The sequence below is a fragment of the Nocardioides solisilvae genome (assembly GCF_003194625.1).
GTDB classification, from domain to species: Bacteria; Actinomycetota; Actinomycetes; order Propionibacteriales; family Nocardioidaceae; genus Nocardioides; species Nocardioides solisilvae.
In genome coordinates this window covers 279,019-336,004 of the sequence record NZ_QHKX01000004.1, presented here as the reverse complement: position 1 = coordinate 336,004, position 56,986 = coordinate 279,019, and the positions used below count along the sequence as shown (strand labels likewise).

Genomic DNA, 56,986 nt, shown 5'->3' with positions numbered 1-56,986 from the left:
CGAGGCCGTCGTCCCGACCGTTCCCCAGGTCGCGCTCTCGAGCGACGGGCTGCCGTCACCCGAGTCCTTCGCCCGACGCTCCGACGTGCGGCTCTCGCGCCGCGAGCTGCTCAAGATCGCCGAGGTCAGCGAGGAGCTCCTCGGCCAGCTCGAGCAGTTCGGCCTCATCTCGGCCCGTCCGGGCACCGGGCACTACGACACCGACGCCCTCGTGATCGCCAGGACGGCCCGCGAGCTGGCCGACTTCGGTTTCGAGCCCCGGCACCTGCGTGCCTTCAAGACCTCGGCCGACCGCGAGGTGGGGCTGGTCGAGCAGGTGGTCGCCCCTCTCAAGCGGGGGCGCGACGCCGCGGCCCAGGCCCGGGCCGAGGAGGCGGTGAGCGAGATCGCGGCACTGTCGGTGCGGCTGCACGCGACGCTCGTGAAGAAGGGCCTCCAGGGAGCCTGACCGCTGACCGGCCCGGGAGTAGGGTGGCCGTGTGCGCGAGGTAGACGTCATCGGAGTCCGGGTGGAGATGCCCTCCAACCAACCCATCGTGCTGCTGCGCGAGGTCGCGGGTGACCGCTACCTGCCGATCTGGATCGGCGCGGTGGAGGCCACGGCGATCGCCTTCGCGCAGCAGGGCGTCGTCCCGCCCCGGCCGCTGACCCACGACCTGATGAAGGACGTGCTCGAGGCGACCGGCGCACCCCTCGCGGAGGTGCGGATCACCGAGGTGCGGGACAACGTCTTCTACGCGGTCCTGGTCTTCGACTCCGGCGCAGAGGTGAGCGCCCGTCCGTCCGACTCGATCGCGCTCGCGCTGCGCACCGGGACCCGCATCGTGGTGGACGAGGAGGTGCTCGCGGAGGCCGGCCTCGCCGTCCCGGCCGAGCAGGAGGACGAGGTCGAGCGGTTCCGCGAGTTCCTCGACCAGGTGACCCCGGAGGACTTCGAGGCACCCGAGGAGCAGTGACGGCATCACCCTCAACCTGAGGTTGAGGGTTGCGACACGCCGCCGCGTGCGTTGACCCTCCCCGGGTCCGGCCGTACCTTGAACTGTCTCCGTTGTAACTCCAACGTTGTGGTTGTCCCCGGACCGCCCACGTCCTTCCCCCCCAGGAGCTACGCTGAGCGGAGTAGACGACGGAGGGTCCACCAGTGGGCGTTGACGAGAACCAGCAGGACAGGGTCGCCGGACTCGAGGTCGAGCGCGCCGCGGAGGTGGCCGAGGAGCAGGGCCTCCTCTTCACCGACGACGTCTCCCCGCTGCCCAGCGACGCGGGCTACCGCGGCCCCACGGCCTGCAACGCCGCCGGCATCACCTACCGCCAGCTCGACTACTGGGCCCGCACCGGCCTGGTCGAGCCCACCGTCCGCGGGGCCACCGGCTCCGGCTCCCAGCGCCTGTACTCCTTCCGCGACATCCTGCTGCTCAAGGTGGTCAAGCGCCTCCTCGACGCCGGGATCTCGCTCCAGCAGATCCGCACGGCCGTGCAGCACCTGCGCGCGCGGGGCACCGACGACCTCACCCGGGTCACGCTCATGAGCGACGGTGCCTCCGTCTACGAGTGCACCAGCAACGACGAGGTCATCGACCTGCTCCAGGGGGGTCAGGGCGTCTTCGGCATCGCGATCGGCGGCGTCTGGCGCGAGATCGAGGGCACCCTCTCCGAGCTCCCCAGCGAGCGGACGGCGTCCGACGCGGCCGCCCTCCCCGGCGACGAGCTCGCCGCTCGCCGCGCGGCTCGTCGCACCGGCTGAGCCCGGCGACGTCCGTCCGGTCCGTCCCGGCGACCGGACCCGCCGCCGATCCCTTCGTCCGGCCGGCGGCGGGGTGGTAGGTTCGACGGCGCTGACGATCCCGCGCGGGAGAGTCCTGGTGGGTCCGCCACCAGCGCCGAAGGGGCAATTCCTCCCCGGAACCTCTCAGGCACCAAGGACCGCGCGGTCGAGGCAGCTCTGGAGCGCCGGGTCAGCCCGGGTGACAGAGGGGGAGGACGACCAGCCCTCGTCCGACCCCCGGAGCGTGCCATGTCCGACCTGACCCGTCCCTCCCAGCCCTCCGGGGCCGTGCCGTTCGTCGAGCGGCACCTCGGCCCCCAGCCCGACGACGTGCGGGCCATGCTCGAGGTCGTCGGCCACGACTCCCTGGAGTCCCTCATGCAGGCGGCCGTCCCGGGCAGCATCCGGTCGGCTTCCCCGCTGAGCCTGCCCGAGCCCCTGTCGGAGAGTGCCGCGGCGGCGGAGCTCCGGGCGCTGGCGGCGGCCAACAACCCGGCCGAGCCGATGATCGGGCTCGGCTACCACGGCACGGTGACGCCGCCGGTGATCCGGCGCAACGTGCTGGAGGACCCGTCCTGGTACACGGCGTACACGCCCTACCAGCCCGAGATCTCGCAGGGCCGCCTCGAGGCGCTCCTCAACTTCCAGACGGTCGTCGCCGACCTCACCGGCCTGCCGACCGCCAACGCCTCGCTGCTCGACGAGGGCACGGCAGTCGCCGAGGCCATGACCCTGGTCCGGCGCGCCCAGCGCCGCGCCGAGGGCCCCTTCGTCGTCGACGCCGATGCGCTGCCCCAGACCCGCGAGGTGGTGCGGACGCGCGCCCGGGCGATGGGGATCGAGGTCGTCGTCGCCGACCTGTCCGAGGGGCTCCCCGGGGGCGCGCTCAGCGGCCTGCTGGTCCAGTACCCAGGAGCCTCGGGGCGCGTCCTGGACCCCCGGCCCCTGGTCGAGGAGGCGCACGCCCGCGGCGCCCTGGCCGTCGTCGCCGCCGACCTGCTGGCGCTGACCCTGCTCGAGGCGCCCGGCGAGCTGGGCGCCGACGTGGTGGTCGGCTCCTCCCAGCGCTTCGGCGTCCCGCTCTTCTACGGCGGCCCGCACGCTGGGTACATGTCCGTGCGGTCCGGGCTCGAGCGACACCTGCCGGGGCGCCTGGTCGGGGTCTCCGTCGACGCGGAGGGACGCCCGGCGTACCGGCTCGCCCTCCAGACCCGGGAGCAGCACATCCGCCGGGACAAGGCGACCTCCAACATCTGCACCGCGCAGGTGCTGCTGGCCGTCGTGGCCGGCATGTACGCCGTCCACCACGGCCCCGACGGCCTGCGGGCGATCGCCAGCCGCGTGCACCGCCTCGCGGTGTCGCTGGCAGCCTCCCTGCGCGCCGCCGGGGTGGAGCTGGAGCACGAGGAGTTCTTCGACACCCTGACGGTCCGGGTCCCCGGCGGTGCCCGCGACGTGGTGGCCCGCGCCCGCGACCTGGGCGTCCACCTGCGCCTGGTCGACGACGACCGGGTCGGGATCTCGACGTCGGAGACGACCACCGAGAGCACCCTCGGCAAGGTCCGCCAGGCGTTCGGCCTCGGGCCCGAGCAGGCGCACGGGGACTCCGACGGGGTGGACGCCCTGCCCGAGTCGCTGCGGCGGACCACGCCGTACCTGACCCACGAGGTCTTCTCCACGCACCGCAGCGAGACCCAGATGCTGCGCTACCTGCGCAGGCTCTCGGCCCGCGACTACGCCCTCGACCGGGGGATGATCCCGCTCGGCTCGTGCACCATGAAGCTCAACGCGACGGCCGAGATGGAGCCGATCAGCCTGCCGGGCTTCGCCGACCTGCACCCCTTCGCCCCGGCCGAGGACGCGGCCGGCTACCACCGCCTGGTCTCCGACCTGGAGTCCTGGTTGGCCGAGGTCACCGGCTACGACGAGGTGTCGGTGCAGCCGAACGCCGGTTCGCAGGGCGAGCTCGCCGGCCTGCTGGCCATCCGCGGCTACCACGAGGCCCACCACGTCGAGGGCGCCCCGGTCCGCGACGTCTGCCTCATCCCGTCGTCCGCGCACGGCACGAACGCGGCGTCCGCGGTGATGGCGGGGATGCGGGTGGTGGTCGTCAAGGCCGCCGAGGACGGGTCGGTGGACCTGGAGGACCTGCGTGCCCGCTGCGAGGAGCACGCGGAGACCCTCGCCGCGATCATGGTCACCTATCCCTCGACGCACGGCGCCTACGAGGACACCATCACCGAGCTCTGCGAGCTGGTGCACGCCCACGGGGGCCAGGTCTACGTCGACGGGGCGAACCTGAACGCGCTGCTCGGGTACGCCCGTCCCGGGGAGTTCGGCGGCGACGTCTCGCACCTCAACCTCCACAAGACCTTCTGCATCCCGCACGGCGGCGGAGGCCCCGGGGTCGGCCCGGTCGCGGTCCGGGCCCACCTGGCGCCGTTCCTCCCGTCGCACCCCGACCACCCGGTGCCGGGTCGGCGCGAGGGGATCGGCCCGATCAGCGCCGCGCCCTACGGGTCCGCCGGGATCCTCCCGATCTCCTGGGCCTACGTCCGGATGATGGGGGCCGAGGGCCTGACCCGGGCCACCGCCCACGCCGTGCTGGCGGCCAACTACGTCGCCGCCCGCCTCGACGAGCACTTCCCGGTGCTCTACCGGGGCCACTCCGGCCTGGTGGCCCACGAGTGCATCCTCGACCTGCGGCCGCTCACCCGGGAGACCGGCGTGACCGTCGACGACGTGGCGAAGCGGCTGGTGGACCACGGCTTCCACGCCCCGACGATGTCGTTCCCCGTCGCCGGCACCCTCATGGTCGAGCCGACCGAGTCGGAGGACCTGGCCGAGATCGACCGGTTCGTCGACGCCATGGTGGCGATCCGGGCGGAGATCGACCGGGTCGGCGCGGGGGAGTGGAGCCCCGAGGAGTCGCCCCTGCGGCGCGCCCCCCACACCGCCGCGGCGATGGTGGGAGAGTGGGACCGTCCGTACGGCCGCGAGCTCGCGGCGTTCCCGTCCGGCCCGGACCCCGACAAGTACTGGCCGCCGGTCGCCCGGATCGACCAGGCCTACGGCGACCGCAACCTCGTCTGCTCCTGTCCGCCCCCGGAGGCCTTCACCGAATGATCGAACGTCGCCAGAGCTGCCTGGACCTCGCCCAGTCGCGGGGCCGGCTCCCCTCGGTGCTCGGCGCGGTCTTCGACCGGTACGGCGTCGTGTGGGCCGGCTCCTCGGGCGAGGGGGCTGGGCTGGACGGGCAGTACCGGATCGGCTCGATCACCAAGACGATGACCGCCGTGCTGGTGCTGCAGGCGCGGGACGCGGGGCTGCTGCACCTCGACGACCCGCTGGGGCGCCACCTCGGGGAGGTGGGGTACGCCGAGGCGACGATCCGGCAGGTGCTGAGCCACACCTCGGGGATGCAGAGCGAGCCGGCGGGACCGTGGTGGGAGCGTCACCGGGGCGGCGACTTCGACGCGCTCGCGGCCGCCAACGACGGCTCCGGCCGGGTGGCCCGGGCCGGGGAGCTCTTCCACTACTCCAACCTCGGCTACGGCCTGCTGGGAGAGGTGCTGGTCCGGGTCACCGGCACCTCGTGGCGGCAGCTCGTGGTGGAGCGGCTGCTGATCCCGCTCGGCATGACCCAGACGTCGTACCTGCCCCGCCCCAACGCGCAGCCGGGCTGGAGCGTCGACCACTTCACCGGGGAGCGCCGGCTCGAGCCGCTGACCAACACGGGGGCCATGGCGCCGGCCGGGCAGCTGTGGTCGACGGTCGCCGACCTGGTGCTGTGGGGCCAGTTCCTCTCCGGTGCCCGACCCGACATGCTGGACCCGGGCTCGCTGACCGAGATGCTCGAGCCGGTCACCGACGACTACGGCCTCGGCGTGCGGCTGCTCACCGGCACGGGCGGGATCCTCGTCGGCCACACCGGCTCGATGCCCGGCTACCTCGCCGCCCTCTTCGTCGACCCGGGCTCCGGCATCGGCGCCGCCGTGCTGGCCAACGCCACCACCGGGGTCGACCGCACCCAGCTCGTGCTGGACCTGATCGACGGCGACTTCGTCGACGAGGTGATCGAGCCGTGGGTGCCCACCGTCGAGGTGCCAGCGCCGGTCGCCGGCATCCCCGGGCTCTGGTTCTGGGGCAACACCGCCACCGAGGTGCGGTGGCACAACGGGCACCTCGAGCTGCACCCCCTCACGCCGCCCGGGAGCCCGGACCGGTTCGCGCTGCTCGACGACGGTCGGCTCGTCGGCATCGACGGCTACCACCGCGGCGAGACCCTGCACGTCGTACGTCGCGCCGACGGGGAGGTCTGGCACCTCGAGGCGGCCACCTTCGTCTACACCCGCACGCCCTACGGCCTCACAGAGCCTGGCTGACGCTCGACATGTTGAAGTCGGGCACCCGCAGCGGCGGCATCGCCGTGCGGCTGAAATAGTCCTCGCCCCACTCCCGGCTGAACGCGGGCACCGTGGCCCCGGCTGCGCTGAACCGGCCGAGCAGGTCGACCGGGCTCTCGTTGAACCGGAAGTTGTTCACCGCCCCGGTCACCTCACCGCCCTCGACGCGGTAGACGCCGTCCCGGGTGAGGCCGGTGAGCAGCAGGGTCTGCGGGTCGACCTCGCGGATGTACCACAGGCAGGTGACCAGCAGGCCGTCGTCGAGGTCCCGGACGAGGTCGTCCACCGAGCCGGACGCGCCCTCGACCTCGAGCACGAGGTTGTCGACCGCGGGCGTCGTGGGCTGCCCGGTGAGGCCCGCGGAGTGCCGCGTCTGCAGGAGGGCGGCGAGCCGGCCGTCCTCCAGCCAGGGGGTGGGGGCGAGGGGAAGGCCGTTGTCGAAGACCGACGAGGTGTTGCCGGACGCATGGGCGACGACGAAGGGCGCGCACTCCAGACCCGGCCGTCCGGGGTCGGAGAACAGACGGACCCCGGGGGCCGCCACCCGGTCACCGATCCGGGTGCCGCCGCCGCGGCGGCTGAAGACGGACTGCCCCTCGTGGGCGACGCGTGCCCCCGCGCTCCAGTAGGTGTCGATCATCAGGTCGGCGACGGCGTCCGGCGGCAGGATCGTGTCGTGGCGTCCGGCGGGCAGGTCCACCTTGCGGGCCGCCCAGCCGAGCCGCGTGGCCAGCTGCTGCTCGAGCGCCAGCGGGTCGACGTCGGTGAAGTCGCGGGTCGCCCCGCCGACCCAGGCGCTGCTGGTCAGGTCGGCGGTCTTCCCCGTCACCCCGTAGTGGCCGGTCGGCTGGACGTGGCGCAGGCGCAGTCCCGTCGAGGAGGCGAGCCACGTCGTGGTGACCTCGTGGCTCACGAAGCCGTAGAGCACGCGGCCCGCCGACCCGGCGGTGCGGAACGCCTCCCCGAGAGCGGGGGCGAAGTCGGCGAGCACCGAGGCGTCGGTGCCGGGGGAGGGGTCGTCCCAGTCGACGGTGGCCCGGTCGGCCGGCAGCGGGGCGGCGTCCTCGGCGGGGCCGGAGGCGCGCGCCGCCGCATCCGCGGCCGCGGCCAGCGCGACCACCTGGTCGCGCGTGGTGGCCGACGAGGAGGCGGAGCCGGTGGCGCCGCCCCCGGGCGTCGCGACGAACGACACGACCGTGACCTGGACCCGGTGGCCCACCCCGTTGGTCGTGAGGGTGTTGTTGGCCCACCGGAGGTTGACCCCGGTCGTGTCCTCCACCAGGACGAGGCACTGGTCTGCCTTGGAGGCGGCCAGGGCGACCTCGGCGAGCTGCTGGGGGGAGAGCGTCGTGGTCACGCGCCGGCCTCCTGGGCGGTGTTGAGGATCCGGACGCCCCGGAAGAGGGCGCTGGGACAGCCGTGGCTGACGGCTGCCACCTGGCCGGGCTGCGCCTTGCCGCAGTTGAAGGCGCCCCCGAGGCGCCACGTGTCCGGACCGCCGACGGCCTCCATCGAGCCCCAGAAGTCGGTCGTGGTCGCCTGGTAGGCGACGTCGCGGACCTGGCCGGCCAGCCGCCCGTCCTCGATCCGGAAGAAGCGCTGCCCGGTGAACTGGAAGTTGAACCGCTGCATGTCGATGGACCAGCTGCGGTCCCCGACGACGTAGATGCCGCGCTCGACGCGGGCGACGAGCTCGTCGGTGGACGGCCCGTCGGGGGCGGGCTGGAGGGAGACGTTGGCCATCCGCTGGATCGGCACGTGGGCAGGGGAGTCGGCGTACGCGCACCCGTTGGACCGGCCGCCGTTGAGCTCGGGGCGGGCGTGGGCCATCGCGCGGTCCAGCTGGTAGCCGACGAGGATGCCGTCGCGGACGAGGTCCCACTGCTGGGTGGCGACCCCCTCGTCGTCGAAGCCGGTCGTGGCGAGGCCGTGCTCGACCGTGCGGTCCCCGGTCACGTGCATGACGGGGGACCCGTAGACGAGGCTGCCGAGCCGGTCGTAGGTGGCGAAGGAGGTGCCTGCGTAGCTGGCCTCGTAGCCGAGCGCGCGGTCGAGCTCGGTGGCGTGGCCGATCGACTCGTGGATGGTGAGCCACAGGTTGCTCGGGTCGACGACGAGGTCGTACGTGCCGGGCTCGACCCCGGGTGCCCGGAGCTTCTCGCCCAGCAGGTCGGGCACCTCGGCCAGCTCGGCGTCCCAGTCCCACCCGGTCCCGGTGAGGTACTCCCAGCCCCGGCCGGCCGGGGGCGCGAGCGTGGTCATGGAGTCGAAGGTGCCGGAGCGCTCGTCAGAGCCCATCGCCTCGAACGTGGGCATCACCCGGACGCGCTGCTGGGTGGTGCGGGTCCCGGCGAGGTCCTCGTAGTACTTGTTCTCCTGGACCTGCTGCAGCGAGGCGGCCGCGTGGTCCACGACCCGGTGGGCGGTCAGCCGCGACGTCCAGTCGCGGAGCACGTCCACCTTCTCCGTGGTCGGCACCGAGAACGGGTCGACGTCGTGGGCCGAGACCCAGGTGGCGTCGGCGTGGACCGGTTCCGGGGCGAGCTCGACCGGGACGGTCGTCATGGTGGCGGCCAGCTCGGCGAGGGCCAGCGCGCGGTCGGTGACGCGGCGTACCTCCTCGACCTCGAGCGCGACGCCGCTGGCGAAGCCCCAGGCCCCGCGGTGCACGACCCGCACGGCGAACCCGAGGTCCTCGACGTCGCTGGCGCCCTGCAGGGCGCCGTCGCGCACGGCGAGGTGCTGGTACCTCGTCCGCTCGAGGCGGAAGTCGGCGTGGCTCACCCCCCGAGCGGCGGCACGCTCGAGCGCGGCCCTGCCGAGCTCGCGGAGGGGGAGCCCGAGGAAGGTGGGGTCGATCTCCCGGTGGTCCATGGGAGGAACCTAGTGCCCCGGTAGGGTCACGCCCATGACCGCACCGGCATGGCTCGGGATCGGGGCCCAGAGGTCCGGGACGACGTGGCTCACCGACCTGTTGTGCCAGCACCCCGAGGTGGGGCTCGGGGTGAACGGCAAGAAGGAGCAGCACCTGCTCCACAAGGTGGGTGACGGCGTCGAGCCGGAGCGGGCCTACACCGAGCTCTTCCCGCCGGGTCCGGTGGCCCGGGGGGAGTGGACCCCGCAGTACCTGCGGCACGCCACCGCGCCGGCGACGGCCGCCCGGCTGCTCGGCGCGGACGCGCCGGTGCTGGCTGTCCTGCGCGACCCCGTGGAGCGCTTCCTGTCGGCGATGCGGCTGGCGGCCACACGGGCGAAGTCCCCCTGGCCCTACCCGGTGCCGATCACGGTGCAGGCGTTCAGCGGCTTCTACGCCGACCAGCTGGCCATGTGGGCCCACGCGGTGGGCCGGGAGCGGATGGTGGTGATGGTCTACGAGCAGGTGCGTCGGGATCCCCAGTCCGCGGTCGACCTGGTGTGGGCGCGGCTCGGCCGCGGTCCCGTGCCGCTGCGCGACGTGGACCGGCCCTCGCGGTCGAGCAGCCACGCGGAGTGGACGCCGCCGGCGGGCCTCGTCGACTCCCTGCGGGTGCTCTACCGGCCGCAGGTCGACCGGCTCGCCGGGGAGTGGGAGCTGGACCTCTCCGACTGGACGACGACCCGCTCCTGAGGTTCGGGTCCCGGCCCGCTGGTGCCGGAGTTCTTTGTCGAGCCCGAGCCCGAGCCCGGGTCAGAGCCCCGCCGTCGACAGCGTCGACCCCGTGCGCGTCTTGTGCACGCGCAGCTGGGCCGGGATCCGCTCCCTCATCTCGGTCACGTGGCTGACCACTCCCACCACGCGGCCGCGGTCGCGCAGCGCGTCGAGGGTGTCCAGCACGTCGTCGAGCGTGTCGGCGTCGAGGGAGCCGAACCCCTCGTCCACGAAGAGGGTGTCGAGGTCGGCGCCGCCGGCCTCCTCGGTGATGACGTCGGCCAGGCCGAGCGCCAGGGCGAGCGAGACGACGAAGGTCTCACCCCCCGACAAGGTCGCCGGGTCCCGGGACTCGCCCGACCAGTCGTCGCGGACAAGCAGGCCGAGGCCGCCACGCGTCTCCCGGTTGACCCGATCCCCGGTGTGCTCGAGGGTGTAGCGCTGGTCGCTCATCCGGGCCAGTCGCGTGTTGGCCGCCGCGACGACCTGGGAGAGCCGGTAGGCGAGCACGTAGGCCGACAGCCGCATCTGAAACCGGTTGTCGGTCGACTTGCCCTCGACGAAGGCGGCGAGGTCGGAGACCGTGCGGTGCTCCTCGCGCAGCGGACGCCAGGCAGCCAGGAGACGGTCGAGGTCGTCGACCAGCAGGGCCAGGCGGTCAGCCCGTCCGTGCAGGGCCTCGTGGCGGCTGCGCAGGTCCGACAGGCGCGAGCTCGCCTCGGCGTGCCGGGCCTCGAGGGCCGGGAGGTCGGGGGCGGCGTCGTCTGCGAGGGCCGCCACCTCCGGCTCCTCCAGGACAGCACGGCACCGCGTCTCCTCGTCGCGGTGGCGGTCGACCTCCGCCCTGAGACGGGCCCGCGCGTCGGCCGGGCGGTGCGCGGCCAGCGCCTCCGCGGCCCCCGGGAAGTCGTGCTCGGCGAGGCACCTTGCCAGGGCCCGCTCGTGCTCGGCGGCCCGGACGCCGGCGTCGGCCGCCTCGTGCTCGGCCGCTCGGGTCCGCTCGACGAGCGCCTCGAGCTCGCGGAGGTGGGCGAGCGCCTCCGACACGGACGAGAGCGTCGTGCCTGCCAGGACGGCGTCCCGGCCCGCCCGGGCGGAGTCGAGCTCGCGCCCTGTCGTCGTGCGTCGCTCCTCCAGGGCAGCGAGCCGGGTGACGGCGGCCCGGACCTCGCCGCGCGCCTGCTCGAGCCGCGCCTCGAGGTCGGCCAGACCGGCCTCGAGGTCGGCGGCCCTCGACCTGGCCTCCTCGGCCTCGGCCAACGCCGCCTCGGCAGCCCGCAGGCCGGCGGCGAGCCGCACCCCGTCGTCGTGCCCTGCGGTGGCCCGCGCGACCTCGAGCGCGGTCCGCAGCTGCTGCACCCGCTCGTCGTGGACGTGCTGGGTGGCCTTGGCGTCGTCGACCCGGCGCAGGGCGAGGCGTTCGGCCTCGGCGTCGGGGGCCCCCGGGGAGGGGCTGGCCGGGCTCGGGTGTTGGCACGAGCCGCACACCGGGCAGGAACCGCCGACCGCCAGGGCACCGGCGATCTCCGCCGCCATGCCCTGCAGCCGGGCCTCGCGCAGGTCCAGCCACTCCTCGGTGAGCGTCTGGGTGAGCGCCACGCACTCCCTGCGCTCCTCCTGGGCGTCGGCGAGCTGCTCGGCGAGGTGACCGGCCCGGGCGTGGGCTGCGACCCGCTCCCGCGCGGCCAGGACGTCGGCCGTGCGCATCGGCACCGCCTCCGCCGACGCCGCGCTGGAGGCGAGGGCGGCGCGCAGCCGCTCCAGCCGGCGCGGCAGCTCCTCGGTCCGGCTCTCGAGCTCGTCCCGGGTCGCGCGCGCCGCGGAGAGCTGGCGCTCGTCCTCGACGAGCTGGTCCGCGAGGGCGAGCACGCGCTCGTCCAGCGGCAGCAGGGCCGTGACCTCGGTGACCCTGGCCCGCACCGCACAGGCGATGCCGTCGACAGCCGTGGCGGGGGACGGGGGCATGCCGTCAGCGGGGTGGTCCTCCTGCGAGGGCAGGGCTCCCGGGAGGTCGAGGAGCGTCGGGATCGGGGGCCGGCGGAGGGCAGCAGCGAGCTCGTCGGCGAGCGCGGTGCGTCTGACGCGGGCGGCGGCGGCGTCCCAGGTGGCACGCTCGGCGACGCGGGCGAGGGGCACCACCGGGGCGGCCCGCTCGGCGGCCCGGAGCTCGGCGGCGCGGGTCGCGTGCTGGGCGTGCTCCTCCCGTTGCCGGTCCAGGACCCGCAGGGCCTCCGCACGCCGACGCACGAGCTCGGCCGTGCGGGTGGCGGACTCCAGCGCCCTCCGGGCGGACTCCTCGACCCTCTCGGCTGCCGGGAGCAGGACTCCGCAGTCGGCGGCGGCCGTGGCGGCGTCGTCACGCAGCGCGGCCGCCCAGGCCTGGACGGAGCCGTCCGCCACCGGACCCTCGACGGAGTCGAGCGCCCACTCGGGTGGCAGGCCGCTGCCGGCGGCCTCGGACAGACGGGTGAGCTGCCCCACGACCTCGTCGTGCCGCCGCCGGGAACGGCGGTGGAGCTCGACCCTGCGGTCCCGGAGCCAGCCCTCGACGCGGGCGAAGCGACCGGTGTGGAAGAGCTGCTGCAGGACGGCCTGGCGCTCGTCGGCACGCGCTCGCAGGAAGGCCTGGAAACCGCCCTGGGGCAGCATGGCGACCTGGCAGAACTGCGGCATCGTCATCCCGACCAGCCCGATGACCAGGGCGGCGACCTCGTCGATCCGGGACGAGAGCAGGACCTCCTCGCCGTCCAGCAGCTCGGTCAGGGTGACGGTCGCCTGCTGCTGGGTCGTCCCCTCACCTCGCTTCTTGGGTCGGCGCCAGGCGGGGGAGCGGACGACCCGGAAGCGTCGACCGGCGAGGGTCGCCTCGAGCGCCACGCGCGGGGCGACGCCGGCGGGTGCCTGGTCGGACCGGAGCCGCTTGGCCACGTTGCGGTCACCGGGCACGTCGCCGTACAGGGCGAAGCAGACCGCGTCGAGGACGCTGGTCTTGCCCGCCCCCGTGGGCCCCGTGAGGAGGAACAGGCCCGAGGCGCTGAGCGCGTCGAAGTCCACCTCCTCGGTCCCCGCGAAGGGGCCGAACGCCGTGACCGAGAGGTGGTGCAGCCGCATCAGCCCTCCTGCCCGGCACCGACGAGGGTGTCGGCGCAGTCGTCACGGTCGTCGCGGGACGCCTCGCAGGCATCGCGCAGGAGCAGCGACTCCTCCTCGCGGGCGGGCTCGCCGCGCACCTCGGCGACGAACGCCAGGGCGATCTCGTGGTCGGTCAGGCCGGTCGGCCGCGCCTGCGGGGTCGACCCGCCCGCTGACGGGTCGGAGGCGAAGCCGATCACCAGGGTGTGGGGGAACCGCTGGCGCAGCTGGTCCATGGCGCGGAGCGGCCGGACCGGGTCGGTGAGGGTGGCCTGGACCCACGAGCCCTCGTGCTGCTCGAGCGCCGGGTCGGCCAGCAGGTCGGCGAGCGCACCGGTGAGCCGGACCAGCGGGCGGGGCACGGGGGAGGCGAGGAACTCGGAGGACGACACGCCGTCGGCGCCCAGGTCGACGAGCCAGCAGCCCTTCACGTGGTCGGCCTCGGAGAACGAGTAGGCCAGCGGTGAGCCGCTGTAGCGCACCGACGCGCTGAGCTGCTGGGCGCCGTGCAGGTGGCCGAGGGCGGTGTAGTCGATGCCGTCGAAGAGCTCGGCCGAGACCATCGAGACACCGCCGACCGCGATGTCGCGCTCGGAGTCGGACGGGGCGCAGCCGGCGACGAACGCGTGCGCCAGCACGACCGAGCGTGAGGACGCGGGACGGGTGGCGAGGTCGGCCCGGACCCGGCCCATCGCCGCGGCCAGCGCCGCCTCGTGGCTGCGCCGGGGCAGCGACCAGGGGCCACGAAGGGCCTCGGGGTCGAGGTAGGGGATGCCGTAGACGAGCACCGGTCCGTGCTCGTCGTCGAGCTCGACGGGGGTGCCGACCCCGTTGGCGTCGGTGCGCACGTGGACGCCGGCGGCGTCCATCAGCCGCGACCCGAACCCCAGGCGCAGCGCCGAGTCGTGGTTGCCGCTGGTCACCACGACGCGGGCCCGGGAGCGGGCCAGGCGGGCGAAGGCGTCGTCGGCCACCCGGACGGCGTCGACGTGCGGGAGGGCCCGGTCGTAGACGTCCCCCGCCACCACGACGAGGTCGACCTCCCGGGACTCCACGACCTCGAGCAGGTGGTCGACGAAGGCGGCCTGGTGCTCGAGCATCCCTTCCCGGTGGAAGGAACGTCCGAGATGCCAGTCGGAGGTGTGGAGGATGCGCACGGGAAGAACCTAGGACGGCGCGCCGACACTTCTCGGCACCCACGCCGCGGCCGGAGGTCCCGTCAGGCGTAGCGGACGGTGCGGTCGGGGCGGGTGAACCCGTAGAGGGCCAGACCGGCCCGGCGGGCGAGGTCGACCGAGAGGCTGGTGGGGGCGCCGACGGAGACCAGGGCCCCGGTCCCGACGGCCACGGCCTTCTGCACGAGCTCGAAGCCGGCCCGTCCGCTCACCACCAGCACGGCGGCCGCGGCCGAATCGCCCGCCAGCAGCCGGGCGCCGGTGACCTTGTCGACGGCGTTGTGGCGGCCGACGTCCTCGCGGACCGCCAAGCAGTCGCCGTCCGCGGTGAAGAGGCCGGCCGCGTGCGAGCCGCCCGTGCGGTCGAAGAGCGGCTGGCGCGCGCGCAGCAGGGCGGGGAGGCGCCGGACCGTGGCGGGGGAGGGGAGGGGACCCTCCCACCGCGCCCCCTGGGGAGCCGCCAGCGCGCGCTCGAGGCTCTCCTTGCCGCAGACGCCGCAGGCCGAGCTGGCGAGCCCGGGGCGCAGGTGCCCGTGCCCGGGAAGGACGGCCGGGGGTCCGGCGAGGGTCACCGTGACGACGTTGAACTCCTGCTCCCGCGTGAGCGCGCGGTCCGTGCAGTAGGCGACCCGCTCCAGGACGCCGTCACCGCCGTCACCGCCGTCACCGCCGGCCTGCGCCTCGCCGAGGATCCCCTCGTGCCGCGCCCAGCCCACGGCCAGCTCGAAGTCGTGGCCGGGCGTCCGCATCGTCAGCCACGCCCGCTCCGGCGAGCGGCCCGGCCAACCCAGCCGGAGCTCGAGCGGCTCCTCCGTCACCAGGCGGTCCTCGTGCCGGCGGGCCTCGTCACCGGCACCGGCATCGGCACCAGCACCGTCAGCGGTCCCGGGCCCGGCGTGGCCGCCCGCGTCGGTCGCGGGCTCGGGCTGCTGCTGCAGCTCGGTGACCCGGGTGCGGACGCTGGGGCCCGGACGCCGGGGCAGCCCGCCGGTGGCCGTCATCGCGGGCCCCTCACCGTCCGCCGAAGGCGCGGCGCACGGCGATCCGGCGGCCGAGCTCGTCGACCAGGTCGACGAGGTTGCGTCGCACCGTGAGGTCGAGGGTGTCCGAGCCTGCGAGCGCCTCGGCCCGCTCGCACCAGGCGGGGGAGAGGTGGGTGAGCGGGAAGAAGGAGCGCACCGCCGTGCCCAGCACCCATCCGGCGTGCGCCTCGGGCAGGGCGGGCAGGGCGTCGAGGAACCGGTCGGCGTACGCCTCCGTCAGCGCCTCCTGGCCCACCCGCCACATGCCGAGCCCGGCGGCCTCCAGCTCGTAGTTGGCCACGTCGGCCGCGCCGGTGAACCGCTCCCAGGCCCACGCCTTCGCCGCCTCGGTGGGCAGGGAGGCGCGAGCCCGTGAGTGCTCCACGCGGGCCCGCGCGGAGGGTTCCTCGGCGAGGGCGGCGTCGAGCTCGGCCTCTTCCAGGGCGCCGAGCGTCGCGAGCCTGACCAGCACCGCCCACCGGAGGTCGACGTCGACCTCCACCCCCTCGGGCACGTCGGCGGCGAGCCAGGCGCGCAGCTGTTCGGGCTCGGTGGCCGTCGCCACCTGGGACTGGAAGGCGGCGAGCTGCAGGGTGCTGCCCGGCGGGGCCGTGGCGACCCGGCGCGCCATGGCCGCGTGGATCCGGGCGGCCGCCTCCTCGGGCGCACGGCCGAGGCCCGCGCCGCGGCTGATCGCCCACGGCATCGTGTACTGCAGCGCGTCGTCGTTGTCCTCGTGCGGCATCGCGGCCTCGACCAGGTCGACGACCAGGGCCGGGTCGAGGAGGGCCTGGTGGAAGGTGCTGCGCACCGCGTTCCAGACGCCGGCGCGCAGCCGGGCGTCGTCGACCCGCGGCAGCAGCGTGGGCAGGGCGGCCACGGCGGCCGGGTCCAGGAGGGTGGCGGCCCACGTCTCCTCGAAGGGGTCGAGCACCACCGCGGCCGTGGACCCAGGACGCGGGGCGAGCCCGGGCGGCAGCGGGGTCACGTCACCCTCGGTCGTGAGGGCGTGGACGTGCGTGCCGTCCTCGTCGAGGACGGCGAGGCTGAGGGTGTGGCTGCGGTCCGCGGGACGGCCGGCCGGAGGGGTACGACGCAGGGTCCACCCGGCGTCGACCTGCAGCGTGTCGGGCCCGGCGGTCCGCAGCCAGGCGCCGGTGAAGTCGGAGAGGTCGCCGGCGCCCGCGCGCTCCCACGAGGCGAAGAGGTCGTGCATGGTGGCGTTGCCGAAGCGGTGGGACTCGAAGTGGTCGACCACGCCGCGGAAGAAGACGTCGTCGCCGAGCCGGGCGTTGAGCTGCTTGAGGATGCTCGAGCCCTTGGCGTAGGAGATCCCGTCGAAGTCCTGCAGCGCGGCGGTCGCGTCGACCGCGCCGTTGCCGGCAACGGGGTGGGTGCTCGGCCGCTGGTCGGCGACCAGGCCCCACTGGCGCCGGGCGTAGGCGACGTGGGTCCAGGCGTCGTCGTACTCGGTCACGTCGGCGGTGACCCGGTTGCCCATGTACTCCGCGAAGGACTCGTTGAGCCACAGGTCGTCCCACCAGGTCGGGGTCGTGAGGTTGCCGAACCACTGGTGCGCCATCTCGTGGGCCACCGTGGTGGCGCGCTGGATCCGTTGCCCGCGGGTGACCTTGCTGGAGAAGACCAGCGGGTCGCGGAAGGTGACGCATCCCGGGTTCTCCATCGCGCCGGCGTTGAACTCCGGGACGAAGGCCTGGTGGTAGGCGCCGAACGGGTAGCGGATGCCGAAGAGCCGGTGGAGCTCGTCGAAGCTGGCCCGGGTCAGGCCGAAGAGCTCGTCGGCGTCCTTCTCCAGGTCGGCAGCGAGGCTCTGCCGGGCGCTGAGGCCGAGCGGGATCCCGTCGTGCTCGTCGGTGAGCAGGTGGTAGGGGCCCGCGACCAGGGTGACGAAGTAGGTCGAGAGCGGGGGAGTGGTGGCCAGCTCCCACCGGCCGGGCTCCACCTCCTCCGCGGCACCGTTGCCGAAGACCTTCCAGTCGGTCGGCGTGGTGACGTGCAGGGTGTACGGCGCCTTGAGGTCAGGCTGGTCGAAGCAGGCGAAGATGCTCGGGGCGGCGTCCATGAAGGACATGCCGTAGACGTAGCGCCGGCCGTCGGCGGGGTCCACGGAGTGGTGCAGGCCCTCGCCGTCGCGACGGAACGCCATCACGGCCTCGACGACCAGCTCGTGGCGGCCGGAGGCGACCTCGAGGGGGTAGCGCCCCCGGTCCAGGGCCTCGACCGGCAGCGGTTCGCCGTCGAGGGTGAGGGACGCGAGGTGGCGCGGCTTGAGGTCGAGGAACGTCCTGCCGCCGCGGCTCTCGAAGAGGATCCGGGTGCGGGAGGTGAAGGTCTCCTCGTCGGCGCTCAGGTCGAGGGTCACGTCGTACGACGTCACGTCGAGCAGGTCGCGTCGGCGCTCGGCCTCGACGCGCTGCAGGCTCTGGTGCGGGGTGCTCACCCGGTCGAGCGTAGCCGTGGGGGTGCGGCGTCCACCCGGTTCCTATGCTCGGGGCATGACCGAGCCCTCGCACGAGACCAGCACCTCCCGGGACCCGCACCGGTCCGTCACGCTGACCCGGATCGGCGAACGCCGGTTCCGTGCCGACAACGGCCGCGGCGGCGAGACCTTCATGGGGGCCGGCGGGCTCGATCCCGACTTCACGCCGGTCGAGCTGCTGCTCGCGGCGATCGCCGGCTGCAGCGCCGTCGACGTGGACCTCATCACCGGTCGGCGCTCGCCCGCGACGTCCTTCGACGTGACCTGCGAGGCGGAGAAGGTCCGCGACGAGGACGGCAACCACCTCCGTGACCTGCGCGTCACCTTCGACATCGTCTTCCCCGACGACGAGGCGGGACGCAGCGCCCGCGCCGTCCTCGAGTCCGCGATCCGGCAGTCGCGGGACAGGCTGTGCACCGTCAGCCGGACCGTGGCGCTGGGCACCCCCGTGGAGTTCCGGCAGGCCGCCGACTGACGGCCACGGGGGAGCGGGTGCTCAGTCGAGGGTGACCGAGTCGAGGGTGACCGGCTCGGCGGGGGGTCCGTCACCCGCCCCCGAGTCGGTGCCGCGGGCGGCGACCTCGCGGACCACGTCGAGCCCCGCCTCGTCGACCCGGCCGAAGACCGCGTAGGCCGGGGGGAGCTGGGTGTCCTCGTGGACGATGAAGAACTGCGAGCCGCCGGAGTCGGGCGCGCCGGTGTTGGCCATGGCGAGGACACCGGCCGGGTAGCCGTCCCGTGCGGTCCCGAGCTCGTCGGGCACCGTGTAGCCGGGGCCACCGGTGCCGGTTCCGGTCGGGTCGCCGCACTGCAGGACGAAGATCCCCTCGGTGGTCAGGCGGTGGCACTCGGTGTCGTCGAAGTACCCCTGCTCGGCCAGGGAGACGAAGCTCTGCACGGTGCAGGGGGTGCCGTCGGCGTCGAGGACCGCTTTCACCTCGCCGGCGCTGGTGGCCAAGGTGACCGCCACCTCGCCCGACACCTCGGGTGACGCGGGCGGGGGAGTCACCTCCCGGGACGGCTCGCTGCCGTCGGTGGGGTAGGTGCACGCACCCGCCGCGTCGGGGGACGCCGAGGCGGAGGCGTCCGAGGGCGTGGGGCCCTCCTGCGCGGACTGCCCCTCCTCGCCGCAGGAGGCGAGGAGGGGCAGCAGCAGGACGACGGTGGCCAGGGACAGGCGGGTGCGCGTCAGCTCGGGCATGCGCCCGATGCTAGGGGGCCGTCAGGGAAGGGCGACCAGGAGCCCCGCGTCGGCGGGGGAGATCATGTCGGCGCCGCGACGCCGGATCGTCTTCACGCAGCCCTTCTGCTTGCCGATGGTGCGCATGCCGGTGAGGTCGCCGGCGCCGTAGATGTAGGGACCCTCGACGCCCGTGGCCATGATCTGCGTCGGGTCGTCGACGTGCCCGAGGCCGACGACGTGGCCCAGCTCGTGGAGCAGGACGTCGTAGGCCTTCATGTAGGGCCAGCCGCCGGGGGTGGTGGCGTCGAAGGTGGTGCCGCCCTTGGTGATCTTGCCGAGCCGCCCCTTGCGGTCGCGGCCCCAGACGGCGTCCTGCACGCCGCCCCAGGCGTGGGCGCCGGAGAAGTCGAGGGTGGTCTGCTCGGGCAGCGCCCAGGAGACCACGAGGTCGGTGTCGCGCTCCCACTTCCCGGTGCCGGGACGGCCGCGGTAGATGGCCTCGGTGTAGCCCTTGAACTTGAACCGGAGGCCGGAGGCTCCGCTCATCGCGCCGAACGCGCGGTGGATGGCCTCCTCGGTCCCGGCGGGGGCCTGGGCGACGTTGACCCGGTAGCTGATCGTCTGGCAGGGGTTCCACCGCAGTCGGTTGGCGGGGTTGAGGTAGCTCCAGCTGTCGGGGCTGCCGGCCGGCACGAAGTCGGGGACGACCTGGAAGCGCTGGGTCTTGGACTTGGCGCCCGGGCTGCGCTTCTTCTTCTTGGTGAGCACCCGCGACTTCATCGAGTAGAGCCAGTCGCTCGGCACCTGCAGGGCGAACTCGCCCTTCTTGTTGGTCTTGGTCGACTGGACCTTCTTCCAGCCGTCGGCGTGCTTCATCTGGAGCACGACCTTGCGCTTGAGCCGGCCCTTGTCCTTCACCTTGCCGGTGACGGCGGCGAGCCCACCGATCTGCACCGAGCTGGCGCTCCAGGTGGCGCGGACCTTCGTCCGGTTCTTGCGCTTCTTCTTGGGCCGGGCCGCGACCGGGCGGTCGGCGGACGCCGCCCCGCCGCCGGTGGCCGACGTGGAGGGGACGGGGGCACGTTCGGCGCTGGCAGCCGAGCCGGCGACCGTGGCGGGCGCGAGAAGCCCGACCATCAGGGCGAACGAGGTGAGGACGTGACGCACGGATTGACTCCCGGGACGACGTGGACGTGGAGGCACCATGAGAACACACCGGGCGGGCGTCCCGACGACGTCACGGGGGCGTGCCGGGTCCTGCGGGCGAAAAGCTGTGGCGGTCGGCTCGTTCCGCTGGTGGACTGGTCCCGCCGGACGTCGGGTCTGCTGCACGAGTGAGGGGGGAGCCGTGACCGGCTACGACGTGCTCGCCGAGGTCTACGAGTTGCTGATCTCGGACGCGAAGCTCCCCGGCCGAGTTCGCTGCGTCGTTCGACGACGTTGCGCTGGGACGAGCACCACATGCAGATCGCGATCGCGGAGGTCGGGCCGGCCGGCGTCGACTCCACGCACCGGTAGTGAATGACATAATGTAGATTATCGGCACATTGGACAGGCCGGGCGAGAGGGGTCGGCCGGGTGCGGCGCGACCTCAGGCGCCGACGTACGCCGCCAGGTGCTCGCCGGTGAGCGTCGAGCGCTGCGCCACCAGGTCGGCGGGCGTGCCCTCGAAGACCACCCGACCGCCGTCGTGGCCGGCGCCCGGGCCGAGGTCGATGATCCAGTCGGCGTGGGCCATCACGGCCTGGTGGTGCTCGATGACGATCACCGAGCGTCCGGCGTCGACCAGCCTGTCCAGCAGGCCCAACAGGTTCTCCACGTCGGCCAGGTGCAGCCCCGTGGTGGGCTCGTCGAGGACGTAGACGTCGCCCTTGTCCGCCATCTGGGTGGCCAGCTTGAGCCGCTGTCGCTCTCCCCCCGACAGGGTGGTGAGGGGTTGCCCCAACCTGACATAACCCAGGCCCACGTCCTGCAGCCGCTCGAGGATCCGGTGGGCGGCGGGCACCTGGGAGTCCCCGGCGGCGAAGAACTCCAGCGCCTCGGCGACCGACATCGCCAGGACGTCGGCGATGTTGCGGTCGCCCAGCGTGTACTCCAGCACCGCCGCCTGGAACCTGCGGCCCTCGCACTCCTCGCAGGTCGTGGCGACGGTCTCCATCACGCCGAGCTCGGTGAAGACCACTCCCGCGCCCTTGCAGGTCGAGCAGGCGCCCTCCGAGTTGGCGCTGAAGAGCGCCGGCTTCACGCCGTTCTCCTTCGCGAAGGCCTTGCGGATCGGCTCCAGAAGCCCCGTGTAAGTCGCGGGGTTGCTGCGCCGGGAGCCCTTGATCGCCCCTTGGTCGATGACCACGACGCCCTCCCGCGGGGCGATCGACCCCTGCACGAGCGAGCTCTTGCCGGAGCCCGCCACGCCGGTCAGCACGCAGAGCACGCCGAGCGGCACGTCGACGTCGACCCCCTGCAGGTTGTGCGTGGTCGCGTCGCGCACCTCGAGGGCGCCGGTGGGCTCGCGCACCTCGTCCTTGAGGGACGCGCGGTCGTCGAGGTGGCGACCGGTGACCGTGTCGCTCGCCCGCAGGTCGTCGACCGTGCCCTCGAAGCAGATCGTGCCGCCGCCCTCCCCCGCGCCGGGCCCGAGGTCGACGACGTGGTCGGCGATCGCGATGGACTCGGGCTTGTGCTCGACGACGAGGACGGTGTTGCCCTTGTCGCGCAGCTGCAGCAGGAGCTGGTTCATCCGGGCGATGTCGTGCGGGTGCAGCCCGATGGTCGGCTCGTCGAAGACGTAGGTGACGTCGGTCAGCGACGAGCCCAGGTGGCGGATCATCTTGGTCCGCTGCGCCTCCCCGCCCGACAGCGTCCCGGCCGGACGGTCGAGCGAGAGGTAGCCCAGGCCGATCTCGACGAAGGAGTCGAGCAGGTGCCGCAGGCCCTGCAGGAGCGGCGCGACCCGGGGCTCGTCCAGCTCGCCCACCCAGGCGGCGAGGTCGCTGATCTGCATGGCGGCCAGGTCGGCGATGCTCCGCCCCCGGATCAGCGAGCGGCGGGCCTGCTCGGCGAGCCTGGTCCCCTCGCACTCGGGGCAGCGCTGGAAGGTCACGGCGCGCTCGACGAAGCGCCGCACGTGCGGCTGCATCGCCTCGGGGTCCTTGCTGAGCATCGACTTCTGGATCTTCGGGATGATCCCCTCGAAGGTCAGGTTGACGCCCTCGACCTTGATCTTGGTCGGCTCGGCGAAGAGCATCGTGTCCAGCTGCTTGGCGGTGAACTTCGCGATCGGCTTGTCCATCGGGAGGCCGACGCCCTCGAAGAGCCGGCCGTACCACCCGTCCATCGAGTAGCCGGGCACCCTGAGCGCGCCGTCGGCCAGCGACAGCGTGTCGTCGTACAGGGCGGTGCGGTCGATGTCGCTGACCTGGCCCATGCCCTCGCAGCGCGGGCACATCCCGCCGAGGTAGACCGCGTCGCGGACGACCTTCTTCTCCACCCGGCCACCCTTCTCGGTGGTCATCACGCCCCCGGCGCGGCGGGTCGGGACGTTGAACGAGAAGGCCGGCGGCGGTCCGACGTACGGGTCCCCCAGCCGGCTGTAGAGGATGCGCAGCAGCGCGTGCGCGTCGGTGGCGGTGCCGACGGTGGAGCGCGGGTTGGCGCCGAGCCGCTCCTGGTCGACGATGATCGCGGTCGTGAGCCCCTCGAGGTGGTCCACGTCGGGCCGCGCGAGGGTCGGCATGAACCCCTGCACGAAGGCGCTGTAGGTCTCGTTGATCAGCCGCTGGGACTCGGCGGCGACGGTCGCGAAGACCAGGGAGCTCTTGCCCGAGCCGGAAACCCCGGTGAAGACCGTCAGCCGTCGCTTCGGGATCTCGAGGCTGACGTCGCGCAGGTTGTTCTCGCGCGCACCCGTGACCCGGATCAGGTCGTGGGCGTCGGCCGGGTGCAGGCCACCCCCGGTCGTCGCCGCCGTGCCCGTCGTGGTCATGTCGCTCGCTTCCTCGTGCCCGGCCTCGGTGCCCGTCCTGCGGGCTACGTTACTGACGGACGCCGACGTGCGGGTGTGACCGGGACCGGCAGACTGGAGGGATGTTCCACCGGCATCCCTTCCTCAGCCTGCTGACCGGCGGCTACCTCGTCTTCGTCGGCTGGCTGACGCTGACCCCCGACGCCCTCGGCGAGCGGGAGACCCGGCTGGCCAACCGGCTGCTGGACGCCCTGCACCGACGCGGGATCGCGGAGTCGGTGGACTACGCGCGGCTGGAGTTCCTCGCCAACATCGCGCTCTTCGTGCCGGTGGGGATGTTCCTCCTGCTGCTCTTCGGGGCCGGCGGCTGGTGGCTGGCGGCGGTCAGCTCGTTCCTGATGACGGCCTTCATCGAGACCGCGCAGCGCCAGATCCCCGGACGGGTGCCCGACGAGCGCGACCTGCTGGCCAACACCGTCGGCGGCCTGATCGGCATCGGCGTGGCCCTGGTGCTGGTCCTGCCCGCCACGCTGCGCCGACGCCGGCGCAGACGGGCGCGTCGCGAGGCGGCGTACGACGCCCGGACGTGAGCCCGCCCCCCACCGGGCACGTCGGCGCCGTGGTCAGCGCAGCCGGTGGTCCGCGACGGTCGCCAGCTGCGGCGCCTCGTGGACGCCGTCCACGACCCGCCCGGTGAACCACCGGAACCGGGCGTCGGCTCCCTCGAGCTCGAGGAGGGCCACGTTGTTGTCGAACCAGGGGCCCTGTGCGTAGCGCCACTCCAGCGGGGCCGGGGGCACGTGCGCGGACCGGGAGACCAGCCGGCCGAGCGGCCCGGCGACCCCGTAGGAGAGCGCGGCGGTGGCGAACCGCATGTTGCGCGAGAGCGGGTTGCGGATCGGTGAGCAGACGGCCTGCACGAACCTGCTCCGCATCCCCGTGCCGGCGTGGTCGCCCGGGACCCGCGCCTCGCTGACGTAGCTGTGGTGCACGTCGCCGGAGAGGAAGGCGACGCTGCTGGGAGCGGCGCCGCGCTCCCCGCGCGCCACCTCCACGGCCATCCGGGCCACGCGCTGGAACGAGTCCTGGAAGGCGGCCCAGTGCTCCAGGTCCACGAGCTGGCGCAGCCTCTCCCCGACGCGCCCGGCCGTCCTCCCCCACGCGCCCTGGGCGAGCGCCTCGGAGAACGCCTCGACGTGGTGCAGGCCCGGGGCGAGGAGGAACGGCACCGAGGTGCCGACCAGGAGGTGGTCCACGTCACCCCGCATCCGCCCGTCGAGCCAGGACATCTCCCCGGGGTCCAGCATCGAGCGACGGTCGGGGTCGAGGACCCGGGCGGCGCGGGAGTCGACCATGACGAGGCGGGCCAGGTCGCCGAACCGGCGGTCGAAGCTCCACCGGTAGGCCTCGGGCTGCTGGTCGACCACCGCCGCGAACGCGTCCAGCGCCTCGGAGAGGTCCAGCTCGTCGGGCCCCTCGTGGGCCCGCACGCGCGCCCACAGGGGGTCCTCGAGGCGCTCCGCGGGCGAGAGGTTGCCCAGGTGCTGGTGCACCCAGTACGACGACAGGGCGGCGACGATCCGCCCGTGCCACCACTCGGTGGCCTCCATCCGGCGCCGCCAGCTCAGGGACGTGTTCCAGTCGTCCCGCACGTCGTGGTCGTCGAAGACCATGGCCGAGGGGACCGTGGACAGCAACCACCGGTTTGCGGGGTCGCCCCAGGCGAGCAGGTAGAGGTGGGCGTACTCGGCGTAGTCCTTCAGCTCCTCCCCCGGCGGCTCGTCGAGGGAGCGGCGGGCGGCGACGAAGTCGCGCATCTCGTCGGACGTCTCGTCGGCGTAGACCTGGTCGCCGAGGAAGAGCGCCAGGTCGGGCCAGCCGGGATCCCCGAGCTCCTCCTCCCCCGCCGCCGCCGGCACCAGCCCGGCGAGGCGCAACGCGTAGGCCCGGAGGGCGTCGACGCCGTGCGTGGAGTTGCCGGAGGCGTCGTGGGGCACCGAGGTCCGGCACGACCCGTAGAGCAGCCGCAGCGAGCGGCCCGTCCCGAGGGTGGCGATCACCGGCGGCGGGAACGGCGACCCCGCCTCGGGCCACGCGGCTGCACCGTTCCCCTCGTCGTCGACGAGGACCACCGAGTAGGGCTCGCACGTCCCCGGCGCCAGCCCGTCCAGGTCGACCAGGGCGTAGTGGTGGCCGTGGACGGCGAAGGTGCGGGCGCTCGCGGTGACGGCGCCACGGGCGACGGTGACGGTGGCCGCCCGGTCCGTCTCGACCCAGACCGTCGCCGTGGTCTGGTCCACGTGCCTGAGCAGGGGACCCAGGACCAGCGAGGGAGACGGAGGCATGGTGGCGATTATCACCCTCGTGGCAACTTCCGCGAGATCCACGACGACGGGGGCCCAGGGTCGCTACCTTGCCGCCATGCGCCGTCGACTCGCCCCAGCCCTGCTCACCGTGGTCGCCCTGGTCTCCCTCACCGGGTGCATCAAGCTCGACGCCGACATCGAGGTCCACGAGGACGAGACCGTCAGCGGCACCATGACCGTGGGCATGTCCAAGCAAGCCATGTCGATGATGCAGGGCATGGCCGAGAGCTTCGGCGAGTCGCTCGGCGAGGACGGCGAGGGCGGCAACGCCTCCCTCGAGGGGTTCGACGAGGAGTTCTTCGAGGCGGACGAGATCCCCGAGGGTGCCGAGGTCGAGCCCTACGAGGACGACAAGTTCGTCGGCCAGACGATGACCTTCTCCGACATCACCCTCGACGAGCTCACCACGTCCACCGCCGACGACGAGGGCGAGGAGATGCCCTGGAACCTGGTCAAGGAGGGCGACACCTTCGTCTTCGAGGGGACCATGGACCTCGCCGACGAGGAAGAGGCCAGCCAGGCGGAGGAGATGGGATTCGAGGACATGTTCGCCGAGTCGGAGATGGAGGTCTCCGTGACCTTCCCCGGCCGGGTCACCGACTCCAACGGCGAGGTCGACGGCAACACCGTCACGTGGCGGCCCGAGTTCGGCCAGGACACCCAGATGCGCGCCGAGGCGGACGCGTCCGCCTCCTTCCCCGTGTGGCCGGTCGTCGGCGGTGTCGCCGCCGTCCTGCTGCTGGGCGGCCTGGCGCTCGTCGCGCTGCGGCAGCGCCGGTCCCGGGCCCAGGACCGCCCCGCCGGCGGCTCGCCCACCGACGGCTCCCCCACCGACGGCTCCCCCACCGGCGGCACCCCGGACGGCGACGGCGACACGGCCGTATCTCATATCTGAGATACCGTGGAGGCATGACGGACTACCTCGGCCGGATCGGCAACCTGATCCGCGACGCCCGCAAGCACCGCGGCCTCACCCAGCAGCAGCTCGCAGAGACCCTCGGCACCAGCCAGAGCGCGATCAACCGCATCGAGAAGGGGCACCAGAACCTCTCCCTCGAGATGCTCGCCCGGATCGGCAGCGCCCTCGACAGCGAGATCGTGGCGGTCGGCGCCGGTCCCACCCACCTCCGGGTGACCGGCCCGACGACCCTGTCCGGCCAGATCGACGTCAAGACCTCGAAGAACGCCGGCGTCGCGCTGCTCTGCGCCTCCCTGCTCAACCGCGGCCGGACCACCCTGCGGAAGGTGGCCCGGATCGAGGAGGTCAACCGACTGCTCGAGGTCCTGGAGTCCCTGGGGGTCCAGACCCGCTGGCTCAACGACGAGAACGACCTCGAGATCGTCCCGCCGACCAGCCTCGACCTGAGCGCGATCGACGAGGAGGCCGCCCGGCGTACCCGGTCGGTCATCATGTTCCTCGGCCCCCTGCTGCACCAGGCCGCCTCCTTCGACCTCCCCTACGCGGGGGGCTGCAACCTCGGCACCCGCACGGTCGAGCCGCACATGTCGGCCCTGCGCCCCTTCGGCCTCGAGGTGAAGGCGAGCGAGGGGGCCTACCACGCGCAGGTCGACCGCGCCGTGACGCCTCGGCGACCGATCGTGCTCACCGAGCGCGGCGACACGGTCACGGAGAACGCGCTGATGGCCGCGGCCCTCCACCCCGGGACCACCGTCATCCGCAACGCGTCGTCCAACTACATGGTCCAGGACCTCTGCTTCTACCTGCGCAAGCTCGGCGTGGAGGTCGAGGGGATCGGGACCACCACGCTGACCGTCACCGGCGTCGAGCGCATCGACGTCGACGTCGACTACTCGCCGAGCGAGGACCCGATCGAGGCGATGTCGCTGCTGGCCGCCGCGATCGTCACCCGCTCGGAGATCACCATCCAGCGCGTGCCGATCGAGTTCCTCGAGATCGAGCTGGCCCTGCTGGAGGAGATGGGCTTCCAGTACTCGCGGTCCGAGGAGTACGTGGCCAACAACGGCCACACCCGGCTCGTCGACATCACCACCCACGAGTGCGAGCTGCACGCCCCGCTCGACAAGGTCCACCCAATGCCGTTCCCGGGCCTGAACATCGACAACCTGCCGTTCTTCGCCGTGATCGGCGCCGTGGCCCAGGGGCAGACGCTGCTGCACGACTGGGTCTACGAGAACCGGGCGATCTACCTCACCGAGCTCAACAAGCTCGGGGCCGACGTGAAGCTGCTCGACCCGCACCGCGTGATGATCGAGGGGCCCACCCGCTTCTCCGGGGCCGAGATCGTCTGCCCGCCGGCCCTGCGGCCGGCCGTCGTGATCCTGCTGGCGATGCTGGCCTCCAAGGGCACCTCGGTGCTCCGGTCGACCTACGTGATCCACCGCGGGTACGAGGACCTCGCCGAGCGGCTGAACACCCTCGGCGCCAACATCGAGACGTTCCGCGACATCTGACGTGCGGCCCCGGCCGGCGGCGTTCTGCCGCCGCCGGCCGGGACCTCGTGTTTACTTCCCCCGTGACGCGAGCGACGGGGGTGGCCTACCTGGACGACGGGGGCCCGGTGCTGGCGTTCGCGCACCGGGGTGGCGCCTACCACCCCGAGCTCGAAGGCCTGGAGAACACCCGCGCCGCCTTCGCCCACGCGGTCGCGCTCGGCTACCGCTACCTGGAGACCGACGTCCACGTCACCTGTGACGGCGTCCTCCTCGCCTTCCACGACGCCGTGCTGGAGCGGGTCAGTGACCGGACGGGCCCGGTGGCGCAGGCGACCTGGGAGGAGGTCCGGCAGGCGCTCGTGCACGACCGGGAGCGCATCCCGCGGATGGCCGAGCTGCTCGAGGCGTTCCCGACGGCGCGCTTCAACATCGACCTGAAGGCCGACGCCGCCGTCGGGCCGCTCGCGCGGCTGCTGGCGGAGACAGGGTCCGAGGACCGGGTGATGGTCGGCTCCTTCTCCGCGCGACGGCTGCGCGCCTTCCGGCGGCTGGCACCCCGGGTGGCCACGTCGGCGCACCCCTGGGAGGTGGTCGCCTTCAGGCTCCTGCCCAGCGCCCGCCTGGCGCGCCGCCTGGCCCCCCGCTGCCGCGCGCTGCAGGTCCCGCACGCCCGGGGCCCGCTGCGGATCGTCACCCCCGGCCTGGTCCGGCGGGCCCACGCCGCCGGGGTGCACGTCCACGTGTGGACGGTCGACGACCCCGACGAGATGGCGCAGCTGCTCGACCGGGGCGTCGACGGGCTGATGACCGACCGCACCGACATACTCAGGGACGTCCTGCGCGAGCGCGGGCTGTGGAGGGAGAGCTAGATGGCGCAGGGTTCACGAGGACTCACGTGGCCGGTGGTGGCGTGGAGCCTGTGGGACTGGGGTTCGGCCGCGTTCAACGCGGTGATCACGACCTTCGTCTTCACCGTCTACCTCACCTCCGACGACTTCGGGGACGGTGCGGCCAGCAAGCTCGGCTGGGCCATCTTCCTCGCGGGGCTGGTGGTCGTCGTGACGGCGCCGGTCAGCGGGCAGCGCGCCGACCGGTCCGGACGGCGTACCTTCTGGCTCGCGGTCAACACCGGGCTCGTCGTGCTCTGCGCCCTCGGCATGTTCTTCGTCCGCCCCTCCCCCGACTACCTGTGGCTCGGGCTGGGCCTGCTGGCCGTCGGGAACGTCTTCTTCGAGCTCGCCCAGGTGAACTACAACGCGATGCTCAACCAGATCTCGACCCCGCAGACCGTCGGCCGGATCTCCGGGCTGGGCTGGGGCCTGGGCTACATCGGGGGCATCGTCCTGCTGCTGGCGGTCTACTTCGGGCTGATCAACCCCGAGGTCGGCCTCTTCGGGATCACCTCGGAGGACGGCATGGACGTTCGTGTCTCCATGCTCGTGTGCGCGGTGTGGACCGCCCTCTTCAGCCTGCCCGTGATCCTCACGCTGCGCGACGCGCCGCGGGAGGCGAGCCGGGACGGGAACCTCGGGGCCACGGGGGCCACGGAGGCCACGGGGGCCACGGAGGCCAGGGCCGGTTTCGTGGACTCGTACCGCCACCTCTTCGGCACCATCCGCGACCTGTGGCGCGACGACCGTCGCACCGCGCGCTTCCTGCTGGCCTCCGCCGTCTTCCGCGACGGGCTGGCCGGCGTCTTCACGTTCGGCGGCGTGCTGGCGGCCGGGGCCTTCGGCTTCTCGGCGGGCGACGTGATCATCTTCGGCGTGGCTGCCAACGTCGTGGCCGGGATCGCCACCATCGCCTTCGGCGTCCTCGACGACAGCCTGGGCCCGAAGCCGGTGATCGTCCTCTCCCTGGGCGCCATGATCGTCGCCGGCAGCTGCGTGTTCCTCCTGCACGACCAGGGGACCCTCATGTTCTGGGTCTTCGGCCTCGTGCTCTGCATCTTCGTCGGGCCGGCGCAGTCCGCCTCCCGCACCTTCCTGGCCCGGCTCATCCCCGAGGGCGAGGAGGGCGAGATCTTCGGCCTCTACGCGACCACCGGTCGCGTGGCCAACGTCCTCTCCCCCGCCGCGTGGTCGCTGGCCATCACCCTGGGGGCGGCGGTCACCGGGGTGGCCGACCAGGACGACGCCATGCACTGGGGCATCCTCGGCATCCTGGCGGTCCTGGGGCTCGGGCTGGCGCTGCTGCTGCCCGTCCGCGGCGGCACGCGCGAGGACTCGGCGCTGGTCGCGGAGGTTCCCGCCGCCTGACGAGCGTGACGTGGCATGCTCATGGACGTGCCATGCCCCACATTGGGTATGCCCCGTGCATGGAATGCGGAGCGACTGGCTACGGTTGAACCCAGAACGACGGCGGCTGCCCACACCCAGGGCGGCCGGACGCCGTCCGGCAACCCGCGGACAGCGGGCCCATGGATCAAGACTTCTGGAGGTGGCTCGATGGCGGAGCGCACGTTGCGTGGCGCACGACTCGGTGGGCAGAGTTTCGAGGACGAGCGCGGGATCGAGTTCGCGGCTCGTCAGCAGGTCGGGTACCGCTGCCAGGCCGGCCACGAGTTCGAGATCACCATGTCCGACGAGGCCGACATCCCGGCCGTGTGGGAGTGCCCGCGCTGCGGCGCGGAGGCGCTGAGCACCGCCGGCATCCTCCCCGAGGAGAAGGTCGAGAAGCCCGCCCGCACCCACTGGGACATGCTCCTGGAGCGGCGTTCCGAGAAGGAGCTCGAGGAGATCCTCAAGGAGCGCCTCGAGCTGCTGCGCGGCGGCGAGATCGGCCCGGCACACCTCCACCGGGCCAACGCCAAGAAGCGCGTGCGCTCGGCCTGACGGCCTCCGGTCCCCTCAGGGATCGATGACCTCGCCCCGGACGACCGGGCCCTCGGGCCCGGCGCCGGGGCGACGTGCGTGAGGAGGCACGAGCAGCTTGCGCGCCAGGGCGCCGGTGAGGGCCCGCCGGGCGATCCCCCGGGTCCCGGGCAGGATCAGCAGCACCCCGATCGCGTCGGTGACGAACCCCGGCGTCAGCATGAGGGCACCCGCCAGCACGATCAGCGCACCGTCGGCCAGCTCGCGGTGCGGCATGCGCCCCTGCGACAGCGTCTCGGCGAGCGCCCGCCAGGCCCGGAGCCCCTCGTGCCGGATGAGCCAGCCGCCGGCGAACCCCATGACCAGCAGCAGCACGACCGTCCACCAGGCCCCGATCACCTGGCCCACCTGGATCAGCGCCCAGAGCTCCACCAGGGGCAGGGCGACGAGCAGGACGAACGGCAACCACAGCGGGACGCGACGACCGGACCTCATGCCTCCATCATGAAGCACGGTGCCTGAGGCGGCAGAGCTGGGCGCGGCGCTCGCTCAGGCCCCACACCGTGATCCGGCGCAGCGACTCGGTGGCCACCTTGCGGCTCATCTTGGAGTCGCCGCGCTCGCGCTCCACGAACTCGATCGGCACCTCGACCACGCTGAGCCCGGCACGCAGCGTGCGGTGGGTCATGTCGGTCTGGAAGACGTAGCCGGTGGACTGGACGGCGTCGAGGTCGATCGCCTCGAGCGTGGTGCGCCGGAAGAGCCGGTAGCCCGCCGTCGCGTCGCGGACGGGCATGCCCAGCAGGATCCGGGTGTAGAGGTTGCCCCCGCGCGAGAGCAGCTCGCGTCCCTTGGACCAGTTGACGATCGACCCGCCCGGGACCCAGCGGGAGCCGATCACGAGGTCGGCACCGGCGGCGAGGGCGTCGAGCAGCAGCTGGAGCTGCTCCGGCTGGTGGGAGCCGTCGGCGTCCATCTCGCCGATCACGTCGAAGCCGAGGTCGAGGGCCACGCGGAAGCCGTGGAGGTACGCCGCCCCGAGACCTGCCTTCTCCGTGCGGTGCAGCACGTGGACCCGCTCGTCCCCGGCGGCGAGCTCGTCGGCCAGCTTGCCCGTCCCGTCGGGCGAGTCGTCGTCCACGACGAGCACGTGGACCTCGGGCTGCGCCCGGAGCAGGCGCGAGACGATCCACTCGAGGTTGGCCGCCTCGTTGTAGGTCGGGACGACCATGACGGTGCGACCGGACGGTGTCTGGGCCACGCGGGAACTCCTCAGCTGGCGGACGGGGCGGCGGCGTGCCCGGGCGAGCATAGGGCATTGCGACGGCGCCGGGCGGCGATCGCACAGCCCAGGACGGACAGCCCCACGGCGAGCCTGCCCGGCCACGGACCCAGCGCCACGGCTGGGGTGGTCCGCGACGAGAGCGGCACCTCCTGGACCAGCACGCTCGTGGTCCGCGGCTCGGCCTCGGCGAGCACCCGGCCGTCGGGGGCGACCACGCCGGTGACCCCGTTGGTGGCCGCGACCGCGACGGCCCGCCCGGTCTCGCGCGCGCGCAGCCGGGTGATGTCGAACTGCTGCTCGATCTGGTGGGTCCGGATGAACATCGCGTTGCTCGTCTGCACCACCAGGAGCTCTCCCCCGGACCTCAGCTGCTCGTGGATCGCGTCGTCGTAGGCGACGTCGAAGCAGATCGCGTCGGCCACCAGGGTGTCGCCGACCCGCAGCGGGGTCGAGCGCGTGCCGCTCATCATGTCCCTCGCGATCAGCTCGAGCTTGCCGAAGTTGCCCGTGAAGACGGTGTCGCGCCAGGGGATGTACTCGCCGAAGGGCACGGGGTGCCGCTTGGTGTAGCGGTCCCCTCCCCCGGTCACCGGGTCCCACAGGATCCCCTGGTTGAGGACGGCGTCGGGCTCCTCGGCGTCGGTCATCGCGCCCACCAGGACGGGCACGCCGACCGCCCCGACGGCGCGCTCGATGCCTGTGCGCACCTCGACGTCGCGGAACGGGTCGACGGCCGTGGAGTTCTCCGGCCACAGGACGAGGTCGGGCGGCTCCTCCTCGCCCCTGGCCACCCGGCCGGCGAGGTCGACGGTCGCCTCGACGTGGTTGCGCGTCACCTCGCGGTGCACGGAGACGAGGTCGTCCCCGCTCCCGGGGACGTCGCCCTGCACGACGGCGAGCCGCACCGTGCCCTCCTCCCCCGGCGCCCAGGGCACGAGGGGCCCCCACGCCGTCGCCGCGGCAAGCGCGACGGCCACGGGGATGACGCGGCGTACCGAGGGACGTGCCGCCCAGCACCAGGCCAGGGCGGCCCCGGTCCCGGCCAGCAGGAGGCTGACGCCGGTAAACCCGAGCCAGGGCAGCGCCGCGGCCCACCACGTGTCGGCGACGGCGTACGAGAGCCGCCCCCACGGCATGCCGCCGAAGGGCCAGCCACCGGTCACCGTCTCGACCGCGACCCAGGACAGGGCCGACCACACGGGCCAGCCACGGAGGCGGCCCACCAGCGCCAGGACGCTCCCCAGCGGTGCCGTCAGCACGGCCTGCACCCCCGCGAGGGCGAGCCAGGCGTCCCAGCCGACGGCGCGCATCCACCACAGCAGGGTGAAGTAGTAGGCCGCGCCGAAGGCGAGCCCGGGCAGCCAGGCGGTCCGGGCGCGGGCGCCGCGGACCGCGAGCACCACGAGCGCGACCGCCACGGGCGTCAGCAGGGCCCACCCGACCGGCTCCGAGGCCAGGGCCAGCAGCAGACCCGCCCCACCGGCGACCAGGGAGCGGAGCAGCACGGCGCCAACCTACCCGGTGACCGGGCACGCGGGCGGGGCAGGAGGACGGGAGGGACGGCCACGCTTCGGACCGACGCGACGGCCACTGGAGGTGACCGGCGAGAAGTTGTCTAAGGCGGTGCCGCCCCTCCCGCGCCCACCCACGCCGTGGCGGGACCGACCTCCGTGAACCAGGTGGGTCGGATGGTGGTGCCCCACCCGCCAACCCGCTCACCCGGACGTCGGTCCGCCGACGACGATCTGCACAGGCGGACACGGCACTCTGTGACGGTTCGGGGCCCCGTGTCAACCGGTCCTTCGGACAACGTGCGCGACACGCCGAGGGCGGGACGACCGTCCCGGCGGGTCAGCCCGCGGGACGCGGCGGGACCACCACGGTGCCCCGGGCGGTGGTCACGACGAGGGGCTCCGCGAGGAGGTGGCTGGCCCCCGGATCGTCGGCGGTCGCAGCGCCACGAGCCACCACCAGCAGCTCGAACTCCATCTCGCGCGACCGGCTGCCGGCGCGGACCAGGCGGCACCGGACCTCGACCACGTCCCCGGCGCGGACGGGGCCGCGGAACTGCACGTCGGAGTACGACGCGAAGAGGCCCTCGTCGCCATCGGTGCGGATGCACATCTCGGTCGCCACGTCGCCGAAGAGGCCGAGCGACCAGGCGCCGTCGACGAGGTTCCCGGCGTAGTGGGCGTGGGAGTAGGGCACGTAGCGGCGGTGGACGACGGTCTCGCCCACCCGCTCGGCGGCCGGCGGCAGGGGCTGCTGGGACATCAGGCGGTCTCCTTCTCGGTGAGCCGGTGGACGAGGAACGACGCGACCTCGCCGGGCGTGGTCCCGCGGGAGAAGACCCGGTCGACCCCCAGCTCCGCCGCCGCCTTCTCGTCGAAGCGCGGTCCGCCCACCACCAGCAGGGGGCGACGCTCGTCGGGGAACGCCTCCCGGAAGGCGGCGGACATCTCGCGGGTGTTGAGCAGGTGGGCGTCGCGCTGCGTGACGACCTGGGAGACGAGCACGGCGTCCGCGCCCTCGTCCTGCGCGGCCCGCACCAGCTCGGGCACGGAGACCTGCGCGCCGAGGTTGACCACCTTGAGCTCGCGGTAGTACTCGAGCCCCTTCTCCCCCGCGAACCCCTTGATGTTGAGGATCGCGTCGATCCCCACGGTGTGGGCGTCGGTGCCGATGCAGGCGCCGACCACGACGAGCCGGCGTCGCAGGCCGCGCTTCACCTCGGCGTTGACCTCAGCCGGGGTGAGCAACGGGTAGTCGCGCTCCACGACCTCCACCTGCGAGGTGTCGACCAGGTGGTGGACCCGGCCGTAGACGACGAAGAACGTGAACCCCTCGCCGACCGGTCGCGCGTGCACGACCATCGCCGGCTCCATCCCCATCTTGCGGGCGAGCTGCTCGGCCGCCCCCTCGGCGACCTTGGAGTGCTCGAGGGGCAGGGTGAAGGAGAGCTGCACCATCCCGTCGCCGGTGGTGTCCCCGTAGGGTCGGACGATCACGGCTGCCCTCCCTCGAGGAGCTCGGTGGCGGGGTTGACGTAGCCCTCGGCCTTCTCGGCCACCCCGTCCAGGCCCCGACCGCGGTCGGCCGGGCGCTTCATCAGGCCGAAGGTGCCGTCGGCGATCGCCGCGAGCAGCCCCTCGTCGACGATCCGCTCCAGGAGCCCCACCGACTCGCCCAGCACCTCGCGGGCGCGGCGGTGGATGAGACCCCCGGGGGCCGGCACGAAGTCCTCGTGGAGGTTGCCGGCGGAGTCGAGGACGTAGCGGACGTTCTGCAGCGCCAGGTCGCGGTCGGAGAGCCACGGCGTCACCACGGCCTCCGTCATCATCCCGACCAGGAGGATGCCCTGCCCGGTCAGCGCCCCCGCCAGGTTGAAGAAGCCGTCGAGCAGGTAGCCGCGGAAGACGTCGCCGGTCATGTGACGGGTCGGCGGCATCCACTTCAGCGGCGCGTCCGGGAAGAGCTCCCGGGCGAGCAGGGCGTGCGCCAGCTCGAGCCGGAACGACTCCGGGACCGCGGGGTCGATCTCGAACGCGTGCCCCAGGCCCAGCTGCCAGTCCTCGAGCCCCGCCTCACGGGCGAAGAACTCGTTGAGGAGCTGGCTGGTGGTCACCGTGTGGGCCGCCTCGACGGCGTCGGCCGTGGTCAGGTAGTTGTCCTCACCGGTGTTGATGATGATGCCCGCCCGCGCGTGGACCTGGCGGCTGAACCGCTGGTCGACGAAGGTGCGGACGGGGTTGATGTCGCGGAAGAGGATCCCGTACATCGAGTCGTTGAGCATCATGTCGAGCCGCTCGAGGCCCGCCAGCGCCGCGATCTCGGGCATGCACAGCCCGGAGGCGTAGTTGGTGAGCCGGACGTAGCGCCCCAGCTCGCGACTGGTCTCGTCCAGGGCGGCCCGCATCAGCCGGAAGTTCTCCTGGGTGGCGTAGGTGCCGGCGAACCCCTCGCGGGTGGCCCCCTCGGGGACGTAGTCGAGCAGGGACTGCCCCGTGCTGCGGATCACGGCGATCACGTCGGCTCCCGCGCGGGCCGCGGCCTGCGCCTGGGGGATGTCCTCGTGGATGTCGCCGGTGGCCACGATGAGGTAGATCCACGGCTTGCGGGGGGCGTCGCCCACCTCGGCCACGAGGCGCTCGCGCTCGGCGCGGCGCTCGTCCAGGCGGCGTACGCCGGCTCCGACCGCGGCGCGGGCGGCCTCCCCCGCGCGTCGGGCGTCCTCGCCGGCCGGGACCCGGAACCGGACGGAGCCGGCGCCCGCCTTCTGCGCGAGGGTGGCCAGGTCCTCGGCCTCGCCGCGGACCAGGGCGTCCCAGACGGGCAGGCTCACTCCGTGGGCGAGCCCGCCGTCGTCGTGCAGGTCGGCCCGCACGGCGTCGGTGAGGCGGTTGACCCACGGGATGCCGTCGGGGTCCGACCCGCCGAGGCCCGCGAGGCGCAGCGTCGCACGCTCCACCGAGACGGTGGTGTGCCGCCGAGCCAGGTCGACGATCGGCTGCCCGGCCCGGGCGGCCAGGTCGCGGGCACGGTCGACCTGGTCGACCGGGAGGTCGAGCAGGCGACGGGGCGCGGGGGCGCTCATCCGAGCCGGCTCTCGAAGAGGGCGCGGACGCCGTCGTGGCGTCGCAGCAGCCCGAGGGCGAGGTCGGCGTGGCCGGGGACGTAGCCGTTGCCGACGAGCATCGTCACGTCGGCCGCCAGCCCCTCGGCGCCCAGGGCGGCGGCGGAGAAGGAGGTGGCCATGGAGAAGAAGACGACCGTGCCGCCCTCCGCGGTCGCCAGGACGGCTCCCCCCTCGCAGCCCGGCACGTCGACGCAGACCACGGTCACGTCGGCCGGCCCCCCGGCCTCCAGCACCGCGGCGCGGAGCGCGACCGGGTCGCGGGCGTCCGCGACGGCGACCACGTCGGCCAGCCCGCTGCGGCGCAGGGCCTCCGCCTCCGCCTCGTGGGGGACGACGCCGACGGTGCGGCGCGCGCCTGCCTCCCGGGCCGCGGCGAGGCTCAGGCTGCCGGACTTGCCGGCCCCGCCGACGACGGCGACCACGGGCGCGTCGTACCCCTGCACCACCCGGCTGGTCAGCGCCGGGGCGCCGCAGACGTCCATCACCGCCAGGGCGAGGTCGCGCGGCAGGTCCTCGGGGAGGACCGCGGCCACGGAGCGGCCGAAGAGGATCGCCCAGCCGTCGCAGGGCGCCTGCTCGCTGCGCCCGTCCCAGCGGGCCAGCCCGTCCTCGACGACGAGCGGGGTGAGGGTGAGCGAGACCAGGGTCGCGACGCGGTCGCCGACCCGGAGACCGAGGGGCGACTCCTCCCCCACCTCCTCGACGACGCCGACCAGCATGCCGCCGGAGCCCGTGACGGGGTTCTGCATCTTGCCGCGGCTCCGGACGATCTCGAGCACCTCGGCGCGCACCGCCGCGCCGTCCCCGGCGTGCTTCGTCTCCAGCTGGCGGAAGGAGGCGGCGTCCAGGTTGAGCTTCTCCACCCGGACCCGCACCTCGTCGGTCCACAGCTCTCGGCGGGTGTCCAGCCGGGCGGCCGCCTGGGGCAGCACGCCGGCGGGCTCCAGGACGCGGTGGAGCCCCACCGGGTCGGCGCGTCTCTCCTGGGCAGCCAGCATGGGCGAAACCAACTCCTCACGTCCCTGTGACGGGAAATCTTGCGGCGTGCCGTTAGACACGCCGTACATTCTCCTCCTACTCTGGCAGAAGTGCGACGTGCCTCACAACCGACGCGCCGCCCCCGCACGCGACCCGGACCCCCGGGACCCGCCCAGACGCCGCCCCGCACCGAAGGAGCGCCATGAGCATCGAGACCGCGATCGGCCTCACCACCGGCCAGCCCTACGCCTACCGCCGAGCCGAGCTCGTGGAGCCCGACTGGTCCCGCTTCCCCGGCTGGCGCGACGTCACCGCGGAGCAGTGGCGCTCGGTGCAGTGGCAGCGCGCGCACTGCGTCAAGAACGTCCGCCAGCTCCGCGAGCTCATGGGCGACCAGCTCGACGAGCGCTTCTACGACGACCTCGAGCGCGACCAGCGCGAGCGCGCCACCATGTCGATGCTGGTGCCGCCGCAGATGATGAACACGATGGTGCCGGCCTCGGCCCCCGGCCGCCCCGGCGCCATGACGGACGCCTTCTACGCCGACCCCGTCCGGCACTACATGCTCCCGGTCTTCTCCGACCGCCGCACCGACTGGCCCTCCCACCCCCACGCCACCCGCGACTCCCTCCACGAGCACGACATGTGGGCCACCGAGGGGCTCACCCACCGCTACCCCACCAAGGTGCTCGCCGAGCTGCTGCCCACCTGCCCGCAGTACTGCGGCCACTGCACGCGGATGGACCTGGTCGGCAACTCCACCCCCGTCGTCGACAAGCTGAAGTTCGTCGCCAAGCCGAACGACCGGCTCGGCGACATGCTCGACTACCTGCGCCGCACCCCGCAGGTGCGCGACGTGGTCGTCTCCGGCGGCGACGTCGCCAACATGCCGTGGCCCCGTCTCGAGGCCTTCCTCACCGAGCTGCTCGAGATCGAGAACATCCGCGACGTCCGGCTCGCCACGAAGGCCCTGGTCGGCCTCCCCCAGCACTGGCTGCAGCCCGACGTCGTCGACGGCGTGGCCCGGGTCGCCTCGCTGGCCCGCTCCCGCGGCGTCCAGCTCGCGATGCACACCCACGCCAACCACGCGCACTCGATCACGCCGCTCGTGGCCGAGGCGTCGCGGGCGATGCTGGACGCCGGCCTCCGCGACGTCCGCAACCAGGGCGTCCTGCTCAACGGCGTGAACGCCGACCCGCACGCCCTGCTCGACCTCTGCTTCGCGCTGCTCGACGGCGCCCAGGTCACGCCGTACTACTTCTACATGTGCGACATGATCCCGTTCTCGGAGCACTGGCGGGTCTCCGTCGCCGACGCCCAGCGCCTCCAGCACCACCTGATGGGCTACCTGCCCGGCTTCGCCACGCCGCGGATCGTCTGCGACGTGCCCTTCGTCGGCAAGCGGTGGGTGCACCAGCTCGCCGACTACGACACCGAGCGCGGCATCTCCTACTGGACGAAGAACTACCGCACCAGCCTCGAGGCGGCCGACCCCGAGGCTCTCTCGCGGCACTACGAGTACTACGACCCGATCCACACCCTCCCCGCCGCCGGCCAGCAGTGGTGGGAGGAGCACGGCCGCCTCGACGAAGGCAGCCTGCGCGCCGCCGAGGTCGCCGCCGCCTCCCGCCGTACCGCCGCCCTCCAGGCCTACTGACGGGGCCCTCGGGGATCCCCGCTCAGGCGGGGATCGCCGAAGTTCGCGCCCCGTGCACGCCCCGCCAACCCGCAGGAGTCCGAGCCAGGTCACGTCCACAGCCTCATCCGTGACCTCGTTCCTCCACAGGCGTCGCCGCGCGCGGGACGCCGGTCGCGGCGAGTCGCCAACGTGGGGGCCATGCCGACCTCACCCCTCCTCGACCTCAGCGGCCTCGTCTTCCTGCGCAGGGACGCCCTGGCCCGCGGCTACTCCGACCACCAGATCGCCGGGCGCGTGCGCGCCGGCGAGTGGGCTCGGGTACGCCGCGGGGCCTACGTGGCCGGGCAGGTCTGGGACAGCCTCGGGGCAGCGGACCGGGCCCGGCTGTGCTCGCGCGCGGTCCTGGCCACCGCGCACCCGAACGCCGTCCTCAGCCACGTCTCCGCCGCCCTGGAGTGGGGTGCCCCCGTCTGGGGACTCGGGCTGGAGGAGGTCCACACCACACGCACGGACGACGGTGCTGGGCGACGCGAGGCCGGGGTGGTGCACCACCGGGGGGTGCTCCCCCTCGACGAGGTCATGACCCAGAACGGTGTCCCCGTCACCTCCCCCACACGCTGCGCCTTCGAGGTGGCGACGCTGGGCACGGTCGAGCAGGCCCTCGTGACCGTCAACGGGCTGATGGGCACGCGGCTGATCGAGCCGGAGAAGTTCGCGGCTCTCTGCCACGAGCGGCGGTACTGGCCGTCGAGCCTCAACGCCCACCTGGTCTGCCGGTTGGCGGACCCGCGCCTGGAGTCGGTCGGCGAGACCCGGACGGCGTACTTCCTCTGGGAGCACCGCTTCCCGCAGCCGGTGCCCCAGCACGAGATCCGGGACCAGGACGGACGGTTGATCGGCCGGGTCGACTTCGCCTTCCCGGATCACGGTGTCTTTGTCGAGTTCGACGGGACCATCAAGTACCGGATGTTCCGGCGTCCCGGCGAGTCGCTCGAACAGTTCCTGCTGCACGAGAAGCGGCGAGAGGAGCGCATCTGCCAGCTCACCGGTTGGCTGTGCTTCCGCCTCGGATGGGCCGACCTCGAGCGGCGGGACGAGACGGCGGCGCGGCTGCGGATGGTCTTCGCGCGGGTGAGGGCCTGACGCCCTGGTCCGTCTCGGCCGAACTTGGCGCGGACTCCTGCGGATTGGCGGGGCGTGCACGGGGCACGAACTTCAGCGATCCCCGCCTGAGCGGGGATCCAACGGGGCCCGAGGCACCGGCTGGCGTCAGGGGGAGGTGAGGGGGCGGTTCTCGAAGGGTGTGGAGAGGACGATGGTGGTTCGGGTGCTGACCCCGGCCGCGGAACGGACACGGGCGAGCAGCTCCTCGAGGTCAGAGGGGGTGCCGACCCGGACCTTGAGGATGTAGGACTCGTCGCCGGCCACCGACCAGCACGACTCGACCTCCTCGATGCCGGCGATCCGCTCGGGGTAGTCGTCGGGCTGGGAGGGGTCCAGGGGGGTGATCGAGATGAACGCCGTGAGCGGGCGGCCGAGCTGCCGGTGGTCGACGGTGGCGCCGTAGCCGAGGATCAGGCCGCGCGACTCGAGCCGCTTCACCCGCTGGTGGACGGCCGAGGTGGAGAGGCCGGTGGCCTTGCCGAGGTCGGTGTAGGACATCCGCCCGTCAGCGGCCAGCAGGCTGAGGATCTTGCGGTCGGTGGGCTCGACCTCGGGAGTGCTCACGCCTCCGACCCTAGGGGACGGCCCTCCGCCCACGCCCCGTGTTCACCACGTGGCACTAGCGCATCCGCACCCCCACCGGTGGTGGGTCCCACTCGCCCGACCCCCGTCGTCAACCCGAAACGCGCTGTTACACCGGCGTCACCGGACCACGCCGCAGCACGAAACACGACGTCACGAGACTCGTCGCCGTTCCCGGGTCGACACCGGGGAGCAGCGGGGGCCGGCTGGGGCTCCCGGAACCATGCCCGTCGGTCAGCGCCGGGTGTACGACGAGAGGGTCAGACGCCGTGAACTCGAGAACAACCCGCACCATCACCGCCGCGTTCAGCGTGGCCGCCCTGGCCGGAGCCCTCGCGGGTTGCGGCGCCAAGGCCGGCGAGTCCGCCGACGCCGCGGAGTCCTGCGTGGAGACCGACGGCGACACCGTCAAGATCGGCTTCCTCAACTCCCTGTCGGGCACGATGGCGATCAGCGAGACCACGGTCTTCAAGTCGCTGTCGATGGCCGCCGAGGAGATCAACGCCGACGGCGGCGTCCTGGGCAAGCAGCTGGAGATCGTCAGCGAGGACGGTCAGTCCGAGCCGACCGTCTTCGCCGAGAAGGCCACCAAGCTCATCGACCAGGACTGCGTCGCCGCCGTCTTCGGCGGCTGGACCTCCAGCTCCCGCAAGGCGATGCTGCCGGTCTTCGAGGGCAAGGACGCGCTGCTCTTCTACCCGGTCCAGTACGAGGGCCTCGAGGCGTCGGAGAACATCTTCTACACCGGCGCCACCACCAACCAGCAGATCATCCCCGCGCTCGACTACCTCAAGGACGAGAAGGGGATCGAGTCGATCTTCCTGGTCGGCTCCGACTACGTCTTCCCGCGCACCGCCAACGCGATCATCCAGGCGTACGCCGAGGAGCACGGCATCGAGGTCCTCGGCGAGGAGTACCAGCCGCTGGGCTCCACGAGCTTCGGCACCGTGGTCGACAAGGTGAAGGCCGCCGGCGCCGACGCCGTCTTCAACACCCTCAACGGCGACTCCAACGTCGCCTTCTTCAAGGAGTACAAGGGCAAGGGCCTCACCGCCGAGTCGATGCCCGTGGTCTCCGTCTCGATCGCCGAGGAGGAGGTCCCCGGGGTCGGGGTGGACAACCTGGTCGGCCAGTACACCGCCTGGAACTACTACCAGACCCTCGAGACCCCGGTGAACGAGGAGTTCGTCGCCGCGTTCAAGGAGGCCAACGGCGCCAAGGCCGTCACCTCCGACCCCATGGAGGCGGCCTACACCTCGCTCCACCTGTGGAAGGGGATGGTCGAGAAGGCCGACTCCTTCGACGTCGACGACGTGGTGGCGGCCGCCGACGGCGTGACCTTCGAGGCTCCCGAGGGCACGGTCACGGTGAACGGCGAGAACCACCACATCGCCAAGACCGCCCTCATCGGCCAGATCCGCGAGGACGGCCTCATCGAGACTGTCTGGAGCTCCGACGGCCCGATCGAGCCCGACCCGTTCCTCGAGGGCTACGCGTGGTGGGAGGGCGAGTGACCCCCTGACCCGCACGGCCGGGGCGCGGTCCGCACCGCGCCCCGGCCCCCTTCCCTACGACCCAAGGAGGCACGCCCCGTGGAGGTCTTCGTGTCCCAGGTCTTCACCGGCCTCTCGGCCGGTGCGGTCCTGCTGCTCATCGCGGTCGGCCTGACCCTGACGTTCGGCCAGATGGGCGTCATCAACATGGCCCACGGCGAGTTCCTGATGGCCGGCGCCTACACGGCGTACGTCGTCAACCTCGTCGTCGGCGACGCCGGGCTCGGGCTGCTGGTCGCCCTCCCCGTCGGCTTCCTCGTCGGCGGGCTGCTGGGGGTGGTGCTCGAGGCGAGCGTGATCCGCTGGATGTACCACCGCCCGCTCGACACCCTCCTCGTCACGTACGGCGTGGGGCTGGTGCTGCAGCAGGTGGCCCGCGACGTCTTCGGCGCCCCCGCCAAGGACGTCCCCTCCCCCTCCTGGCTGAGCGGCTCCGTCCCGGTCCTGGGCTACGACTTCCCGATGGCGCGGCTCTTCCTGCTGCTCCTCTCGGTCGCCTGCCTGCTGGCCGTCCTGGCCCTGCTCAGGCGCACCGCACTGGGCCGCCAGGTGCGGGCCACGGTGGAGAACCGCGACCTCGCCGAGACGGTCGGCATCTCGACCCGTCGCACCGACCGGATCACCTTCTTCCTCGGCTCCGGCCTCGCCGGCATCGCCGGGGTGGCCCTCACGCTGCTGGGTTCCACGGGTCCGACGATCGGCGCCTCCTACATCGTGGAGGCGTTCCTCGTCGTGGTGGTCGGCGGCATCGGCCAGCTCAAGGGCACCGTCATCGCCGCCTTCTCGATCGGCGTCCTGCAGGCCTTCCTCGAGTACGCCACGTCGGGCAGCATCGCCAAGGTCGTGGTCTTCCTCGCGATCGTGGTCTTCCTGCAGGTCCGCCCCCAGGGGATCTTCGCGGTCCGGACGAGGAGCCTGGCATGAGCCGCCGTACGACGCTCCTCACCGCGCTCGGCTGGCTCGCCCTGGCGGCGGCCCTGCTGGGCCTGGCCCCCGCGCTGCTGAGCGACTTCCGGCTCGGGCTGCTGGCCAAGTACTGCTGCTACGCGATCGCCGCCGTCGGGATCGGGCTGGCCTGGGGCCGCGGCGGGATGCTGGTGCTCGGCCAGGGCCTCTACTTCGGCCTCGGCGGCTACGCCATGGCGATGCACCTCAAGCTCACCGACGCCGGGCCGGGCCAGGTCCCCGACTTCATGGTCCTCTACGCCGGCGGCGAGATGCCCGTCTGGTGGGAGCCGTTCCGCAGCCCGGTGGTCACCCTCCTGGCGATCCTGCTGCTGCCCGTCCTCGTGGCCACCGTCCTCGGCGCGGCCATCTTCAAGCGGCGCGTGAAGGGCGCCTACTTCGCCATCCTCTCCCAGGCCCTCACCGCGGCCTTCGCGATCCTGCTCATCGGCCAGGTGAAGACCACGGGCGGCTTCAACGGCCTCAACAACTTCCAGAGCTTCTTCGGCTACTCGCTCTACGACCCGGTCAACAAGCGGATGCTCTACTTCCTGGCCGCCGGTGTGCTGCTCGCCTCCGTCGCCCTGATGGCCCAGCTGCACCGCAGCCGCTTCGGCGAGCTGCTCGTCGCCACCCGCGACGCCGAGGAGCGGGTCCGGTTCCTGGGCCACGACCCGGCCAACGTCAAGCTGGTCGCCTACGTGCTGGCGGCGGTGCTGGCCAGTGTCGGCGGGGCGCTCTTCGTCCCCGTGGTGGGCATCATCTCCCCCGAGGACGTCGGGGTGGGCGCCTCCATCGCGCTGGTCGCGGGGGTCGCCCTGGGCGGACGTGCCTCGCTCTTCGGCCCCGCCCTCGGCGCGCTGCTGGTCGGGTACGCCGAGACCTCGCTGTCGGAGTCCTTCCCCGGCTCGTGGTCCTACTTCCAGGGCGGCCTCTTCGTGGTCGTGGTCCTGCTGCTGCCGGGGGGCCTGGCCCAGGCGCTCTCCGCGCTCGCCTCCGTGCGGCACCGGGTGGGCGGTCCACCTGGCGGCCGGCGGCGCAGGGAGCGCCCGGCGTCCGACCGCACCCGACCCGGCCCGACCACCCCCCAGGAGGTGACGGCATGAGCGTCCCGGGACGTGACTACCTCGAGGTGCGCGGCATCCGGGTCGAGTTCGACGGCTTCGTCGCGGTCGACGGGGTGGACCTCACCCTCCTGCAGGGCCAGGTCCACTTCCTGATCGGGCCGAACGGCGCGGGCAAGACCACCCTGGTCGACGCGCTCACCGGGCTGGTCCGGGCGACCGGGCTGGCGTCGTACGACAACCAGAACCTGCTCGACCGGCCGTCGCACGCCATCGTGCGGCTCGGCATCGGCCGCACCTTCCAGACCGCGACCGTCTTCGAGGAGCTCACCGTGCTGCAGAACCTCGACATCGCCGGCGGGGTGCACCGCCGGGCGCGGTCGCTGCTGCGCCGCCGTCGCGGCGTCCCGGAACGGGTCCACGAGACGCTCGCCACCATCGGCCTCACCGAGCAGGCCGACCGTCCCGCCGGGGTGCTCTCCCACGGCCAGAAGCAGTGGTTGGAGATCGGGATGCTGCTGGTCCAGGACGCCCGCGTGATGCTCCTCGACGAGCCGGTCGCCGGCATGTCCGCCGAGGAGCGCCGGGAGACCGGCGAGCTGCTCCACCGGATCGGCCAGGAGCGCACGATCGTGGTGATCGAGCACGACATGGACTTCGTCCGCGACTTCGCCGACGTCGTCACCGTGATGAGCGCCGGCCGGGTGCTGGCGCACGGGACGGTCGAGGAGATCCGGGCCGACCCCGAGGTGCAGCGCGTCTACCTCGGGCACACCGTGGAAGGGGTGGCGTGATGCTGGAGCTGCAGGACGTGGTGGCGGCCTACGGCCGCACGGAGGTGCTGCACGGCGTCTCGCTGACCGTGCCGGCCGGCGGGGCGACCGCGGTGGTCGGCCACAACGGCGCCGGGAAGACGTCGCTGCTCCGGGCCGCGGTCGGGCTGCTCCCGCTCCGCTCGGGCCGGGTGCTCCTCGACGGCGAGGACGTCAGCCGGCTCAGGCCGCACCAGCGGGTGCGCCGCGGGATCGGCTACGTCCCCCAGGGCCAGCAGTCCTTCGGCCAGATGACCACGCTGGAGAACCTCCAGCTGGTCGCCCGCCGCGACCGGGCCGCGATCGACGAGGTGCTCGACACCTTCCCGGCGCTGCGGGACCTGCTCGGGCGGCGCGCGGGCCTGCTCTCCGGAGGCCAGCGCCAGCAGCTCTCCATCGCCCGCACCCTGCTGACCCGGCCGCGGATGCTGATCCTCGACGAGCCGACCGAGGGCATCCAGCCCAACGTCGTGGCCGAGATCGAGCGCGTCGTGGCCGACCTGACCCGGCGCGGCGACCTCTCCGTCCTGCTGGTCGAGCAGCACGTGGGCTTCGCGCTGCGGGCCACCCAGGAGTACCACGTGCTGGCGGCGGGCCGTGTCGTCGCGCACGGGTCCACCGGCGACCACGCGGCCGCCGACGTGCGCGCCGTGATGGCGGTCTGAGGGGGCCGGGATGCGACTGACGCCCTCGGACACCGAGAAGCTGCTGCTCGCCGTCGCCGGCATGGTCGCGCGCGACCGCCTGGCCCGCGGCGTCCTGCTCAACCACCCGGAGGCCGTGGCGCTGCTCTCCACGTGGGTGCTCGAGGGCGCCCGCGAGGGACGTTCCGTGCCCGACCTGATGGCCGCGGGTCGGGAGGTGCTCACCCGTGACCAGGTGATGCCGGGCGTGCCGGAGATGCTCCACGACGTGCAGGTCGAGGCGACGTTCCCCGACGGTCGCAAGCTCGTCACCCTGCACGACCCCATCAGCTGACCGGCAGACCGCCACCCAGACCCACATCCAGGCCCACGTCCAGACCCACATCCAGACCCTGACAGGAGGAGAGGCATGACCACCTCCCCCCACGGGCCCGGCGCCCTGCGCCCGGCCCCTGGCACCCACGTGCTCAACGCCGACCGGACCGAGGCCGAGCGGCTCACGCTCGTCGTGCTCAACACCGGCGACCGCCCCGTCCAGGTCGGCTCCCACGTGCACCTCCCCGACGCCAACGCGGCGCTCGACCTCGACCGCGCGGCCGCCCACGGGTTCCGGCTGGACATCCCCTCGGGCACCTCGCGCCGCTTCGAGCCCGGCGCCTCGCGCACCGTCGACCTCGTGGCCCTGCGCGGCCGCCGCGTGGTCCCCGGGATCCAGCGCGGCAAGGACGGCGGTGCGCTGGATGGTTGAGATCTCCCGAGAGCGGTACGCCGCCCTCTACGGGCCGACGACCGGCGACCAGCTGCGGCTCGGGGACACCGACCTGTGGATCGAGGTCGAGCGGGACCTGACCTTCGGCGGCGAGGAGGCGGTCTTCGGGGGCGGCAAGTCGATCCGCGAGTCGATGGCCCAGTCGGCGCGCAGCCGCGCCGAAGGGGTGCCCGACACGGTCATCACCAACGTCGTCGTGCTGGACCACTGGGGAGTGGTCCGCGCCGACGTCGGCGTGCGGGACGGACGGATCGTGGCGCTCGGCCGCGCCGGGAACCCCGACGTCGCCGACGGCGTCCACCCCGACCTCGTGATCGGCCCCTCCACCGACGTCGTCTCGGGCGAGGGCCGGATCCTCACGGCCGGCGCGGTCGACGTCCACGTCCACTTCCTGTCGACCTCCCAGGTGCACGAGGCGCTGGCGACGGGCACCACCACCGTGGGCGGCGGCGGCACCGGACCCTCCGAGGGCTCGAAGGCCACGACCGTCACCCCCGGCGCCTGGCACCTGCGGACCGTGCACCGGGCGCTGGACCGGCTGCCGGTCAACGTGCTGCTCATGGGCAAGGGCAACACCGTCGGCGCGGAGGCCCTGCGGGAGCAGGCGCTCGCCGGGGCGGCCGCCTACAAGGTGCACGAGGACTGGGGCTCGACCCCCGCCGCGATCGACGCCGCGCTGCGGGCGGCCGCCGAGCACGGACTCCAGGTGACCCTGCACTCCGACAGCCTCAACGAGGCTGGCTTCCTCGAGTCGACGCTCGCGGCGATCGGCGGCCGCAGCATCCACGCCTTCCACGCCGAGGGCGCCGGTGGCGGGCACGCGCCCGACATCATGAAGGTCGCCTCGCTCCCCCACGTGGTCCCGGGCTCCACCAACCCGACGCTCCCGCACACCGTCAACACGGTCGCCGAGCACCTCGACATGCTGATGGTCTGCCACCACCTCAACCCGCGGGTCCCCGAGGACCTGGCCTTCGCGGAGTCCCGGATCCGGGCGACCACCATCGCGGCCGAGGACGTCCTGCACGACATGGGTGCCATGTCTGTCACCTCCAGCGACGCCCAGGCCATGGGCCGGATCGGCGAGGTGGTCTGCCGGACCTGGCAGGTCGCCCACGTGATGAAGCTCCGGCGCGGCAGCCTCGGGACGTCGCTGCCCGCCGACAACGAGCGGGCCCGCCGCTACGTCGCCAAGTACACGATCAACCCCGCGGTCGCCCACGGCATCGGCCACGAGGTCGGCTCGGTCGAGGTGGGCAAGATGGCCGACCTGGTCCTGTGGGACCCCCGGTTCTTCGGCATCCGTCCCGACCTCGTGATGAAGGGCGGCGCCCTGGTGCGCGGCGCGCTGGGGGACCCCAACGCCTCCATCCCCACCCCGCAGCCGGTGCTGCTGCGCCCCGCGCTCGTCGACGGCGACGGCAGCGACCACGCCGTCACCTTCGTCTCCCCCGCCGCGCTGGCCGACGGGCTCGCCGAGCGGCTCGGTCTGGCGCGCCGCCTCGTCGGCATCACCGACACGCGCGACGTGGGGAAGGCCGACATGGTCAACAACGACGTGTGCCCGACCATCGACATCGACCCGGAGACCTTCGCGATCGACGTGGACGGCGAGCGCGTGGAGCCCGCCCCCGCCACCGAGCTCCCCCTGGCCCAGCTCTACTCGCTCTTCTGAGGACCCGCCCCCGCCATGGAGACCCCGACCGGACCCGTTCCCTCCCGCCGGGCGGCACCCGCCGTCCCCGTGGCCGGGGCGTCCTCGCACGCTCTGGCCCTGCTGCTGGCCGACGCACGGCTCCCGGTCGGGGGCCACACGCAGTCGGGCGGTCTCGAGCCGGCCCTCCAGCGGGGCCTGAGCCCCGACGGGCTGCCCGGCTACTGCCGGACCAGGCTGGCCACCGTGGCGCGCACCGAGGCCGCGACCGCCGTGGTCACGGCGTACGCCGCGCGGCACGGTGGCGACCTGGACCTCGTCCACGCGCACTGGGCCGCGCGCACCCCGTCGGACGCCCAGCGCAGCACGGCGTACGAGCTCGGCCGCGCGCTGCTCAGGCTGGGCCGCAGGGTGTGGCCCGAGGACCCGCTGCTGGCCGGGTGGTCGCTGCCCACCGCGCGCCCGCTGGTCCTCGGCGCGGTCGCCGCCGCGGCCGGGCTCGCCGCGGCCGACCTGGCCCGCGTCACCGGGTACGACGACGTCCAGACCGTCCTCGCCGCCGGGCTCAAGCTGGCCCCGGCGGACCCGCTCCAGGCCGTGGTCTGGACCCGGCAGCTGCTGCCCGCCGTGGACGCGCTCGTCGACGCCGTCCACGGCCTCACCGACCCTGCCGACATCCCGTCCGGCAGCGCCCCGCAGATCGAGGAGTGGGCGCAGGCCCACGCCCGCACCACCAGGAGGTTGTTCCGTGCCTGAGCCCCGTCAGACCCTGAGGCTGGGGGTGTGCGGTCCCGTGGGGACCGGCAAGAGCTCCCTGATCGCCACCCTGTGCCGCGAGCTCGGCCGCTCGCACGCCCTCGCGGTGGTGACCAACGACATCTACACCGACGAGGACGCCCGCTTCCTGCGGTCGGCCGGCGTCCTCGACCCCGAGCGGATCGTCGGGGTCGAGACCGGGGCGTGCCCGCACACCGCGATCCGCGACGACGTGAGCGCCAACCTCGCGGTCGTCGAGGACCTCGAGGAGCGCTTCGAGCCGCTCGACCTCGTGCTCGTGGAGTCGGGTGGCGACAACCTGACGGCGACCTTCTCCCCCGCCCTGGTCGACGCCCAGGTCTTCGTGCTCGACGTCGCGGGCGGCGGCGACGTCGCCCGCAAGGGGGGCCCCGGCATCGAGCGCGCCGACCTGCTGGTGGTCAACAAGACCGACCTCGCCCCGCACGTCGGCGTCGACCTGGCGCGCATGGTGGCCGACGCCACCGCGGCGCGCGGGGGCCGTCCCGTGGTGGCCCTGAGCCGGCACGACCCCGACTCCGTCGACCGCCTCGCCGGCTGGGTCCTGGACCGCCTCGAGGCTCTGCGCGCCGGGGTGCTGGAGCCCCAGGACCCCGGGCCGATGCCGGCGCACACGCACCACCACACCCACACGCACGACCACGACCCGGCGCCGCAAACCTCCTCCGCGGGAGCCGCGCGTGCGTGAGGCCCTCACCACCCGCGTCCGGGTCCTGGGCATCCCCGGCTCCCCCGCCGCGGTGCGTGCGGCGGGCGGCGCCTTCCGCGTGCAGGTCCTGGACCGGGGGCCGGGTCGCGCCCACGTCGCGCTGGTCCCCACCACCGCCCTGCTGCTCGCGGGCGACCACGTGCGGGTGGAGGTCGAGGTGGGGACGGGGTGCCGGCTCGAGGTCACCGAACCGACCGGGACCGTCGCCTACGACATGCACGGCGACTCCGCGGCCTGGGAGCTCGACGTGCGGGTGGGCGACGGGTCGGGGGTCGTCTGGGGCACCCCCGAGCTGGTGGTGAGCGAGGGGGCGCGGGTCCGCCGTCGGACGACGCTCCGGCTCGAGGGCGACGCGACCTGCCTGCTCCGCGAGACCCTGGTGCTCGGGCGCGCCGGGGAGACGGCCGGGCGCCTGCTGACCAGCACCGAGGTGACCCGCGACGGCCGGCCCGTGCTGGTGGAGGAGCTGGCCGCCGGTCCCGGGGCCCAGGTGCCCGGGGTGCTGGGCCGGCACCGCGTGGTCGACCAGGTGCTGGACCTGCGGACGGGCGCGGCACCCGACGACGTCCCGGAGCCAGGCGACACCACCCGGCTGCGCCTGGAGGCCGGCGGCGTGCTGCACCGACGGCTCGCCGACTCCGCCCACCAGGGCTGTCTCGACGCCCTCTGGGCCGGGCTGGTGCGGGCGCACGCCGGGGCCGCCTGACGGCGCCGGAGGCGCGGACTCTGGCAGGATCGCCCGCGTGACCGACACCCGCCGCCTGATGCTCCTCGACACCGCCTCGCTCTACTTCCGCGCCTACTTCGGGGTGCCCGAGATCAAGGCGCCCGACGGCACCAACGTCAACGCCGTGCGGGGCCTGCTGGACTTCATCGCCCGCCTGGTCGCCGACTACCGCCCCACCGACCTGGTCTGCTGCTGGGACGACGACTGGCGCCCGCAGTGGCGGGTCGACCTGCTGCCCTCCTACAAGGCCCATCGGGTGGTCGCCGAGCGGGAGCAGTCCCCCGACGTCGAGGAGGTGCCCGATCCGTTGCAGGTGCAGGTGCCCCTGATCCTCGAGGTGCTCGCGGCCCTCGGCATCCGGGTGGTCGGGGCGGCAGACCACGAGGCCGACGACGTGATCGGGACCCTGGCCACCGGGGCCGGCATGCCCGTCGACATCGTCACCGGCGACCGCGACCTCTTCCAGCTCGTCGACGACGAGGCGCAGGTGCGGGTGCTCTACACCGCGCGGGGCGTCGGGAAGCACGAGCGCGTCACCAACGACGTCGTGCGGGAGAAGTACGGCGTCGACGCCCACCAGTACGCCGACTTCGCGACGCTGCGCGGGGACGCCTCCGACGGGCTGCCGGGGGTCGCCGGAGTGGGCGAGAAGACCGCCGCCACCCTGCTGGGCCGGTTCGGCGACGTCCCCGGCATCGTCGCGGCCGCCCAGGACCCCGCCTCCGACCTCGCACCGGGGCCGCGACGCAAGGTCAAGGACGCCCTCGACTACCTGGCCGTCGCCCCCCGGGTGGTGGCCGTCGTCCGCGACCTCGACCTCGGGGAGGTCGACACCACCCTGCCCCGGACCCCGGCCGACCACGAGGCCGTCGTGGCGCTGGCCGACCGGTGGAACCTCGAGGGCTCGCTCGCCCGCGCGGTCACCGCCCTGGCCGAGCGCTGACCCGTGGCCGGTCCGGGCCTTGCCCGGGGTTCCTAGGGTGGCGGGCATGACTCGTATCGCCGTCGTCGGGGGCCACGGCCAAGTGGCCCGACACCTGCACCCGCTGCTCGTCGGCGCCGGGCACCAGCCCGTGGCGCTCGTCCGCAAGGAGGAGCAGCGCGCAGCCCTGGAGGCCATGGGGGCCGAGGTGCGGCTCCTCGACATCGAGCAGGACGACGCCGCCGCCTTCGCCCGCGCCTTCGACGGCTGCCACGCGGTGGTCTTCGCGGCCGGTGGCGGCCCCGACGGCAACGTGGTGCGCAAGCGTACGGTCGACCTGGAGGGGTCCCTGAAGTCGGTCGAGGGGGCGCGGCAGGCGGGCATCTCCCGCTTCGTCCAGGTCTCCGCCATCTCGGTCGACGACCCCCTGCCCGACGACACCGCCGAGGTGTGGCGCGCCTACGTCGAGGCCAAGCGCGACGCCGACGCGGCCCTGCGCGAGAGCGACCTGGACTGGACGATCCTGCGTCCCGGCGCGCTCCTCGACGACGAGCCGACCGGCCGCGTCACCCTCGGGCCGACGGTGGAGCCGGGCGGGGTGCCCCGGGCCGACGTCGCCGCCGTCGTCGCCGAGGTGCTCGACTCCGGCGCCGGCATCGGCGCTCAGTGGGAGCTCGTCTCCGGGGAGACCCCGGTGGCGGAGGCGGTGGCCGCGGCGCCTACTCGGTGAGCGCCGAGTAGGCCACCACCCCGCGGCGCAGCCGGTCGACCGTCTCCCGGGCGACGGCGCGCAGCGGGCTGCCCGACGCGGCGTCCGCGACCTGCCCGGCCAGGTCGAGGAGCTGCTTCATCCACCGGACGAAGTCGCCAGCGGCCAGGTCGATCGCCCCCAGCACGTCGTCCAGGTCGTCGCCCTCGGCCCAGCGGTGGGCCGCCCAGGCGAACCCGAGGTCCGGCTCCCGCAGGAAGTCGAGCCGGTGCTCCTTCTCCAGCGCGTCGAGGTGGCCCCAGAGCCGGACCATCTCGCCGATGACGTCGCGGGCGCGGCCGGGCGGCATCCGGGGCGGGCTCGCGTCGTCGGCGCGCCGGGTCTCGTAGACCAGCACCGAGAGCACGGCGGCGAGCTCCGACGGGTCGAGGTCGTCCCAGAGCCCCTGCCGCAACGACTCCGCAGCCACCAGGTCCATGTCGGTGTAGATCCGGCGCAGCCGGGCCCCGCGCTCGGTCACGGTGTCGCCGTCGAGGTAGTCGAGCGCGACCAGCACCTCGCACACCCGGTCGAAGATCCGGGCCACGGTGTTGGTGCGCTGCTCGACCCGCCGGCGCAGCGTGGCGGAGTCGCGGGACAGCTTGAACCACCGCTCCGCCCACCGGGCGTGGTCCTCCCGCTCGGGGCACTGGTGGCACGGGTGCTGCTTGAGCTGGCGCCGCAGCTCGTCGATGCGACGGTCGGAGGCGCTCTCGCCGGGCGCCTGGCCGCGCGCCGAGCGTCGCCGCGGGGGCGGGGTCAGGTCGTGCGTCCGGGCGCGGAGCGCGCTGGCGAGGTCGCGCCGCATCTGCGGGTTGCGACCGTTGAACGAACGCGGGATGCGCACCCGGGTGAGCGCCTCGACCGGGCTCGGGAAGTCCATGGGCGCCAGGCGTCGGGCCTGCCGGTCGGCCGTCACCACGTACGGACGCGGCTCGTCGGGGTTCCCCAGCCCGGGGTCGACGACGACGGCGAAACCGGCGAACTTGCCCGTCGGCACCTGGATCACGTCGCCCGGCTTCAGCCGCTGCAGGGACGCCAGCGCCTCGTCGCGGTCGCTCGACCGACGGGCCCGGGAGGCCGCCTTCTCCTCGTCGGAGACCTGCCTCCGCAGGCCGGCGTACTCCATGAAGTCGCCGAGGTGGCAGGTGGCGGCCTCGGCGTACCCGTCGAGCGCCTCCTCGGCCTTGTGCAGCTGCTTGGCGAGCCCCACCACGGCACGGTCGGCCTGGAACTGGGCGAAGGACATCTCCAGCAGCTCGCGGGCCCGCTCCCGCCCGAACTGGTGGACCAGGTTGACGGCCATGTTGTAGGACGGGCGGAACGACGAGCGGAGCGGATAGGTCCGCGTGGAGGCGAGGCCCGCGAGCTCTCGCGGGTCGGTGCCGGGCTGCCACATCACGACGGCGTGCCCCTCGACGTCGAGCCCGCGACGCCCCGCGCGCCCCGTCAGCTGGGTGTACTCGCCCGGGGTGATGTCGGCGTGGTTCTCGCCGTTCCACTTGCTCAGCTTCTCGATCACCACCGTGCGCGCCGGCATGTTGATGCCGAGGGCCAGGGTCTCCGTGGCGAAGACCACCTTGCACAGCCCGCGCGCGAAGAGCTCCTCCACGCACTGCTTGAAGGTGGGCAGCATCCCGGCGTGGTGTGCGGCGACGCCACGGCTCAGCCCGTCGAGGAACTCGTGGTAGCCGAGCACCTGCAGGTCGGCGTCGGGCAGGTGGCGGCAGCGCTCCTCCACGAAGGCGGAGATCTCGTCACGCTCCTCGGGCGTGGTCAGCCGCACCCCGGCCGACAGGCACTGGGTGACGGCGGCGTCGCAGCCCACGCGGCTGAAGATGAAGACGATGGCGGGCAGCATCCCGCGCCGTTCCAGCTGGTCGATGACGTCCACCCGGCTCGGGATCCAGACGCGGCGCCCGTTGCCGACGGCGCGGGGGCTCTTGGACGACCCCGGCTTCCCCTTGCGCGGCGAGCGCCTGTCCCGCATCAGGCGAGAGCTCGCCCAGTCGTCGCGCGCGACGCGGAGCAACTCGTCGTTGACGGGTGCCCCCTCCTTGACGAACCCCGCGCTGGCGTCGACGTCCGAGCTGGCGAAGAGGTCCAGGATCCTCCGCCCGACCATCACGTGCTGGAAGAGCGGGACCGGACGCCGCTCCTCCACGACCGTCGTCGTGTCGCCGCGTACCGTCGCCAGCCACTCGCCGAACTCCTCGGCGTTCGAGACCGTCGCGGAGAGCGAGACCACCGACACCGAGTCGGGCAGGTGGATGATGACCTCCTCCCAGACCGCGCCCCGCGCGCGGTCCGCGAGGTAGTGCACCTCGTCCATCACCACGAACCCGAGCCCGGTGAGGGTCTGCGAGCCGGCGTAGAGCATGTTGCGCAGCACCTCGGTGGTCATCACCACCACGGGCGCCTCCCCGTTGACCGTGTGGTCCCCGGTCAGCAGGCCGACGTTCTCGGCCCCGTGCCGCGCGACCAGGTCGTGGTACTTCTGGTTGGAGAGCGCCTTGATGGGCGTCGTGTAGAAGCACTTGCGACCCGTCGCCAGCGCGAGGTGCACGGCGAACTCCCCCACGACGGTCTTCCCGGAGCCGGTCGGGGCGGCGACCAGCACGCCCCGCCCCTCCTCGATCTCGCGGCAGGCCCGGAGCTGGAAGTCGTCCAGCCCGAACGGGTAGCTCCCCGTGAACTCCGCGAGGACGGGGTGCTGGCGTTGCCGGCGGTAGGCGGCGTACGCCTCGGACGGACTGGTCATGACCACACCTTCAGCGCCGCGGGGACGCACTCGATCGTGAGGGGCAGGGGGGCGAACCGCTCGCCGTCGGCGTAGGCGACGATCCCGGGGGCGGCGATGGTCACCTTGCGGACCCGGTGGTGCTCGTACTGGGGATGGGTGACGTGGCTGCCGGTGAAGAGCCGGGGGTAGGTCCGGACGAGGCCGGCGCGGCTCATCGGTCGGATCATCACCACGTCGAGCAGCCCGTCGTCGAGCAGGGCGCCCTCGGTGATCCGCAGGCCGCCCCCGAACGAGGGACCGTTGCCGACGGCCACCAGCATCGCGTCCAGGCGCCGCGCGGCGCCGTCCAGCTCGAGCCGGTAGGGCAGCGGCTCGAACGTGCGCAGCTCGGCCAGCGTCGCGAGGTTGTAGCGCATCTGGCCGCGCGGCCACCGCATGGCGTTGGCGCGCTCGTTGACGACCGCGTCGAAGCCGGCCGCGAGCACGGTGAGGAAGAAGCGGCCGCCGGCGCGGGCCAGGTCGACCGTGCGGGTGCGGTTGGCGACCACCCGGTCGGCGGCGGCCACCGGGTCGCGACGGGGCAGGTCGAAGTAGCGGGCGACGTCGTTGCCCGTCCCGGTGGGGACGATCCCGAGAGGGACGTCGGTGCCTCCGACGGCCTGCAGCGCCAGGTTGACCATCCCGTCGCCGCCGCAGACCACGACGCCGTCGACCCCGTCGCGCACCGCCCGGACGGCGAGCTCGGTGGTCTCGTCGGGGTCGCGCCCGACGAGCTCGCGGACGACGAGCCCGCTGTCCCTCAGCCGCGTCACCGCCAGCGTCGCGTGCGCGAGGCCCCTCCCCCGCCCGGCGGCGGGGTTGGTGAGGAAGGCGATCTCCCGGCGAGGCTGCACGCCTCGACCCTAGCGACCGGATGGTGCCCGACGTGGTTGCTGCTCCCCGATGCGCAGGTGTGCCGCGAAGCGCTCGGGCGGGGCACCGACCGCGAGGGCCAGCCGGACGAGCGACTCGAGCACGAGGCCGGCGTCGAACCCGGTCCCGGGGACGGCCACGGTGAGCCGGCCCTCCCGCTCCGCCAGCAGCACCTGCCCGTGCTGCCAGGCCTGGTGGGCTCGGACCCGGGGCGGGTCCGCGACCACGGGGGCCGGGTAGGCCTCGTCGACGGCCAGGAGGTCGCACGGCAGCTGCTCGCCCGCGGCTCCGGTCAGCCGGCCCGCGACCAGGTGGCCGCTGCGCAACCCCTGCTCCGGGCTCCAGGTGACCTCCCCGGTGCCGAGCCACTCGGGCAGCTCGAACGGGTCCACGTCCTCGAGGCCCACGGGCTCCGCGGGGGTCACAGCGGGGACGCCTCGTCGTCGGCCCAGGTCGGCCCGGCTGCCGCCCGGCGCGCCCGCCAACGGTCCGTGGCGCGGGCGATCCCCTCGGCGACCAGGAAGAGCAGCATCATCGGCAGCGCCAGCATGAGCATGGAGAACGGGTCGGTGGACGGCGTCGCCACCGCCGCGAAGACGAAGGTGCCGATGATGATCCAGGGCCGGTGACGGCCGATGGCGGCGCCGCTCACCACGCCCGCCAGGTTGAGCATCACCACGAAGAGCGGGATCTCGAAGGCGACGCCGAAGACCAGCAGCATCCGGGTGAAGAAGGAGAAGTAGTCGCCGAACTCGACGAGGTTCTCCAGCTCGGACTGGGTGAAGCCGATGAGGACCTCCAGCCCCTTCGGCAGCACGTAGTAGCCGACCGCCACGCCGGCCAGGAAGAGCGGACCGGCGACGGCGGCGAACACGCGCGTCCACTTCTTCTCCTGCCGGTGCAGGCCGGGGACCACGAAGCCCCAGATCTGGAAGAGCCAGTAGGGGCTGGAGGCCACGAGGGCCGCCACCCCGCAGAGCTTGAGCTGGAGCATCAGCGGGCCCGTGGCGCCCTGCACGAAGGCCTTGGTCTCGACGCTCTGACCGAGCTGGTCCCGCGCCTCGTTGTACGGGCCGAGCACGAGGCCGAAGAGCTGGTCGTAGAAGAAGAGCGCGACGACGAAGGCCCCGAAGAGCACCAGGACGGAGCGCAGCAGGCGGGCTCGGAGCTCCCGGAAGTGGTCGCCGAGCGGCATCCGGCCGTCGGGCCCGACGGGGTGCTTCGGAGTCCCTCTCAGGACCTCGACCAGGCCGCGCACCATCCCCGTCAGGGGCGGTCGTCGGGACGGGTCTCGTCGGGGCCGCCGAGGCGTCGGGCCTCGATCTCGCGCTCCTCCGGA

The 56,986-nt window shown here is 73.4% G+C and carries 51 protein-coding genes and 1 riboswitch (2 of these 52 running past the window's edge); of the genes, 28 read left to right on the top strand and 23 right to left on the bottom strand.

Translation table 11 applies throughout. The features are described 5' to 3' along the window. The 5 genes from ftsR to DNK53_RS16860 form a co-directional block, all read left to right on the top strand. Positions 1–448, top strand: the 3' portion of a protein-coding gene (ftsR, locus tag DNK53_RS16880) for a transcriptional regulator FtsR (RefSeq protein WP_338041059.1). The gene continues 296 nt to the left of window position 1, outside the view; the window shows 448 of its 744 coding nt (coding positions 297–744); its start codon lies off the left edge, out of view; its stop codon occupies positions 446–448. A gap of 31 nt (positions 449–479) precedes the next feature. After that, the gene (locus tag DNK53_RS16875; protein WP_110183474.1) at positions 480–956 is read left to right on the top strand and encodes a bifunctional nuclease family protein; all 477 of its coding nucleotides are present in this window, start codon (positions 480–482) and stop codon (positions 954–956) included. Positions 957–1,204: 248 nt separating this feature from the next. Then, entirely contained in the window at positions 1,205–1,744 is a 540-nt protein-coding gene (locus DNK53_RS16870) for a MerR family transcriptional regulator (RefSeq protein ID WP_239456626.1), read from the top strand. A gap of 95 nt (positions 1,745–1,839) precedes the next feature. Further along, positions 1,840–1,936: riboswitch (glycine riboswitch) on the top strand. Positions 1,937–2,014: 78 nt separating this feature from the next. Next, positions 2,015–4,891 carry an aminomethyl-transferring glycine dehydrogenase gene (gene gcvP, locus DNK53_RS16865; protein ID WP_110183472.1) on the top strand — a complete coding sequence of 959 codons (2,877 nt, stop codon included), beginning with the start codon at positions 2,015–2,017 and terminating at the stop codon, positions 4,889–4,891. Further along, a complete protein-coding gene (locus tag DNK53_RS16860; RefSeq protein ID WP_110183471.1) occupies positions 4,888–6,150 on the top strand; it encodes a serine hydrolase domain-containing protein in 1,263 nt (420 codons plus the stop codon). Before gcvP ends, DNK53_RS16860 begins: the two co-directional genes overlap by 4 nt. Here DNK53_RS16860 and DNK53_RS16855 read toward each other — a convergent pair. Next, positions 6,134–7,528: a metallopeptidase TldD-related protein gene (locus tag DNK53_RS16855; RefSeq protein WP_110183470.1), complete on the bottom strand. Its 1,395-nt coding sequence runs from the start codon at positions 7,526–7,528 to the stop codon at positions 6,134–6,136. The genes DNK53_RS16860 and DNK53_RS16855 overlap by 17 nt on opposite strands. Then, positions 7,525–9,045, bottom strand: coding sequence for a TldD/PmbA family protein (locus DNK53_RS16850; protein WP_110183469.1), 1,521 nt, complete (start codon positions 9,043–9,045; stop codon positions 7,525–7,527). Before DNK53_RS16850 ends, DNK53_RS16855 begins: the two co-directional genes overlap by 4 nt. A 34-nt stretch (positions 9,046–9,079) precedes the next feature. Here DNK53_RS16850 and DNK53_RS16845 point away from each other — a divergent pair, with 34 nt between their 5' ends. Further along, positions 9,080–9,778, top strand: a complete 699-nt coding sequence (locus DNK53_RS16845) for a sulfotransferase domain-containing protein (RefSeq protein WP_110183468.1) — start codon at positions 9,080–9,082, stop codon at positions 9,776–9,778. 60 nt (positions 9,779–9,838) lie between these two features. On the opposite strand, the gene DNK53_RS18430 is transcribed toward DNK53_RS16845, so the two are convergent. The 4 genes from DNK53_RS18430 to pepN all read right to left on the bottom strand — a co-directional run bounded on the left by DNK53_RS18430 (position 9,839) and on the right by pepN (position 17,589). Further along, positions 9,839–12,910 (bottom strand): AAA family ATPase, encoded by a 3,072-nt coding sequence (locus DNK53_RS18430; protein WP_110183467.1) that lies wholly within the window; start codon positions 12,908–12,910, stop codon positions 9,839–9,841. Further along, positions 12,910–14,088 (bottom strand): exonuclease SbcCD subunit D, encoded by a 1,179-nt coding sequence (locus tag DNK53_RS16835; protein WP_110183466.1) that lies wholly within the window; start codon positions 14,086–14,088, stop codon positions 12,910–12,912. The genes DNK53_RS18430 and DNK53_RS16835 overlap by 1 nt, the downstream gene beginning before the upstream one ends. A gap of 62 nt (positions 14,089–14,150) precedes the next feature. Continuing rightward, positions 14,151–15,107 (bottom strand): formate dehydrogenase accessory sulfurtransferase FdhD, encoded by a 957-nt coding sequence (locus DNK53_RS16830; protein ID WP_110183465.1) that lies wholly within the window; start codon positions 15,105–15,107, stop codon positions 14,151–14,153. A gap of 10 nt (positions 15,108–15,117) precedes the next feature. Continuing rightward, complete coding sequence (pepN, locus tag DNK53_RS16825; protein ID WP_110183464.1) at positions 15,118–17,589, bottom strand: aminopeptidase N; 2,472 nt, start codon at positions 17,587–17,589, stop codon at positions 15,118–15,120. 55 nt (positions 17,590–17,644) lie between these two features. Here pepN and DNK53_RS16820 point away from each other — a divergent pair, with 55 nt between their 5' ends. After that, positions 17,645–18,103 (top strand): OsmC family protein, encoded by a 459-nt coding sequence (locus DNK53_RS16820; RefSeq protein WP_110183463.1) that lies wholly within the window; start codon positions 17,645–17,647, stop codon positions 18,101–18,103. A 21-nt stretch (positions 18,104–18,124) separates the two neighbouring features. On the opposite strand, the gene DNK53_RS16815 is transcribed toward DNK53_RS16820, so the two are convergent. The 3 genes from DNK53_RS16815 to DNK53_RS16805 all read right to left on the bottom strand — a co-directional run bounded on the left by DNK53_RS16815 (position 18,125) and on the right by DNK53_RS16805 (position 22,793). Beyond that, positions 18,125–18,829 carry a peptidylprolyl isomerase gene (locus DNK53_RS16815; RefSeq protein WP_110183462.1) on the bottom strand — a complete coding sequence of 235 codons (705 nt, stop codon included), beginning with the start codon at positions 18,827–18,829 and terminating at the stop codon, positions 18,125–18,127. A gap of 21 nt (positions 18,830–18,850) precedes the next feature. Beyond that, positions 18,851–19,978 carry a matrixin family metalloprotease gene (locus tag DNK53_RS16810; RefSeq protein WP_110183461.1) on the bottom strand — a complete coding sequence of 376 codons (1,128 nt, stop codon included), beginning with the start codon at positions 19,976–19,978 and terminating at the stop codon, positions 18,851–18,853. Positions 19,979–20,402: 424 nt separating this feature from the next. After that, positions 20,403–22,793, bottom strand: a complete 2,391-nt coding sequence (locus DNK53_RS16805) for an ATP-binding cassette domain-containing protein (protein WP_110183460.1) — start codon at positions 22,791–22,793, stop codon at positions 20,403–20,405. A 101-nt stretch (positions 22,794–22,894) separates the two neighbouring features. Between DNK53_RS16805 and DNK53_RS16800 the strand changes: the two genes are divergently transcribed. Beyond that, on the top strand, positions 22,895–23,362 hold the full coding sequence (locus tag DNK53_RS16800) for a VanZ family protein (RefSeq protein WP_110183459.1): 468 nt from the start codon (positions 22,895–22,897) through the stop codon (positions 23,360–23,362). Between the two features lie 33 nt (positions 23,363–23,395). Here DNK53_RS16800 and DNK53_RS16795 read toward each other — a convergent pair whose 3' ends face one another. After that, a complete protein-coding gene (locus DNK53_RS16795) occupies positions 23,396–25,117 on the bottom strand; it encodes an alkaline phosphatase D family protein (protein ID WP_110183458.1) in 1,722 nt (573 codons plus the stop codon). Positions 25,118–25,193: 76 nt separating this feature from the next. Between DNK53_RS16795 and DNK53_RS16790 the strand changes: the two genes are divergently transcribed. The 5 genes from DNK53_RS16790 (at position 25,194) to DNK53_RS16770 (ending at position 30,387) form a co-directional block, all read left to right on the top strand. After that, positions 25,194–26,033, top strand: a complete 840-nt coding sequence (locus DNK53_RS16790) for an LppM family (lipo)protein (protein ID WP_110183457.1) — start codon at positions 25,194–25,196, stop codon at positions 26,031–26,033. Positions 26,034–26,047: 14 nt separating this feature from the next. Continuing rightward, positions 26,048–27,571, top strand: coding sequence for a helix-turn-helix domain-containing protein (locus DNK53_RS16785; RefSeq protein WP_110183456.1), 1,524 nt, complete (start codon positions 26,048–26,050; stop codon positions 27,569–27,571). 62 nt (positions 27,572–27,633) lie between these two features. After that, on the top strand, positions 27,634–28,422 hold the full coding sequence (locus DNK53_RS16780; RefSeq protein ID WP_239456609.1) for a glycerophosphodiester phosphodiesterase family protein: 789 nt from the start codon (positions 27,634–27,636) through the stop codon (positions 28,420–28,422). Next, positions 28,423–29,811: an MFS transporter gene (locus DNK53_RS16775; RefSeq protein ID WP_110183455.1), complete on the top strand. Its 1,389-nt coding sequence runs from the start codon at positions 28,423–28,425 to the stop codon at positions 29,809–29,811. Between the two features lie 189 nt (positions 29,812–30,000). Beyond that, a complete protein-coding gene (locus DNK53_RS16770; RefSeq protein ID WP_110183454.1) occupies positions 30,001–30,387 on the top strand; it encodes an RNA polymerase-binding protein RbpA in 387 nt (128 codons plus the stop codon). Between the two features lie 15 nt (positions 30,388–30,402). Here DNK53_RS16770 and DNK53_RS16765 read toward each other — a convergent pair whose 3' ends face one another. From DNK53_RS16765 to kdd, 7 genes are all read right to left on the bottom strand, one after another. Continuing rightward, on the bottom strand, positions 30,403–30,861 hold the full coding sequence (locus DNK53_RS16765) for an FxsA family protein (RefSeq protein ID WP_110183453.1): 459 nt from the start codon (positions 30,859–30,861) through the stop codon (positions 30,403–30,405). A gap of 7 nt (positions 30,862–30,868) precedes the next feature. After that, positions 30,869–31,597, bottom strand: a complete 729-nt coding sequence (locus DNK53_RS16760) for a polyprenol monophosphomannose synthase (protein WP_239456624.1) — start codon at positions 31,595–31,597, stop codon at positions 30,869–30,871. 41 nt (positions 31,598–31,638) lie between these two features. Beyond that, positions 31,639–33,156, bottom strand: a complete 1,518-nt coding sequence (gene lnt, locus DNK53_RS16755) for an apolipoprotein N-acyltransferase (RefSeq protein ID WP_110183451.1) — start codon at positions 33,154–33,156, stop codon at positions 31,639–31,641. Positions 33,157–33,502: 346 nt separating this feature from the next. After that, on the bottom strand, positions 33,503–33,925 hold the full coding sequence (gene kal / locus DNK53_RS16750) for a 3-aminobutyryl-CoA ammonia lyase (RefSeq protein WP_110183450.1): 423 nt from the start codon (positions 33,923–33,925) through the stop codon (positions 33,503–33,505). Beyond that, the gene (gene kamE / locus DNK53_RS16745) at positions 33,925–34,659 is read right to left on the bottom strand and encodes a lysine 5,6-aminomutase subunit beta (protein ID WP_239456608.1); all 735 of its coding nucleotides are present in this window, start codon (positions 34,657–34,659) and stop codon (positions 33,925–33,927) included. The genes kal and kamE overlap by 1 nt, the downstream gene beginning before the upstream one ends. Then, positions 34,656–36,245, bottom strand: coding sequence for a lysine 5,6-aminomutase subunit alpha (gene kamD, locus DNK53_RS16740; protein WP_110183449.1), 1,590 nt, complete (start codon positions 36,243–36,245; stop codon positions 34,656–34,658). The genes kamE and kamD overlap by 4 nt, the downstream gene beginning before the upstream one ends. Next, a complete protein-coding gene (gene kdd, locus DNK53_RS16735) occupies positions 36,242–37,285 on the bottom strand; it encodes an L-erythro-3,5-diaminohexanoate dehydrogenase (protein ID WP_110183448.1) in 1,044 nt (347 codons plus the stop codon). Before kdd ends, kamD begins: the two co-directional genes overlap by 4 nt. Positions 37,286–37,467: 182 nt before the next feature. Between kdd and DNK53_RS16730 the strand changes: the two genes are divergently transcribed. Then, entirely contained in the window at positions 37,468–38,922 is a 1,455-nt protein-coding gene (locus DNK53_RS16730) for a KamA family radical SAM protein (RefSeq protein ID WP_110183447.1), read from the top strand. Positions 38,923–39,102: 180 nt separating this feature from the next. Further along, a complete protein-coding gene (locus tag DNK53_RS16725; protein WP_110183446.1) occupies positions 39,103–40,047 on the top strand; it encodes a type IV toxin-antitoxin system AbiEi family antitoxin domain-containing protein in 945 nt (314 codons plus the stop codon). A gap of 126 nt (positions 40,048–40,173) precedes the next feature. On the opposite strand, the gene DNK53_RS16720 is transcribed toward DNK53_RS16725, so the two are convergent. Next, on the bottom strand, positions 40,174–40,632 hold the full coding sequence (locus tag DNK53_RS16720) for an Lrp/AsnC family transcriptional regulator (RefSeq protein WP_110183445.1): 459 nt from the start codon (positions 40,630–40,632) through the stop codon (positions 40,174–40,176). A gap of 287 nt (positions 40,633–40,919) precedes the next feature. On the opposite strand from DNK53_RS16720, the gene urtA reads away from it, so the two are divergent. From urtA to DNK53_RS16655, 13 genes are all read left to right on the top strand, one after another. Beyond that, entirely contained in the window at positions 40,920–42,164 is a 1,245-nt protein-coding gene (gene urtA / locus DNK53_RS16715) for an urea ABC transporter substrate-binding protein (RefSeq protein ID WP_110183444.1), read from the top strand. A 78-nt stretch (positions 42,165–42,242) separates the two neighbouring features. Continuing rightward, positions 42,243–43,127, top strand: coding sequence for an urea ABC transporter permease subunit UrtB (gene urtB, locus DNK53_RS16710; RefSeq protein WP_110183443.1), 885 nt, complete (start codon positions 42,243–42,245; stop codon positions 43,125–43,127). After that, positions 43,124–44,254 (top strand): urea ABC transporter permease subunit UrtC, encoded by a 1,131-nt coding sequence (urtC, locus tag DNK53_RS16705; RefSeq protein WP_110183442.1) that lies wholly within the window; start codon positions 43,124–43,126, stop codon positions 44,252–44,254. The genes urtB and urtC overlap by 4 nt, the downstream gene beginning before the upstream one ends. Beyond that, positions 44,251–45,006, top strand: coding sequence for an urea ABC transporter ATP-binding protein UrtD (gene urtD / locus DNK53_RS16700; protein ID WP_110183441.1), 756 nt, complete (start codon positions 44,251–44,253; stop codon positions 45,004–45,006). Before urtC ends, urtD begins: the two co-directional genes overlap by 4 nt. Then, positions 45,006–45,689, top strand: a complete 684-nt coding sequence (urtE, locus tag DNK53_RS16695; protein WP_110183594.1) for an urea ABC transporter ATP-binding subunit UrtE — start codon at positions 45,006–45,008, stop codon at positions 45,687–45,689. The genes urtD and urtE overlap by 1 nt, the downstream gene beginning before the upstream one ends. Before the next feature lie 10 nt (positions 45,690–45,699). Further along, entirely contained in the window at positions 45,700–46,002 is a 303-nt protein-coding gene (locus DNK53_RS16690; RefSeq protein ID WP_110183440.1) for an urease subunit gamma, read from the top strand. Positions 46,003–46,077: 75 nt separating this feature from the next. Then, on the top strand, positions 46,078–46,416 hold the full coding sequence (gene ureB, locus DNK53_RS16685) for an urease subunit beta (protein ID WP_110183439.1): 339 nt from the start codon (positions 46,078–46,080) through the stop codon (positions 46,414–46,416). Then, positions 46,409–48,112: an urease subunit alpha gene (locus DNK53_RS16680; RefSeq protein WP_110183593.1), complete on the top strand. Its 1,704-nt coding sequence runs from the start codon at positions 46,409–46,411 to the stop codon at positions 48,110–48,112. Before ureB ends, DNK53_RS16680 begins: the two co-directional genes overlap by 8 nt. A 15-nt stretch (positions 48,113–48,127) precedes the next feature. After that, entirely contained in the window at positions 48,128–48,847 is a 720-nt protein-coding gene (locus DNK53_RS16675) for an urease accessory protein UreF (RefSeq protein WP_110183438.1), read from the top strand. Continuing rightward, positions 48,840–49,574 (top strand): urease accessory protein UreG, encoded by a 735-nt coding sequence (gene ureG, locus DNK53_RS16670; protein ID WP_110183437.1) that lies wholly within the window; start codon positions 48,840–48,842, stop codon positions 49,572–49,574. Before DNK53_RS16675 ends, ureG begins: the two co-directional genes overlap by 8 nt. Next, complete coding sequence (locus DNK53_RS16665; protein WP_110183436.1) at positions 49,567–50,301, top strand: urease accessory protein UreD; 735 nt, start codon at positions 49,567–49,569, stop codon at positions 50,299–50,301. The genes ureG and DNK53_RS16665 overlap by 8 nt, the downstream gene beginning before the upstream one ends. 58 nt (positions 50,302–50,359) lie before the next feature. Further along, positions 50,360–51,265, top strand: coding sequence for a 5'-3' exonuclease (locus DNK53_RS16660; RefSeq protein WP_110183592.1), 906 nt, complete (start codon positions 50,360–50,362; stop codon positions 51,263–51,265). A gap of 46 nt (positions 51,266–51,311) precedes the next feature. After that, on the top strand, positions 51,312–51,974 hold the full coding sequence (locus DNK53_RS16655) for an SDR family oxidoreductase (RefSeq protein WP_110183435.1): 663 nt from the start codon (positions 51,312–51,314) through the stop codon (positions 51,972–51,974). Here the strand turns inward: DNK53_RS16655 and DNK53_RS16650 are convergent. The 5 genes in view from DNK53_RS16650 to tatA are tightly spaced (at most 9 nt apart) and all read right to left on the bottom strand, a layout consistent with a single transcriptional unit that may run on beyond the window. Then, entirely contained in the window at positions 51,964–54,753 is a 2,790-nt protein-coding gene (locus DNK53_RS16650) for a DEAD/DEAH box helicase (RefSeq protein ID WP_110183434.1), read from the bottom strand. The genes DNK53_RS16655 and DNK53_RS16650 overlap by 11 nt on opposite strands. Next, positions 54,750–55,628 carry a diacylglycerol kinase gene (locus tag DNK53_RS16645; RefSeq protein WP_110183433.1) on the bottom strand — a complete coding sequence of 293 codons (879 nt, stop codon included), beginning with the start codon at positions 55,626–55,628 and terminating at the stop codon, positions 54,750–54,752. Before DNK53_RS16645 ends, DNK53_RS16650 begins: the two co-directional genes overlap by 4 nt. 9 nt (positions 55,629–55,637) lie before the next feature. Continuing rightward, on the bottom strand, positions 55,638–56,072 hold the full coding sequence (locus tag DNK53_RS16640; protein ID WP_110183432.1) for a hypothetical protein: 435 nt from the start codon (positions 56,070–56,072) through the stop codon (positions 55,638–55,640). Then, entirely contained in the window at positions 56,069–56,908 is an 840-nt protein-coding gene (gene tatC / locus DNK53_RS16635) for a twin-arginine translocase subunit TatC (RefSeq protein WP_110183431.1), read from the bottom strand. Before tatC ends, DNK53_RS16640 begins: the two co-directional genes overlap by 4 nt. A 5-nt stretch (positions 56,909–56,913) precedes the next feature. Continuing rightward, positions 56,914–56,986, bottom strand: partial view of a twin-arginine translocase TatA/TatE family subunit gene (gene tatA / locus DNK53_RS18425; protein WP_110183430.1) — the final stretch only. It continues 173 nt past the right edge of the window; only the last 73 of its 246 coding nucleotides appear in the window; its start codon lies beyond the right edge, outside the window; it ends in the stop codon at positions 56,914–56,916.

Coding starts and splice junctions, on each gene's coding strand:
- gcvP (WP_110183472.1), top strand. CDS start 2,015: ATGTCCGACCTGACCCGTCCCTCCCAGCCCTCCGGGGCCGTGCCGTTC.
- DNK53_RS16860 (WP_110183471.1), top strand. CDS start 4,888: ATGATCGAACGTCGCCAGAGCTGCCTGGACCTCGCCCAGTCGCGGGGC.
- DNK53_RS16850 (WP_110183469.1), bottom strand. CDS start 9,045: ATGGACCACCGGGAGATCGACCCCACCTTCCTCGGGCTCCCCCTCCGC.
- DNK53_RS16845 (WP_110183468.1), top strand. CDS start 9,080: ATGACCGCACCGGCATGGCTCGGGATCGGGGCCCAGAGGTCCGGGACG.
- DNK53_RS18430 (WP_110183467.1), bottom strand. CDS start 12,910: ATGCGGCTGCACCACCTCTCGGTCACGGCGTTCGGCCCCTTCGCGGGG.
- DNK53_RS16830 (WP_110183465.1), bottom strand. CDS start 15,107: ATGACGGCCACCGGCGGGCTGCCCCGGCGTCCGGGCCCCAGCGTCCGC.
- DNK53_RS16820 (WP_110183463.1), top strand. CDS start 17,645: ATGACCGAGCCCTCGCACGAGACCAGCACCTCCCGGGACCCGCACCGG.
- DNK53_RS16815 (WP_110183462.1), bottom strand. CDS start 18,829: ATGCCCGAGCTGACGCGCACCCGCCTGTCCCTGGCCACCGTCGTCCTG.
- DNK53_RS16805 (WP_110183460.1), bottom strand. CDS start 22,793: ATGACCACGACGGGCACGGCGGCGACGACCGGGGGTGGCCTGCACCCG.
- DNK53_RS16800 (WP_110183459.1), top strand. CDS start 22,895: ATGTTCCACCGGCATCCCTTCCTCAGCCTGCTGACCGGCGGCTACCTC.
- DNK53_RS16795 (WP_110183458.1), bottom strand. CDS start 25,117: ATGCCTCCGTCTCCCTCGCTGGTCCTGGGTCCCCTGCTCAGGCACGTG.
- DNK53_RS16790 (WP_110183457.1), top strand. CDS start 25,194: ATGCGCCGTCGACTCGCCCCAGCCCTGCTCACCGTGGTCGCCCTGGTC.
- DNK53_RS16785 (WP_110183456.1), top strand. CDS start 26,048: ATGACGGACTACCTCGGCCGGATCGGCAACCTGATCCGCGACGCCCGC.
- DNK53_RS16775 (WP_110183455.1), top strand. CDS start 28,423: ATGGCGCAGGGTTCACGAGGACTCACGTGGCCGGTGGTGGCGTGGAGC.
- DNK53_RS16770 (WP_110183454.1), top strand. CDS start 30,001: ATGGCGGAGCGCACGTTGCGTGGCGCACGACTCGGTGGGCAGAGTTTC.
- DNK53_RS16765 (WP_110183453.1), bottom strand. CDS start 30,861: ATGAGGTCCGGTCGTCGCGTCCCGCTGTGGTTGCCGTTCGTCCTGCTC.
- DNK53_RS16760 (WP_239456624.1), bottom strand. CDS start 31,597: ATGGTCGTCCCGACCTACAACGAGGCGGCCAACCTCGAGTGGATCGTC.
- kal (WP_110183450.1), bottom strand. CDS start 33,925: ATGTCCCAGCAGCCCCTGCCGCCGGCCGCCGAGCGGGTGGGCGAGACC.
- kamD (WP_110183449.1), bottom strand. CDS start 36,245: ATGAGCGCCCCCGCGCCCCGTCGCCTGCTCGACCTCCCGGTCGACCAG.
- kdd (WP_110183448.1), bottom strand. CDS start 37,285: ATGCTGGCTGCCCAGGAGAGACGCGCCGACCCGGTGGGGCTCCACCGC.
- DNK53_RS16730 (WP_110183447.1), top strand. CDS start 37,468: ATGAGCATCGAGACCGCGATCGGCCTCACCACCGGCCAGCCCTACGCC.
- DNK53_RS16725 (WP_110183446.1), top strand. CDS start 39,103: ATGCCGACCTCACCCCTCCTCGACCTCAGCGGCCTCGTCTTCCTGCGC.
- urtC (WP_110183442.1), top strand. CDS start 43,124: ATGAGCCGCCGTACGACGCTCCTCACCGCGCTCGGCTGGCTCGCCCTG.
- urtD (WP_110183441.1), top strand. CDS start 44,251: ATGAGCGTCCCGGGACGTGACTACCTCGAGGTGCGCGGCATCCGGGTC.
- urtE (WP_110183594.1), top strand. CDS start 45,006: ATGCTGGAGCTGCAGGACGTGGTGGCGGCCTACGGCCGCACGGAGGTG.
- DNK53_RS16690 (WP_110183440.1), top strand. CDS start 45,700: ATGCGACTGACGCCCTCGGACACCGAGAAGCTGCTGCTCGCCGTCGCC.
- ureB (WP_110183439.1), top strand. CDS start 46,078: ATGACCACCTCCCCCCACGGGCCCGGCGCCCTGCGCCCGGCCCCTGGC.
- DNK53_RS16680 (WP_110183593.1), top strand. CDS start 46,409: ATGGTTGAGATCTCCCGAGAGCGGTACGCCGCCCTCTACGGGCCGACG.
- DNK53_RS16675 (WP_110183438.1), top strand. CDS start 48,128: ATGGAGACCCCGACCGGACCCGTTCCCTCCCGCCGGGCGGCACCCGCC.
- DNK53_RS16660 (WP_110183592.1), top strand. CDS start 50,360: ATGCTCCTCGACACCGCCTCGCTCTACTTCCGCGCCTACTTCGGGGTG.
- DNK53_RS16655 (WP_110183435.1), top strand. CDS start 51,312: ATGACTCGTATCGCCGTCGTCGGGGGCCACGGCCAAGTGGCCCGACAC.
- DNK53_RS16650 (WP_110183434.1), bottom strand. CDS start 54,753: ATGACCAGTCCGTCCGAGGCGTACGCCGCCTACCGCCGGCAACGCCAG.
- tatC (WP_110183431.1), bottom strand. CDS start 56,908: ATGGTGCGCGGCCTGGTCGAGGTCCTGAGAGGGACTCCGAAGCACCCC.